The organism is Streptomyces sp. NPDC045778 (assembly GCF_056431945.1).
The window spans coordinates 230,687-288,357 of sequence record NZ_JBWKJZ010000006.1 but is presented as its reverse complement, the minus strand read 5'-3'; the positions used below and the strand labels follow the sequence as shown (position 1 = coordinate 288,357).

Annotated in this window: 45 protein-coding genes and 1 pseudogene (2 of these 46 running past the window's edge); 32 read left to right on the top strand and 14 right to left on the bottom strand. The window is 73.0% G+C overall.

Translation table 11 applies throughout. The features are described 5' to 3' along the window. Positions 1–3,150 carry the 5' portion of a HAMP domain-containing protein gene (locus tag AC07GB_RS10685; RefSeq protein ID WP_478843823.1) on the bottom strand. 1,077 nt of this gene lie to the left of the window's left edge, so the window shows 3,150 of its 4,227 coding nt (coding positions 1–3,150); its start codon is at positions 3,148–3,150; its stop codon lies beyond the left edge, outside the window. A gap of 923 nt (positions 3,151–4,073) precedes the next feature. Between AC07GB_RS10685 and AC07GB_RS10680 the strand changes: the two genes are divergently transcribed. Together AC07GB_RS10680 and hemW are read left to right on the top strand one after the other, a co-directional pair. Further along, on the top strand, positions 4,074–6,026 hold the full coding sequence (locus AC07GB_RS10680) for a SpoIIE family protein phosphatase (protein WP_478843690.1): 1,953 nt from the start codon (positions 4,074–4,076) through the stop codon (positions 6,024–6,026). A gap of 46 nt (positions 6,027–6,072) precedes the next feature. Then, positions 6,073–7,299 carry a radical SAM family heme chaperone HemW gene (gene hemW / locus AC07GB_RS10675; protein WP_478843688.1) on the top strand — a complete coding sequence of 409 codons (1,227 nt, stop codon included), beginning with the start codon at positions 6,073–6,075 and terminating at the stop codon, positions 7,297–7,299. 31 nt (positions 7,300–7,330) lie between these two features. On the opposite strand, the gene AC07GB_RS10670 is transcribed toward hemW, so the two are convergent. Then, complete coding sequence (locus AC07GB_RS10670) at positions 7,331–8,152, bottom strand: DUF3097 domain-containing protein (RefSeq protein ID WP_478843686.1); 822 nt, start codon at positions 8,150–8,152, stop codon at positions 7,331–7,333. A 56-nt stretch (positions 8,153–8,208) separates the two neighbouring features. Then, positions 8,209–8,964, bottom strand: coding sequence for an MBL fold metallo-hydrolase (locus AC07GB_RS10665; RefSeq protein WP_478843684.1), 756 nt, complete (start codon positions 8,962–8,964; stop codon positions 8,209–8,211). Positions 8,965–9,222: 258 nt separating this feature from the next. Here AC07GB_RS10665 and hrcA point away from each other — a divergent pair, with 258 nt between their 5' ends. The 19 genes from hrcA to AC07GB_RS10570 all read left to right on the top strand — a co-directional run bounded on the left by hrcA (position 9,223) and on the right by AC07GB_RS10570 (position 28,954). Further along, a complete protein-coding gene (gene hrcA / locus AC07GB_RS10660) occupies positions 9,223–10,239 on the top strand; it encodes a heat-inducible transcriptional repressor HrcA (RefSeq protein WP_478843682.1) in 1,017 nt (338 codons plus the stop codon). Continuing rightward, positions 10,240–11,376, top strand: coding sequence for a molecular chaperone DnaJ (gene dnaJ, locus AC07GB_RS10655; protein WP_478843680.1), 1,137 nt, complete (start codon positions 10,240–10,242; stop codon positions 11,374–11,376). Positions 11,377–11,514: 138 nt separating this feature from the next. Continuing rightward, complete coding sequence (locus AC07GB_RS10650; RefSeq protein ID WP_478843678.1) at positions 11,515–12,597, top strand: nitronate monooxygenase; 1,083 nt, start codon at positions 11,515–11,517, stop codon at positions 12,595–12,597. After that, positions 12,594–13,343, top strand: a complete 750-nt coding sequence (locus AC07GB_RS10645; protein ID WP_478843676.1) for a 16S rRNA (uracil(1498)-N(3))-methyltransferase — start codon at positions 12,594–12,596, stop codon at positions 13,341–13,343. The genes AC07GB_RS10650 and AC07GB_RS10645 overlap by 4 nt, the downstream gene beginning before the upstream one ends. 138 nt (positions 13,344–13,481) lie before the next feature. After that, positions 13,482–14,054: a hypothetical protein gene (locus AC07GB_RS10640; protein ID WP_478843674.1), complete on the top strand. Its 573-nt coding sequence runs from the start codon at positions 13,482–13,484 to the stop codon at positions 14,052–14,054. A 45-nt stretch (positions 14,055–14,099) separates the two neighbouring features. Continuing rightward, a complete protein-coding gene (locus AC07GB_RS10635; protein WP_478843672.1) occupies positions 14,100–17,324 on the top strand; it encodes a S41 family peptidase in 3,225 nt (1,074 codons plus the stop codon). A 102-nt stretch (positions 17,325–17,426) separates the two neighbouring features. Next, the gene (locus AC07GB_RS10630) at positions 17,427–17,780 is read left to right on the top strand and encodes a histidine triad nucleotide-binding protein (RefSeq protein ID WP_138959668.1); all 354 of its coding nucleotides are present in this window, start codon (positions 17,427–17,429) and stop codon (positions 17,778–17,780) included. A 6-nt stretch (positions 17,781–17,786) separates the two neighbouring features. Further along, positions 17,787–18,698 carry a ribonuclease Z gene (locus AC07GB_RS10625; protein ID WP_478843670.1) on the top strand — a complete coding sequence of 304 codons (912 nt, stop codon included), beginning with the start codon at positions 17,787–17,789 and terminating at the stop codon, positions 18,696–18,698. Positions 18,699–18,864: 166 nt separating this feature from the next. Next, positions 18,865–19,866, top strand: coding sequence for an adenosine deaminase (locus AC07GB_RS10620; protein WP_478843668.1), 1,002 nt, complete (start codon positions 18,865–18,867; stop codon positions 19,864–19,866). Between the two features lie 147 nt (positions 19,867–20,013). Next, positions 20,014–20,346 (top strand): hypothetical protein, encoded by a 333-nt coding sequence (locus AC07GB_RS10615; RefSeq protein ID WP_478843666.1) that lies wholly within the window; start codon positions 20,014–20,016, stop codon positions 20,344–20,346. Beyond that, complete coding sequence (locus AC07GB_RS10610; protein WP_478843664.1) at positions 20,346–21,680, top strand: hypothetical protein; 1,335 nt, start codon at positions 20,346–20,348, stop codon at positions 21,678–21,680. The genes AC07GB_RS10615 and AC07GB_RS10610 overlap by 1 nt, the downstream gene beginning before the upstream one ends. Further along, positions 21,680–22,369, top strand: coding sequence for a hypothetical protein (locus AC07GB_RS10605; RefSeq protein WP_478843662.1), 690 nt, complete (start codon positions 21,680–21,682; stop codon positions 22,367–22,369). Before AC07GB_RS10610 ends, AC07GB_RS10605 begins: the two co-directional genes overlap by 1 nt. 175 nt (positions 22,370–22,544) lie before the next feature. Continuing rightward, a complete protein-coding gene (locus AC07GB_RS10600) occupies positions 22,545–22,970 on the top strand; it encodes a hypothetical protein (RefSeq protein WP_478843660.1) in 426 nt (141 codons plus the stop codon). 86 nt (positions 22,971–23,056) lie between these two features. Then, positions 23,057–24,364, top strand: coding sequence for a glucarate dehydratase family protein (locus tag AC07GB_RS10595; protein WP_478843659.1), 1,308 nt, complete (start codon positions 23,057–23,059; stop codon positions 24,362–24,364). Between the two features lie 39 nt (positions 24,365–24,403). Continuing rightward, complete coding sequence (locus AC07GB_RS10590) at positions 24,404–25,579, top strand: carbohydrate kinase family protein (protein ID WP_478843657.1); 1,176 nt, start codon at positions 24,404–24,406, stop codon at positions 25,577–25,579. 135 nt (positions 25,580–25,714) lie between these two features. Next, complete coding sequence (locus AC07GB_RS10585) at positions 25,715–26,767, top strand: PhoH family protein (RefSeq protein ID WP_478843655.1); 1,053 nt, start codon at positions 25,715–25,717, stop codon at positions 26,765–26,767. A 13-nt stretch (positions 26,768–26,780) separates the two neighbouring features. After that, positions 26,781–27,284 carry an rRNA maturation RNase YbeY gene (ybeY, locus tag AC07GB_RS10580; protein ID WP_478843653.1) on the top strand — a complete coding sequence of 168 codons (504 nt, stop codon included), beginning with the start codon at positions 26,781–26,783 and terminating at the stop codon, positions 27,282–27,284. A 3-nt stretch (positions 27,285–27,287) separates the two neighbouring features. After that, positions 27,288–28,601: a hemolysin family protein gene (locus AC07GB_RS10575; protein WP_478843651.1), complete on the top strand. Its 1,314-nt coding sequence runs from the start codon at positions 27,288–27,290 to the stop codon at positions 28,599–28,601. Next, positions 28,598–28,954: an MmcQ/YjbR family DNA-binding protein gene (locus tag AC07GB_RS10570; RefSeq protein ID WP_478843649.1), complete on the top strand. Its 357-nt coding sequence runs from the start codon at positions 28,598–28,600 to the stop codon at positions 28,952–28,954. Before AC07GB_RS10575 ends, AC07GB_RS10570 begins: the two co-directional genes overlap by 4 nt. A gap of 47 nt (positions 28,955–29,001) precedes the next feature. Here the strand turns inward: AC07GB_RS10570 and AC07GB_RS10565 are convergent, their stop codons facing one another. Further along, entirely contained in the window at positions 29,002–30,420 is a 1,419-nt protein-coding gene (locus AC07GB_RS10565; RefSeq protein ID WP_478843647.1) for an MFS transporter, read from the bottom strand. Positions 30,421–30,592: 172 nt separating this feature from the next. On the opposite strand from AC07GB_RS10565, the gene AC07GB_RS10560 reads away from it, so the two are divergent. From AC07GB_RS10560 to era, 3 genes are all read left to right on the top strand, one after another. After that, positions 30,593–31,411, top strand: a complete 819-nt coding sequence (locus tag AC07GB_RS10560) for a helix-turn-helix transcriptional regulator (protein WP_478843821.1) — start codon at positions 30,593–30,595, stop codon at positions 31,409–31,411. A gap of 30 nt (positions 31,412–31,441) precedes the next feature. Next, on the top strand, positions 31,442–31,792 hold the full coding sequence (locus tag AC07GB_RS10555; protein ID WP_478843645.1) for a cytidine deaminase: 351 nt from the start codon (positions 31,442–31,444) through the stop codon (positions 31,790–31,792). 539 nt (positions 31,793–32,331) lie between these two features. Beyond that, positions 32,332–33,294, top strand: a complete 963-nt coding sequence (gene era / locus AC07GB_RS10550; protein WP_242717904.1) for a GTPase Era — start codon at positions 32,332–32,334, stop codon at positions 33,292–33,294. Between the two features lie 10 nt (positions 33,295–33,304). On the opposite strand, the gene AC07GB_RS10545 is transcribed toward era, so the two are convergent. The 3 genes from AC07GB_RS10545 to AC07GB_RS10535 form a co-directional block, all read right to left on the bottom strand. Continuing rightward, positions 33,305–34,681, bottom strand: a complete 1,377-nt coding sequence (locus tag AC07GB_RS10545) for a GH1 family beta-glucosidase (protein WP_478843644.1) — start codon at positions 34,679–34,681, stop codon at positions 33,305–33,307. 77 nt (positions 34,682–34,758) lie between these two features. Then, entirely contained in the window at positions 34,759–35,025 is a 267-nt protein-coding gene (locus AC07GB_RS10540) for a protealysin inhibitor emfourin (RefSeq protein WP_478843642.1), read from the bottom strand. Positions 35,026–35,096: 71 nt separating this feature from the next. Continuing rightward, entirely contained in the window at positions 35,097–36,182 is a 1,086-nt protein-coding gene (locus AC07GB_RS10535; RefSeq protein ID WP_478843640.1) for a M4 family metallopeptidase, read from the bottom strand. Positions 36,183–36,588: 406 nt separating this feature from the next. On the opposite strand from AC07GB_RS10535, the gene leuA reads away from it, so the two are divergent. The 5 genes from leuA (at position 36,589) to AC07GB_RS10510 (ending at position 43,607) form a co-directional block, all read left to right on the top strand. Continuing rightward, positions 36,589–38,310, top strand: a complete 1,722-nt coding sequence (gene leuA, locus AC07GB_RS10530) for a 2-isopropylmalate synthase (protein WP_478843638.1) — start codon at positions 36,589–36,591, stop codon at positions 38,308–38,310. Positions 38,311–38,615: 305 nt separating this feature from the next. Further along, positions 38,616–39,275, top strand: coding sequence for a TerB family tellurite resistance protein (locus AC07GB_RS10525; protein ID WP_478843819.1), 660 nt, complete (start codon positions 38,616–38,618; stop codon positions 39,273–39,275). 180 nt (positions 39,276–39,455) lie between these two features. Beyond that, positions 39,456–41,558, top strand: a complete 2,103-nt coding sequence (locus tag AC07GB_RS10520) for an MMPL family transporter (protein ID WP_478843636.1) — start codon at positions 39,456–39,458, stop codon at positions 41,556–41,558. Between the two features lie 115 nt (positions 41,559–41,673). After that, positions 41,674–42,930 carry a sensor histidine kinase gene (locus tag AC07GB_RS10515; RefSeq protein ID WP_478843634.1) on the top strand — a complete coding sequence of 419 codons (1,257 nt, stop codon included), beginning with the start codon at positions 41,674–41,676 and terminating at the stop codon, positions 42,928–42,930. Next, positions 42,924–43,607, top strand: coding sequence for a response regulator (locus AC07GB_RS10510; RefSeq protein WP_478843632.1), 684 nt, complete (start codon positions 42,924–42,926; stop codon positions 43,605–43,607). Before AC07GB_RS10515 ends, AC07GB_RS10510 begins: the two co-directional genes overlap by 7 nt. Positions 43,608–43,613: 6 nt before the next feature. On the opposite strand, the gene AC07GB_RS10505 is transcribed toward AC07GB_RS10510, so the two are convergent. The 5 genes from AC07GB_RS10505 to AC07GB_RS10485 all read right to left on the bottom strand — a co-directional run bounded on the left by AC07GB_RS10505 (position 43,614) and on the right by AC07GB_RS10485 (position 50,466). Continuing rightward, entirely contained in the window at positions 43,614–44,537 is a 924-nt protein-coding gene (locus tag AC07GB_RS10505) for a dihydrodipicolinate synthase family protein (RefSeq protein WP_478843630.1), read from the bottom strand. Then, a complete protein-coding gene (locus AC07GB_RS10500; protein ID WP_478843628.1) occupies positions 44,534–45,607 on the bottom strand; it encodes an oligopeptide/dipeptide ABC transporter ATP-binding protein in 1,074 nt (357 codons plus the stop codon). Before AC07GB_RS10500 ends, AC07GB_RS10505 begins: the two co-directional genes overlap by 4 nt. Further along, positions 45,594–47,681 (bottom strand): dipeptide/oligopeptide/nickel ABC transporter permease/ATP-binding protein, encoded by a 2,088-nt coding sequence (locus AC07GB_RS10495; RefSeq protein WP_478843626.1) that lies wholly within the window; start codon positions 47,679–47,681, stop codon positions 45,594–45,596. The genes AC07GB_RS10500 and AC07GB_RS10495 overlap by 14 nt, the downstream gene beginning before the upstream one ends. After that, positions 47,681–48,640, bottom strand: coding sequence for an ABC transporter permease (locus tag AC07GB_RS10490; protein ID WP_478843624.1), 960 nt, complete (start codon positions 48,638–48,640; stop codon positions 47,681–47,683). Before AC07GB_RS10490 ends, AC07GB_RS10495 begins: the two co-directional genes overlap by 1 nt. Before the next feature lie 200 nt (positions 48,641–48,840). Next, the gene (locus AC07GB_RS10485; RefSeq protein ID WP_478843622.1) at positions 48,841–50,466 is read right to left on the bottom strand and encodes an ABC transporter substrate-binding protein; all 1,626 of its coding nucleotides are present in this window, start codon (positions 50,464–50,466) and stop codon (positions 48,841–48,843) included. Between the two features lie 209 nt (positions 50,467–50,675). Here AC07GB_RS10485 and AC07GB_RS10480 point away from each other — a divergent pair. Further along, positions 50,676–50,906 (top strand): annotated as a pseudogene (locus tag AC07GB_RS10480) (beta-galactosidase); the annotation flags it as partial. A 45-nt stretch (positions 50,907–50,951) separates the two neighbouring features. Here the strand turns inward: AC07GB_RS10480 and AC07GB_RS10475 are convergent. Both AC07GB_RS10475 and AC07GB_RS10470 read right to left on the bottom strand, forming a co-directional pair. Continuing rightward, on the bottom strand, positions 50,952–51,815 hold the full coding sequence (locus tag AC07GB_RS10475) for an NmrA family NAD(P)-binding protein (RefSeq protein WP_478843620.1): 864 nt from the start codon (positions 51,813–51,815) through the stop codon (positions 50,952–50,954). Beyond that, the gene (locus AC07GB_RS10470) at positions 51,808–52,149 is read right to left on the bottom strand and encodes a nuclear transport factor 2 family protein (RefSeq protein ID WP_478843618.1); all 342 of its coding nucleotides are present in this window, start codon (positions 52,147–52,149) and stop codon (positions 51,808–51,810) included. The genes AC07GB_RS10475 and AC07GB_RS10470 overlap by 8 nt, the downstream gene beginning before the upstream one ends. Before the next feature lie 83 nt (positions 52,150–52,232). Between AC07GB_RS10470 and AC07GB_RS10465 the strand changes: the two genes are divergently transcribed. After that, entirely contained in the window at positions 52,233–52,844 is a 612-nt protein-coding gene (locus tag AC07GB_RS10465; protein WP_478843616.1) for a TetR/AcrR family transcriptional regulator, read from the top strand. Between the two features lie 535 nt (positions 52,845–53,379). Continuing rightward, positions 53,380–57,671: the 5' portion of an amino acid adenylation domain-containing protein gene (locus AC07GB_RS10460; RefSeq protein ID WP_478843614.1), read on the top strand. The gene runs 2,320 nt beyond the window's last position; 4,292 of the gene's 6,612 nt are visible here — the first part of the coding sequence; its start codon is at positions 53,380–53,382; the stop codon falls past the right edge of the window.

The following is a 57,671-nucleotide window of genomic DNA, read 5'->3' as shown; positions in this document are numbered from 1 at the left end:
GACCGCGTTCGACAGGAGGTTGCGCAGGATCTGCTGGAGGCGCTGCTCGTCGGAGAACATCTCGCGCGGCACGTCGTGGCCGACGGTCACGTCGAAGGCGAGGCCCCGGTCGAGCGTGAGCGGCCGGAACGTGGCGTGCACATAGTCCAGGACCTTGATCAGCGGCAGCTTCTTCGGGCGTACGTCCATGCGGCCCGCCTCGATCTTCGACAGGTCGAGGATGTCGTTGATCAGCTGGAGCAGGTCCGAGCCCGAGCGGTGGATGGTGGTGGCGAACTGCACCTCCTGGTCGGAGAGGTGGCCGTCGGGGTTGTCGGAGAGCAGCCGGGCGAGGATGAGCAGCGAGTTCAGCGGGGTGCGCAGCTCGTGCGACATGTTCGCGAGGAACTCCGACTTGTACTGCGAGGAGGTGGCGAGCAGCGCCGCCTTCTCCTCCAGCTCGGCGTTGGAGCGGCGCAGCTCCGCCTGCTGGCGCTGGAGTTCGTCCGAGCGCTCCTGGAGCTGGGTGGCGAGCCGCTGCGACTCGCTGAGCAGGGACTCCGTACGGGAGTTGGCGATGATCGTGTTGATGGCGACGCCGATGGTGTTCACGAACTGGTCGAAGAACGCCAGGTGGACGTCGGAGAAGCGGGAGAAGGTGGCCAGCTCGATCACGCCGAGCAGCTTGTCCTCGAAGAGGATCGGGATGATCACGACACTCGCGGGCGAGGCGTCACCGAGACCCGAATGGATCTTGATGTAGTCCGGCGGCACCTCGTCCAGGAGGATGCGCTTCTTCTCCAGGGCCGCCTGGCGCACCAGGCCGTGCGCGGGCATGCCGGTGGTGTCGACGAGGAAGCCCTGCTCCTCCGTGCCGGTGTCCTGGGCGGAGCCGTAGCCGGCGATGAAGGCGAGGCCCTTGGCGGGCGAGGTCTGGAGCGGGGCGGTGCCGTCGGCGTCGGGGTTGGCCAGGAAGAACGCGCCGTACTGGGCGTTCACCAGCGGGGTCAGCTCGCGCAGGATCAGGTCGGCGACCTCCATCAGGTCGCGGTGGCCCTGCATCAGGCCCGCGAGGCGGGCGAGGTTGGACTCCAGCCAGTCCTTGGCGCGGGTCGTCTCGCGCAGGTTGGACACCATCAGGTTGATGTTGTCCTTCAGCTCGGCGACCTCGCCCCGGGGCTCGACGGTGATGGAGCGGGACATGTCGCCCTGCGCCACGGCGGACGCGACCTCGGCGATGGCGCGGACCTGCGTGGTGAGGTTCAGCGCCAGCTCGTTCACGTTCGTGGTCAGGCGCTTCCAGGTGCCGTACACGCCCTCGACGCGGGCCTGGCCGCCGAGCTGGCCCTCGGAGCCGACCTCGCGGGCGACGCGTGTCACCTCCGACGAGAAGGACGACAAGGTGTCCACCATCGTGTTGATGGTGGTCTTCAGCTCCAGGATCTCGCCGCGCGCGTCCACGTCGATCTTCTTCGACAGGTCGCCCTGGGCGACGGCCGTCGCGACCTGGGCGATGTTGCGCACCTGGCCGGTCAGGTTGTCCGCCATGTAGTTGACGTTGTCGGTGAGGTCCTTCCAGACGCCCGAGACGCCGAGGACCTGGGCGCGGCCGCCGAGGCGGCCGTCGGTGCCGACCTCGCGGGCCACGCGGGTCACCTCGGCGGCGAAGGCGCGCAGCTGCTCCACCATCGTGTTGACGGTGTCCTTCAGCTCCAGGATCTCGCCGCGCGCCGTCACCGTGATCATCTTGGACAGGTCGCCGTTGGCGACGGCCGTGGTGACCTGGGCGATGTTGCGGACCTGCGAGGTGAGGTTGGACGCCATGAAGTTGACGTTGTCGGTCAGTTCCTCCCATACGCCGCTGACGCCGCGCACCTGCGCCTGACCGCCGAGGTTGCCCTCGGTGCCGACCTCGCGGGCCACGCGGGTGACCTCGTCGGCGAAGGCGGAGAGCTGGTCGACCATCGTGTTGATCGTCGACTTCAGCTCCAGGATCTCGCCCTTGGCCTCGACGGTGATCTTCTTCGACAGGTCGCCCTGGGCGACGGCGGTCGACACCAGGGCGATGTTGCGGACCTGCGAAGTGAGGTTGTCCGCCATGAAGTTGACGTTGTCGGTGAGGTCCTTCCAGACCCCGGACACGCCGCGTACGTGGGCGCGGCCGCCGAGGTTGCCCTCGGTGCCGACCTCGCGGGCGACGCGGGTGACCTCGTCGGCGAAGGCGGAGAGCTGGTCGACCATCGTGTTGACGGTGTCCTTCAGCTCCAGGATCTCGCCGCGCGCGTCCACGGTGATCTTCTGGCTCAGGTCGCCGTTGGCGACGGCGGTGGTGACCTGGGCGATGTTGCGGACCTGCGAGGTGAGGTTGGACGCCATGAAGTTGACGTTGTCGGTGAGGTCCTTCCACACCCCCGACACACCGCGCGCCTGGGCGCGGCCGCCGAGCCTGCCCTCGGTGCCGACCTCGCGGGCCACGCGCGTGACCTCGGCGGCGAACGCGGACAGCTGCTCGACCATGGTGTTCACGGTGAGCTTCAGTTCGAGGAGTTCACCGGTGGCCTCGACCGTGACGGTGCGGGTCAGGTCGCCCTGCGCCACCGCCGTGGTGACGAGGGCGATGTCGCGTACCTGCGCGGTCAGGCGCGAGGCCATCGTGTTCACGGCCTCCGTCACGTCACGCCAGCTGCCGGACAGGCCCCTGACCTTGGCGCGGCCGCCGAGCCTGCCTTCGGTGCCGACCTCCCGGGCGACGCGCGTGACTTCCCCCGTGAAGAGGGAGAGCTGATCGACCATCGTGTTGACGGCGCGTCCGAGCCGGCGCAGGTCGCCGCGCAGCTCGCGTGAGCCGTCGTGCAGGTCGACGCGCTGGGTGAGGTCGCCGCCCGCGACGGCGTTCAGGACCCGCGTCGCGTTCGTGGCGGGTGCGACCAGGGACTCCAGGAGGGAGTTCACCTCGATGATCCTCGTGGCCCAGCTGCCCTGGCCCGGGCTGGCCGTGAACCGCTCGTCGAGCCGTCCGTGGCGGACCATCTCCCTGCGCACGCGGATCAGCTCGCCGTCGAAGTGCGTGGAGCGGTCCACGAGTTCGTTGAAGACGGTGATCAGCTCGGCCGCCAGGCCCGAGCCGGCCAGCGGCGCCTTGGAGAAGTTCCCGTCGCGGGCGGCCCGCATGGCGGCGAGCAGCGCCCGCAGGCTGGCGGCGTCGGCCTCGGAGAGCCCGGCGGGCGCGGCGGCCGGGGCACCGGCGCCGGGCAGCGCCTCCACGGCCGGGGTCCCGGCGGGGGCGGGCAGCTTGGCGCGCGCGGTGGGGGAGCGGCGGGGGGCGGAGGCGGCCGAGACGGGGGCCGGGGCGGCACGGCGGGCGCGGGCGGTGCGCGCCGCCTTGCCGGGTTCCTCGCCCTCGGCGGCGGCGGCCGGTGGTGGTGCGGGCGGAGCCGACGGCGGCGTACTGGCCGCGGGGCGGGGCGGCGTTTGGCCGGGCGATGCCATGCGAGTGTCCGAGGGGTCCGAGGGGTCCGAGGGGGCCGAGGGGGCTGCGGTGGTTGAGGTGTGTGAGGGGTTCAGGGGGTCTGTGGCGTTTGAGAGCCCTGAGAGATCTGGGGGACCTGTGGGCCCCGAGACACCTGAGACACCTGAGGGCTCCGAGACACCTGAGGGCTCCGAGACACCTGAGACACCTGAGGGCTCCGAGAGCCCTGCGCGGCTCGAGGTCTCTGAGTCCCCTGCGTTCTCCGAGGCCCCCGCCCCCTGCACGGCACCCGCGGTGCTCCCCGTATCCGGAGCGACGCCGGTGACGGTGGTGGCGACGGCGGCGACGGTGGTGGCGGTGGTGGCGGCGGGCGGAAGCGGACCGGCCGCCTCCGCGGGGGCGGGGGCCGGGGCCGGGGCCGGAGACCGGGCGGATGTGGATATCGACATGTCTGCCGATGCCGGAATCTGACCGTGTCCCGGCGCGGGCGTAGCACTGTTCTCACTCATGATGGCCCACTTCGGTAACTCGGTGCTTATGGGCCCAGTCAGTCTGTCACTCTGTCCGTGTCGCCTGAGGCGTAACGTCCGAACTGCTCAGGAGCCGCACTGTGGGGGCCATTCCGATGCAACGGGAGACCGCTGTCCACGCCTCCGTCGAGCCCGCTTCACGCCCCGGGCCACCGACGGTGGTGCGCACGTCCCTGCCCGGGAACCCGCTCGCGCCCTCCGCCGCGCGCCGCTTCGTCCGCGCGGCCCTCGCCGACTGGGTGGACCTCGCCGTGCCCGCCGCGGCGCGGATCGGCGAGCGGCTCGCGGACGACGCGGTGCTCCTGGTCAGCGAGTTGGTGACGAACGCCGTGGTACACGCGGGCACGTCCGTCGAGGTGCTGTGCCGCCTGGACGAGGCGGTGCCGGGTGAAGGCCCCCTCACCGGCTTCGACGGGTTCGACGGCCTCGACGCCCTGGTCGTGGAGGTCTCCGACCACCACCCGGCGCGCGCCGTACGCAGCGAGCCGCGCACCCCGCAGCCCGGCACGCCCGAGTACGGCCGCGGCCTGCAACTCGTCGCCACCCTCGCCGAGTCCTGGGGCATCACCTACCGCTCGGGCACCAAGACGGTCTGGGCGCGGCTCCCCGTGGACAGCGAGCGGATCCCCACCGACCTCCCCGGCCTCTCCGGCCTCGACGCGTACGCCGACGAGACGGCGGTCCAGCGCGGGCTCCGCGCCGCCGAGATCCTCGCCCCCGCCCCCAAGCGCGCCACGCACGACACAGAGTGGATCAACAGGGGCGCGCTCACGTTCCTCGCCGAGGCGTCCGACATGCTCGCGGGGCAGTTCGACGAGAACCTGGTCGCGGCCCTCGCCGGGCAGCTCCTCGTGCCGCGGCTCGCGGACTGGTGCGCGGTGTGGCTCGACGACGAGGCCGACAGCGCCGGGCGCACCGCCGGTGCCCGCGCGCCCGGCACGCACCTCGCGCGCGTCTGGCACACCAGTGAACAGCGGATAGAGGAGCTGCGCCGCGTCCTGGAGAAGGAGCCACCGGTCCTCGCCGACACGGCGGGCCCCGGCGCGGTGCCGGTGTCCTGGCCCGGCGACGCCTTCGGCGGCGACTCCACCGGCGCCGCCGTCGCCTACCGCCTGGTGGCGGGCGGGCGCCTGCTGGGCGCCCTGGTCATCGGCCGGGCCGGACTGCCGCGCTTCCCCGACGAGGTCACCGGCCTCGTCGAGGACTTCAGCCGCCGCGTCGCCCTCGCCATCAGCGCCGCCCGCCGCTACCAGCGCCAGGCCACCATCAGCCAGGTCCTCCAGCGCGGCCTGCTGCCGAGCGCCGTCGCGGAGATCCCCGGCGTACAGAGCGGCGTCGTGTACGAGCCGCGCGAGAAGGGCGGTCCCGGCGGCGACTTCTACGACGTGTTCCCCGCAGGCCACGGCCGCTGGTGCTTCGCCCTCGGCGACGTCCAGGGCAAGGGCCCCGAGGCCGCCGTCGTCATCGGCCTCGCCCGCCCCTGGCTGCGGCTGCTCGCCCGCGAGGGCTACCAGGTCGCCGAGGTCCTCGACCGCCTGAACCAGCTCCTCCTCGACGACGCCACCGAGGCCGCCGACGCGGCCGCCGCCGTCATGGCCGTCGCGGGCGGCCAGGGCGTGCCGCCCGAGGGCGCCACCGCGCGCTTCCTGTCCCTCCTGTACGGCGAGCTGGTGCCGTACGAGGGCGGGGTGCGCTGCACCGTGGCGTGCGCCGGGCACCCGCTGCCGCTGCTCCTGGGCGCCGACGGCCAGGTGCGGCCCGCAGCCGGGCCGCAGATGCTCCTCGGGGTGGTCGACGACGAGACGTACACGAGCCGGACCTTCGACCTGCTCCCCGGTGACACGCTGCTGTGCGTCACGGACGGGGTCACCGAGCGCCGCGCCGGCGGGCGTCTCTTCGACGACGGCGACGGCCTCGCCAAGGCGCTCGCCGACTGCGCGGGGCTCGACGCGGGGCTCGTGGCGGAGCGGATCCGCCGCCTCGTGCACGAGTTCTCGACGCAGCCGCCGGACGACGACCTGGCCCTTCTGGTGCTTCAGGCCCGCTGATACGGGGGCGGAGGAGGGCGGGCGGGGCGGGCCCATAATGGGAGGTATGCCTTCCGCCCTGCCCGATGGAGAACCCGTGCCCCAGGACGGGTCGCTCCCCGCGTCCGCCTTGGGCGGTACGGCCCCACTCGGCTTCTATCTGCACGTCCCGTACTGCGCCACGCGCTGCGGCTACTGCGACTTCAACACCTACACCGCCCCCGAGCTGCGCGGCACCGGCGGCGTCCTCGCCTCCCGCGACAACTACGCCGAGACCCTCGTCGAAGAGGTCCGCCTGGCCCGCAAGGTCCTCGGCGACGACCCGCGCCCGGTCCGTACGGTCTTCGTCGGCGGCGGCACGCCCACGCTGCTCGCCGCCGGTGACCTGGTGCGGATGCTGAGCGCCGTCCGCGACGAGTTCGGCCTCGCCGACGACGCGGAGATCACCACGGAGGCGAACCCGGAGTCGGTCGACCCGGCGTATCTGAGCGCCCTGCGCGAGGGCGGCTTCAACCGCGTCTCCTTCGGCATGCAGAGCGCCCGGCAGCACGTCCTGAAGATCCTCGACCGCACGCACACCCCGGGGCGGCCCGAGGCCTGCGTCGCCGAGGCCCGCGCGGCGGGCTTCGACCACGTGAACCTCGACCTGATCTACGGCACCCCCGGCGAGAGCGACGACGACTGGCGGGCCTCCCTCGACGCCGCGATCGGCGCCGGGCCCGACCATGTGTCCGCGTACGCCCTGATCGTCGAGGAGGGCACGCAGCTCGCCCGCCGCATCCGGCGCGGCGAGGTCCCCATGACGGACGACGACGTGCACGCCGACCGCTACCTGATCGCCGATGAGGCACTGTCGGCCGCCGGATTCCAGTGGTACGAGGTGTCCAACTGGGCCACGTCGGACGCGGGCCGCTGTCTGCACAACGAGCTGTACTGGCGGGGTGCCGACTGGTGGGGCGCGGGACCCGGCGCGCACAGCCACGTCGGGGGCGTGCGCTGGTGGAACGTGAAGCACCCGGGCGCGTACGCCGCCGCCCTCGCCGAGGGGCGCTCGCCGGGGGCCGGCCGCGAGCTGCTGGCGGACGAGGACCGGCGGGTGGAGCGGATCCTCCTCGAACTGCGCCTGCGGGAAGGCTGCCCGCTGGACCTGCTGCGCACCGAAGGCCTCGCGGCCTCGCGGCGCGCCCTCGCGGACGGCCTGCTGGCGCCCGGGCCCTACGAGAAGGGGCGGGCCGTGCTCACCCTGCGGGGCCGCCTGCTGGCCGACGCGGTGGTGCGGGACCTGGTGGACTGAGGGCCTGGTGGCCCGAGGCCCGCGCCGGGGGCTACGGGACGGGGGCCGTCACGAAATCGATCAGTTCCTCCACGCGGCCCAGCAGCGCCGGCTCCAGATCCTTGTAGCTGCGTACCGAGCCCAGGATCCGCTGCCAGGCCGCCCCGGTGTTCTCCGGCCAGCCCAGGGCCCGGCACACCCCGGTCTTCCAGTCCTGGCCGCGCGGCACGCGGGGCCAGGACTCGATGCCCAGGGACGACGGCTTCACCGCCTCCCAGACGTCGATGTACGGGTGTCCGACCACCAGCGCGTGCGGGCTGGAGACCTCGGCCGCGATCCGGGACTCCTTCGAGCCGGGGACGAGGTGGTCCACGAGGACGCCGAGGCGCGCGTCGGGGCCGGGCGCGAACTCCGCGACGATCGCCGGGAGGTCGTCGATGCCCTCCAGGTACTCGACGACGACGCCCTCGATGCGCAGGTCGTCGCCCCACACCTTCTCGACAAGCTCCGCGTCGTGGCGCCCCTCCACATAGATGCGCCCGGCGCGCGCCACCCGCGCCCGCGCCCCGGGGACGGCGATCGATCCTGACGCGGTGCGCGCGGGCCGCGAAGCCGCCTGGGCCTTGGGGCGGACCAGCGTGACGACCTTGCCCTCCAGGAGGAAGCCGCGCGGTGCCATCGGGAACACCCGGTGCTTGCCGAAGCGGTCCTCCAGGGTCACCGTCGGGCCCTCGGCGGTCTTCTCGCAGCGGATCACCGCGCCGCAGAATCCGGTCCCGACCTCCTCCACCACCAGGTCGGCTTCGGCGGGGACCTCGGGGACGGGGGCCGACCTCTTCCACGGCGGGGTGAGGTCCGGGTGGTAGCTGCGCATTCGACAGACGTTATGGCATGGGGTGATGTCCCGTCACGGGGACGTGCCCGCGCCGCTCACCGCACCCCGAACCGGACCGCGAGGTCCTCCCGCTGCGCCCGTACGAACGCCGCGTCGACGACCGCCCCGTGCCCGGGCACGTAGCGGGCGTCCGCTCCGCCGAGGCCGAGCAGCCGGTCGAGCGCGGCGGGCCACCGGCCCGGGACCGCGTCGGCGCCCGCCTGGGGTTCGCCCGACTCCTCCACGAGGTCGCCGCAGAAGACCACATCGGGTTCGCCCGGGTCGTGGCCCGGCACCAGGACGGCCAGGTCGTGGCCGGTGTGGCCGGGGCCGACGTTCGCCAGGAGCACCTGGACGCCGCCCAGGTCGAGGGTGCGCTCCCCGGACACCAGGTGCCGCGGGAGCACCAGGAGGTCGGCGGCCTCGGCGGCGGCGCGCGCGTCCAGGCCGTGGGCGACGGCGTCCCCGCGCAGGCCCTCGCGGTCCCGGTCGAGCACGGCGTCGACGCCGACCGCGCCGAACACCTCGACCCCGGCGAAGGCCGCCGCGCCGAGCACGTGGTCGAAGTGCGGGTGGGTCAGCGCGAGATGGGTCACACGGCGGCCCCCGCCGAGCAGCCGCCGGGCCTCGGCGCGCAGGAGCGCGCCCTCCCGCAGGCTGGACCCGGCCTCGATCATCAGGGCGGCCTCGTCGCCGACGACCAGGCCGGCCGTGCAGTCCCACACGGGGAGCCGGCGCCGCCCCACCCGCGAGGTGAGCGGCTCCCAGCCCGCGCCCCGCCAGTCCGGGGCCGGTGTCGCGCTTACGTCCATACGGTGACGCTAACGCCATACGGTGACGCTAACGCCGCCGCCCGTCGCGGGCAGCGGACGGGTGGCCCGGCGTGCGGGCGCGACCGGGCCGGTGGCACGGGCCACACGTGGGCATGAGTAAAGGAGTCGGCCCTTGCCGGGGCTGTACCCGACGGCCGTACACTGACTCGATGAAGGTTGGCACTCGCGCGTGGTGAGTGCCAGGGTGGGGCCGCCGCGGGGGCTCAGGACGAGGGAAGAGAGCTGGAGGTGTGCGCGATGCTCAGTGAACGCAGGCTCGAGGTGCTCCGCGCCATCGTCCATGACTACGTAGGCACCCAGGAGCCCGTCGGCTCCAAGGCGCTCACCGAGCGTCACCACTTGGGGGTCTCTCCGGCCACGGTCCGTAACGACATGGCGGCGCTGGAGGAGGAAGGGTTCATCGCCCAGCCCCACACCAGCGCCGGGCGCATCCCCACCGACAAGGGCTACCGGCTGTTCGTGGACAAGCTGGCGGGCGTCAAGCCGCTCAGCTCCCCCGAGCGCCGCGCGATTCAGAACTTCCTGGACGGCGCCGTCGACCTGGACGACGTCGTGGGCCGTACGGTGCGGCTGCTCGCGCAGCTGACCCGGCAGGTCGCCGTGGTGCAGTACCCGTCCCTGACGCGGTCGACGGTGCGCCACGTGGAACTGCTCGCGCTCGCCCCGGCCCGGCTCATGCTCGTGCTGATCACGGACACGGGCCGGGTCGAGCAGCGTCTGATCGACTGCCCGGCGCCGTTCGGGGAAACGTCACTCGCGGACCTGCGGGCCCGGCTCAACAGCCGGGTCGCGGGCCGCAGGTTCACGGACGTGCCGCAGCTCGTCCAGGACCTGCCCGAGTCCTTCGACAAGGAGGACCAGGCCACGGTGGCGACGGTCCTGTCCACCCTCCTCGAAACCCTGGTCGAGGAGAACGAGGAGCGGATGATGATCGGCGGAACGGCCAATCTCACCCGCTTCGGACATGACTTCCCTCTCACGATCCGGCCGGTCCTCGAGGCCCTGGAGGAACAGGTCGTCCTCCTCAAGTTGCTTGGTGAGGCTACGGATTCGGGCATGACCGTGAAGATCGGTCATGAGAACGCCCACGAGGGACTCAGCTCCACGTCCGTGGTCTCCGTCGGCTACGGTTCGGGAGGCGAGGCAGTGGCCAAGCTAGGCGTGGTCGGACCGACCCGCATGGACTATCCGGGAACGATGGGAGCAGTACGCGCAGTGGCACGTTACGTCGGACAGATCCTGGCGGAGTCGTAAGTGGCCACGGACTACTACGCCGTACTCGGCGTGCGCCGCGACGCGTCCCAGGACGAGATCAAGAAGGCCTTCCGGCGGCTCGCGCGCGAGCTGCACCCGGACGTCAATCCCGATCCCAAGACGCAAGAGCGCTTCAAAGAGATCAACGCGGCCTACGAGGTCCTCTCGGACCCGCAGAAGAAGCAGGTCTACGACCTCGGTGGCGACCCGCTGTCCCAGTCGGGCGGCGCGGGCGCGGGCGGTTTCGGAGCCGGTGGCTTCGGCAACTTCTCGGACATCATGGACGCGTTCTTCGGTACGGCGTCGCAGCGCGGGCCGCGCTCGCGCACCCGCCGCGGCCAGGACGCCATGATCCGCCTCGAGATCGAGCTGGACGAGGCGGCCTTCGGCACGACGAAGGACATCCAGGTCGACACGGCCGTCGTCTGCACGACGTGCTCCGGCGAGGGTGCCGCGCCCGGCACCTCCGCGCAGACCTGTGACATGTGCCGCGGCCGCGGCGAGGTGTCCCAGGTCACGCGGTCCTTCCTCGGCCAGGTCATGACCTCGCGGCCCTGCCCCCAGTGCCAGGGCTTCGGCACCGTGGTGCCCACGCCGTGCCCCGAGTGCGCGGGCGACGGCCGGATCCGCTCGCGGCGCACCCTCACGGTGAAGATCCCCGCGGGTGTCGACAACGGCACGCGGATCCAGCTCGCGGGCGAGGGCGAGGTCGGCCCGGGCGGTGGCCCGGCCGGCGACCTCTACGTGGAGATCCACGAGCTGCCGCACGCCGTCTTCCAGCGGCGCGGCGACGATCTGCACTGCACCGTCACCATTCCGATGACGGCGGCCTCGCTCGGTACGAAGGTGCCGCTGGAGACGCTCGACGGCGTCGAGGAGGTCGACATCCGGCCCGGCACGCAGTCCGGGCAGTCGATCCCGCTGCACGGGCGCGGCGTCACGCATCTGCGGGGCGGCGGACGCGGTGACCTGATCGTGCACGTGGAGGTCCTCACGCCCACGAAGCTGGACGCCGAGCAGGAGCGGCTGCTGCGGGAGCTGGCGAAGCTGCGCGGCGAGGAGCGGCCCACGGGTCAGTTCCAGCCGGGGCAGCAGGGCCTGTTCTCCCGCCTGAAGGACGCGTTCAACGGGCGTTAGCGCTTGACGGGTGGGCCCGGCTTCCCGGTTGCTCGGCACCTGGGGGCCGTGCCCACCCGTCCCGCCCTGCGGGACGATTGCCCACGGTAGGAAGCACCCCGCACGAGGCGGCCCCGCCGGACGTGGCACGATGCGCGTATGGTCTCCCCTCTCCATGCTCTCTGTCGTCATCCGATCGTGCAGGCCCCGATGGCGGGCGGGGCCTCGACCCCGCAGCTCGCGGCGGCCGTGTCCGAGGCCGGGGGGCTCGGCTCGCTCGCGGCCGGGTACAAGACCGCCGACGGCATGTACCAGGAGATAAAGCAGGTCAGAGGCCTGACATCGCGCCCGTTCGGGGTGAACCTCTTCATGCCGCAGCCCGCCTGCGCGGACCCGGCGGCCGTCGAGGTGTACCGCAACCAGCTCGCCGGTGAGGCCACCTGGTACGAAACCGAACTGGGCGACACCGACGGCAAGCTCGACGACGGCTACGAGGCGAAGCTGGCGATCCTGCGCGACGACCCGGTGCCGCTGGTGTCGTTCACGTTCGGCTGTCCCTCCCGGGAGGACCTCCAGGCCCTCGCGCGGGTCGGCACGAAGACCGTCGTCACCGTGACCACGCCCGAGGAGGCCCTGGCCGCGCAGGCCGTGGGCGCCGACGCGGTGTGCGTCCAGGGCGTCGAGGCGGGCGGCCACCAGGGCACCCACCGCGACAACCCGGAGACGGACGGCGCGGGAATCGGCCTGCTGAGCCTCATCACGCAGGTCAGGGAGGCCGTACAGCTGCCCGTCATCGCCGCGGGCGGGCTGATGCGCGGCGCGCAGATCGCCGCGGTGCTCGCGGCGGGCGCCGACCTCGCGCAGCTCGGCACCGCGTTCCTCGTCACCCCGGAGTCCGGCGCGCAGCCGCTGCACAAGCAGGCCGTGACCGACTCGCGGTTCGTGCGGACCGAGCTGACCCGGGCGTTCTCGGGGCGCCCCGCGCGCGGCCTCGTCAACCGCTTCATGCGCGAGCACGGCCCGTACGCGCCCGCGGCCTACCCGCAGATCCACTACTTGACGGCGGACCTGCGCAAGGCCGCGGCCAGGACCGGCGACCCGCAGGCCATGGCCCTGTGGGCGGGCCAGGGCCACCGGCTCGCGAGGGAGCTGCCCGCGGGACAGCTCGTGGAGGTGCTCGTGGCCGAACTCGACGAGGCCAAGGCCGTGTTCGCCGGCCGTGGCGCGGACGGTGCGGCATGACCGCGCCGGTGTTCGTCGTCGACGACTTCGCGGGTGCCGCGCCCGGGAGCACGTACGTACTCGAAGGCCCCGAAGGGCGGCACGCGGTGTCCGTGAAGCGGCTGCGCGCCGGTGAGGAGGTGGTGCTCACCGACGGCGCCGGACGCTGGGCGCACGGGGCCGTCGCCGCCGCCGAGGGCAAGGACCGGCTCCTCGTCGCCCTCGACGACGACGGCGTACGGGAGGAGGACGCGGAGAGCCCCCGGATCACCGTCGTCCAGGCGCTGCCCAAGGGCGACCGGGGCGAACTCGCCGTGGAGACCATGACGGAGACCGGCGTGGACGCCGTCGTGCCCTGGGCCGCCGCCCGCTGCATCACGCAGTGGAAGGGCGAGCGCGGCCTGAAGGCGCTCGGCAAGTGGCGGGCGACGGCGCGCGAGGCGGGCAAGCAGTCCCGGCGGGTCCGCTTCCCCGAGGTCGCGGAACTCGCCACCACCAAGCAGGTCGCCCAGCTGCTCGCGGACGCCGACTTCGCGGGTGTCCTGCACGAGGAGGGCAGCGAGCCGCTCGCCACCGCCCCGCTCCCGGCGTCCGGCAGCGTGGTGCTCGTGGTCGGGCCCGAGGGCGGCGTGTCCCCGGAGGAACTCGCGGTGTTCGCAGGGGCGGGCGCCAAGCCGTACCGCCTGGGGCGCAGCGTCCTGCGTACGTCGACCGCGGGCACCGCGGCGACGGCGCTGCTCCTCGGCCGCACGGGCCGCTGGTCCTGACTGGACAGATGGCCGCAACCGGTCTACCGCCCGGGCCCTCGCGGTGGCACGCTGCCATGCATGGGGGCTGTGAGGCGAGTACCGCGACCTGGCCGACGCAGGTGGATCCCGGGCCCGGCGAGAGGGCGACGGGTCCTCGTGGCCCTCGCGGCCGCGGGGGCCACCGGAATCGGCCTGGCCGCCTGCGACCCCGTCGAGGGCGACTTGAGCACGTCCGCCATCGCGCTGACCACCGACAAGATGGGCACCGCCGAGCTGGAGCGCCAGCACCTGGACGTGGCCTGGTTCAACTGCACGGCCTCGTTCGTGAAGAAGGGCGACGCCGACGAGCGCACGGCCACCGACGAGCCGCGTGAGGCCGAGGTCGACTGCCAGGGCAAGTCCGAGGGCGACGACGGAGGGAAGGACATCACCCTCAAGGGCCGCGTCACCGACGTGCGCAACGGCAAGTGCGTCCGCGGGAACCTGACCGCCCGGGTCGAGGGCAAGGAGTGGTTCCGCGTCGACGTCCTCGGCAACTGCGAGGGCGGCAACGGAAACGACAACGGCGACAACGGCGACGACGGCGACAACGACAAGGGCGACAACGGCGGGGACCGCCACACCCCGCCCGTCAACCACGACCCCGACCCGGACGAGCCCGGGCCCACCGCCACGGTCACGGTGACCGAGCGGCCGGACCCCACCTGCGACTGCTATCCGGGCAAGTGATCCAAAACGGTGCCCCGCGTGCCGCCGCCTGCTTAGGCTGACGGTGTGACACAGCCTGCCTACCTCCGGTTTCCGCATCCGCACGGCGAGTTGACCGCCTTCACCGCCGAGGACGACGTATGGATCGCGCCCCTCGACGGCGGCCGCGCCTGGCGGGTCAGCGCCGACAACACGCCCGTCAGCCACCCGCGGATCTCCCCGGACGGCACCACCGTCGCGTGGACGTCGACGCGTGACGGGGGGCCCGAGGTGCACGTCGCGCCCGTCGACGGCGGCCCCTCCAAGCGCCTCACGTACTGGGGGAACACGAAGACGGCCGTACGCGGCTGGACACCCGACGGGCGGGTCCTCGTGGTCAGCGCGCACGGCCAGGCCTCCTTCCGCCGCACCTGGGCGCACGCCGTGCCGCTCGACGGCGGGCCCGCGGAGAGGCTGCCGTACGGACCCGTCGGTGACGCGGCGCACGGACCCGACGGCGAAGTCCTGCTCCTGTCCGCGCCGATGGGCCGCGAGGCCGCCTGGTGGAAGCGGTACCGGGGCGGCACGGCGGGCAAGCTGTGGATCCGCACGCGCCGGCCCGACGACGCCTCCGGCGCCGGCAGCGGCTTCGTACGCGTCCACGAGGACCTCGACGGCAACATCGAACACCCCCTGTGGGTGGGCGACCGCATCGCCTTCCTCTCCGACCACGAAGGCGTCGGCGCCCTCTACTCGTCCCTGCCCGACGGCACCGACCTGCGCCGCCACACCCCCGTCGACGGCGGTACGGGCTTCTACGCCCGGCACGCCGCCACCGACGGCACCCGCGTCGCCTACGCGAGCGCCGGTGAACTCTGGCTCCTTGACGACCTGTCGGACGCGGGGCCGCGCCGCCTGGACGTCCGGCTCGGCGGGCAGCGCGCCGACCTCCAGGCGCATCCGATCAGCGCGGCCCACTGGTTCGGGGCCGCCGCGCCCGACCACAGCGGGCGCGGCAGCGCCGTCTCGGTGCGCGGCGCCGTGCACTGGGTCACGCACCGCGAGGGCCCCGCCCGCGCGCTCGCCGCCGTGCCCGGCGTCCGGGCCCGCCTGCCGCGCACCTTCCGCGTGGACGGCGAGGAGCACGTGGTGTGGGTGACGGACGCGGAGGGCGACGACGCCCTGGAGTTCGCGCCCGCCACCGGCCTCGCCCCCGGCGCGACCCCGCGCCGCCTGGCCGCGGGGCAGCTCGGCCGCGTGCTCGCGCTCGCCGTGGCGCCCGACGGCAGCCGCGCCGCCGTCGCCGCGCACGACGGCCGGGTGCTGCTCGTGGAGCGCGAGAGCGGCGAGGTCCGCGAGGTCGACCGCGCCGAGCACGGCGAGGCCACCGGCCTTGTCTTCTCGCCCGACTGCGCCTGGCTCGCCTGGTCCCACCCCGGGCCGCGCCCGCTGCGCCAGCTCAAGCTCGCCAACACCGCGGACCTGTCGGTGGCCGAGGCCACCCAGCTGCGCTTCCGCGACTACAGCCCGGCGTTCACGGCCGACGGCAAGCACCTGGCGTTCCTGTCCGCGCGCTCCTTCGACCCGGTCTACGACGACCACGTCTTCGACCTCGCCTTCGTCGGCGGCTCCCGGCCGCACCTGCTCACCCTCGCGGCCACGACGCCCTCGCCGTTCGGGCCGCAGCGGCACGGCCGGGCCTTCGACTCCGCCGATGGCCCGCACGCCGAGACCCCCGACAGCGAGGGCTCGCCGGTGACCCGGATAGACCTCGAAGGGCTCGTCGACCGCGTCGTGCCCTTCCCCGTCGAGGCCGCCCGCTACAGCACGCTGCGCGCCGCCAAGGACGGCCTGCTGTGGCTGCGCCACCCGGTGCGCGGGGTGCTCGGCGCCTCCCGCGCCACCCCGTCCGACCCCGAGCCCTGCTCCGCCCTGGAGCGCTACGACTTCGCGCAGCGCCGCGTCGAGGAACTGGCGGGCGACGCCGACCACTTCGCCGTGACCGGCGACGGCAAGCGGATCCTGCTGTGGGCCGACAGCAAGCTGAAGCTGGTGCCGAGCGACCGCCGCGCCTCCGGCGACGAGGACAGCGACACCAACATCACCGTCGACCTCGGCCGGGTCCGCCAGGAGGTCGACCCGGCCGCCGAGTGGCGGCAGATGTACGCCGAGGCGGGCCGCCTCATGCGGGACAACTTCTGGCGGCCCGACATGGGCGGCGTCGACTGGGACGGCGTTCTGGAGCGCTACCGCCCCGTCCTGGACCGCGTCGCGACGCACGACGACCTCGTCGACCTGCTGTGGGAGGTCCAGGGCGAACTGGGCACCTCCCACGCCTACGTGGTGCCGCGCGGCGGCTACGGCAGCCGGCAGGGCCTCCTCGGCGCCGACCTCTCGCGCGGCACGGACGGCCTGTGGCGCGTCGACCGCGTCCTGCCGTCGGAGACCTCCGACCCGGCCGCCCTGTCCCCGCTCGCCGCGCCGGGCGTGGCCGTGCGCGCGGGCGACGCGATCCTCGCCGTCGGCGGGCGGCCCGTCGACCCCGTCACCGGGCCGGGCCCGCTGCTCGTCGGCACCGCGGGCAAGCCCGTCGAGCTGACCGTGTCCCCGGCCGGGGGCGGCGACCCGCGGCACGCCGTCGTGGTCCCCGTGGACGACGAGGAGCCGCTGCGCTACCACGCGTGGGTCGCCGACCGCCGGGCCTACGTCCACGAGCTTTCCGGCGGCCGCCTCGGCTACCTCCACGTCCCGGACATGCAGGCCCCCGGCTGGGCGCAGATCCACCGTGACCTGCGCGTCGAGGTGGCCCGCGAGGGCCTCGTCGTCGACGTCCGCGAGAACCGCGGCGGGCACACGTCGCAGCTCGTCGTGGAGAAGCTGGCCCGGCGCGTCGTCGGCTGGGACCTGCCGCGCGGCTCCGGGCCGCTCAGCTACCCCGGGGACGCCCCGCGCGGGCCCGTCGTCGCCGTGGCCAACGAATTCTCCGGCTCCGACGGGGACATCGTGAACGCCGCGATCAAGGCCCTCGGCATCGGCCCCGTCGTGGGCACGCGCACCTGGGGCGGCGTCGTCGGCATCGACAGCCGCTACCACCTCGTCGACGGCACGCTCGTCACCCAGCCCAAGTACGCCTTCTGGATGGAGGGCCACGGCTGGGGCGTGGAGAACTACGGCGTCGACCCCGACGTCGAGGTCGTGGTGACCCCCGACGACCACGCCGCGGGGCGCGACCCGCAGCTCGACGAGGCCGTCCGCATCGCCCTCGCCGCGCTCGCGGAGAACCCGGCCAGGACACCGCCGCCGCTGCCCTGACCGGCGCCGGGGCCCGCGCGCGGGCCGACCGGTCCCCGGCGGGCCCGTACACGCGGGCGGATAGCATGCCGACGTACGCAAACATGATCAGGAGGTTGGACCATGGCGGGCGAACCACAGGACGACTGTTTGTTCTGCAAGATCGTGGCGAAGGAGGTGCCCGCGACGGTCGTGCGCGAGACGGAGACCACCCTCGCCTTCCGCGACATCAACCCCCAGGCGCCGACGCACGTCCTGGTGATCCCTAAGGTGCACTACCCGGACGCCGCCTCGCTGGCCGCCGCCGAGCCGTCGGCCGCCGCGGACGTGCTGCGCGAGGCCGGTGAAGTCGCCGCGCAGGAGCAGGCGGACAGCTACCGCATCGTCTTCAACACCGGCGCGGGCGCCGGGCAGACCGTCTTCCACGCGCACGCCCACGTCCTGGGCGGCCGCGGCCTCCAGTGGCCCCCCGGATAGCACCTCGTGTCCGTACGTGAACTGGTGGTGCTCGGCACCGCGAGCCAGGTCCCGACCCGGCACCGCAACCACAACGGGTACGTCCTGCTGTGGGACGGCGAGGGCATCCTGTTCGACCCCGGCGAGGGCACGCAGCGGCAGCTGCTGCGTGCCTCCGTCGCCGCGCACGACCTCAACCGCATCTGCGTCACGCACTTCCACGGGGACCACTCCCTGGGCCTCGCGGGCGTCATCCAGCGCATCAACCTGGACCGCGTGCCGCACCCCGTCACCGCGCACTACCCGGCCTCGGGGGAGCACTTCTTCGAGCGCCTGCGGTACGCCACCGCCTACCGCGAGACGGTCCGCATCGCCCAGGAGCCCGTCGCCGCCGACGGGATCCTCGCCACCGCGCCGTCGTACCGCCTGGAGGCAGCGAAGCTCTCCCACCCCGTGGAGTCGTACGGCTACCGCGTCGTCGAGCCCGACGGGCGGCGCATGCTGCCCGGGCTCCTCGCCGAGCGCGGCGTCACAGGCCCCGACGTCGGCGTCCTCCAGCGCGAGGGCAGCCTGCGCGGGATCGACATCGACGAGGTGAGCGAGGTGCGGCGCGGGCAGCGGTTCGCCTTCGTGATGGACACCCGCCTGTGCGACGGCGTGCACGCGCTCGCCGAGGGCTGCGACATGCTCGTCATCGAGTCCACGTTCCTCGACGAGGATCATCAACTGGCCTCCGACCACGGTCACCTGACGGCGGGTCAGGCCGCCGGGGTGGCGCGGGACGCGGGCGTCAGGCACCTCGTCCTCACCCACTTCAGCCAGCGCTACCCGGACCCGTCCGCCTTCGAGCGGCAGGCGCGGGCCGCCGGCTTCGAGGGGGAGCTGACGGTGGCGCGGGACCTGATGCGGGTGCCGCTGCCGAAGCGGGGCGGTGCCTGACGCGGGTGCCGTCGCCTGAGCGCGGCGGGGCCTGACGCGGGTGCCGTCGCCTGAGCGCGGCGGGGCCTGACGCGAGTGCCGTCGCCTGAGCGCGGCGGGCCTGATGCGGTGCCGCCCCCCGAGCGCGGCCCCTGAACCACCAACCCACCGAGAGAAAAGCACCACCATGCCCCTGCCCAAGGCCGAACTCCACCTGCACATCGAAGGCACCCTGGAGCCCGAGCTGGCCTTCGCCCTGGCCGAGCGCAACGGCGTCACCCTGCCGTTCGCCGACACCGAGGCCCTCCGCCAGGCCTACCTCTTCGAGGACCTCCAGTCCTTCCTCGACCTCTACTACGGCCTCATGGCCGTACTGCGCACGGAGGCCGACTTCGAGGAACTCGCCGACGCCTACCTCGCCCGGGCCGCGGCCCAGGGCGTGCGCCACGCCGAGATCTTCTTCGACCCGCAGGCCCACACCGCGCGCGGCGTGGAGATCGGCACGGTCGTCGAGGGTCTGGGCCGCGCCCTCGACCGCAGCCGCGAGCGCCACGGCATCACCACCCGCCTCATCATGTGCTTCCTGCGCGACGAGTCCGCCGACTCGGCCATGGAGACCCTGGAGGCGGCCAAACCCCACCTCCACCGCATCACCGGGGTCGGCCTCGACTCGGCCGAGGTGGGCCACCCGCCGCGCAAATTCGCCGCCGTGTACGAGGCCGCTGCCGCGCTCGGCCTGCGCCGGGTCGCCCACGCGGGCGAGGAGGGCCCCGCCGCGTACGTGACCGAGGCCCTGGACGTCCTCGGCGTGGAGCGCATCGACCACGGCCTGCGCTGCGTGGAGGACCCGGACCTGGTGCGCCGCCTGGTCGAGGAGCGCGTCCCGCTGACCCTCTGCCCCCTCTCCAACGTCCGCCTGCGCGCCGTCGACGTCCTGGAGGACCACCCCCTGCCGAAGATGATGGCCGCGGGCCTGCTGTGCACGGTCAACTCCGACGACCCCGCGTACTTCGGCGGCTACGTCGACGACACCTTCCACGCGGTCCGCGAGGCCCTGGGCCTCGGTGACGAGCAGCTCCGCGAACTGGCCCGGAACTCCTTCGAGGCGGCGTTCCTCGACGGCTCCCCGGAGGAGGAGGCGCTGCGCGCGGCGTACTTGGCGGAGGTGGAGGCGTACCGGTTCGACTGAACCCGACGCGGCGGGCGACCACCGTCGACAACGCGCCACCCCACTCCTCACTGCTCGGCCAACTCGTCGCTCCTGCAACGCAATTGACCTCCCGCCCGGTACGCTGACTCATTCTTGTGACCGAGCGGGCTGGAGAGGGCGTCGGGCGTGGGCGAGTACACGAGGATCGACGATCTGAGTGTGATCCGTGAGATGGGCGTGGGCCTCGGCCGGATCAAGGACGCCTTCGACGGACTCGACAAGCTGAGGGGTCAGTACGAGGACGACTTCGGCGACAGCGGCCTCGCCGGTCAGTTCGGCGAGTTCGCGGGCAACTGGGAGAGCCACCGCGAGGAGCTGGCCGACGAGGTCGCACGGCTCGCCGCCATCGCCCGCGCCGCCGCGAAGACGTACGACGGCGTGGACGGGGAACTCGCCCGCGCGCTGCGCGAGTCCGCCCGGCGGGGCGGCGGCGGCCGGGGCAAGGGCGCGCGTTCCTGATGGGGGGCGCGCGGCCCCGGGACTGGCAGCCCCTCGCGGACAGTGACCCCGTCCCCGGCGACCCGGAGCGCCTCGAGGAACTCGGCCGCAAGCTCCGCCGCACGGCCGACGAGCTGGAACGGCAGGTCCGCCACCTCAAGGCGGCCGCCGACGTGACCTCCTGGGACAGCGACGCGGGTGCCGAGTTCCGCGGCAAGGCCAAGAAGTGCCGGGGCCGCCTGGAAGCGGCGCACCGGCGCTACCGTACGGCCGCCGACGCCATCGGCGACCGCATCGTCGACCACGGCACCGACTACGAGTCCAACGCCACCGCGCCCGCCGGTACGTACGTCACCGACCTCCACCGTGCCCAGCGGATCGCCGGCATCGCCCGGCGCGAGGCCCGGGACGCCGAGGAGCGGGGCAGTGCCGCGCGGCACGGGCTCGACGGCGAGGTGGGCGGGCGCCGCAAGGCTGAGCTGGAGAAGCAGGAGGAGGCGGCAGGGGACGCGCTGGCCGCGGCCCGCGCGAAGCTCCAGGAGGCGCGGCGGATCCGCGACGCCGCGGCGCGGCGGGCCCGCGAGGCCATCGAGGACGTCGTCTCCGGCGACTCCCTCAAGGACGGCTTCTGGGACCGCTTCGCCGACTTCGTGGAACGCGTCGCGGGCGTCACCGAACTCATCTCCAAATGGGCCGGCATCGCCGCCCTCATGGTCGGCTGGATCCCCGTCATAGGCCAGGGCCTGGCCGGCCTCCTCGGCGCGATCTCCATGACCGCCACCCTGCTCAACCTCGCCTGCACGGCCACACAGGTAGCCATGGGCGACGCGGAATGGACAGAACTGGCGTGGTCGGCGGCGGGGTTGCTGGCGATGGGGGCGGGCAAGGCGATGGCCAGGGTGGCTGGGCGGTATGTTTCGCGGACTTTGCATCGGATGCGATCGGCCAAGGGTGGCCGGCAGACGCGTACGCAGTCCAAGCGGAATCGGCAGAAGTTCAACCGTGACTCCGGCATGCCTTTGAGGCTGCAGAAAGGGGAGATCTCGGAGTCCCTCCGTGAGCCTGTTACTGAGATCTTCAAAGGCTCGACGTGGAAGGGGGGATTCCAGGGTGGCTACCGTCAGGCCTTGCGCGAGTTGAAGGACCGTGGCAACGGCAGTGTCCTGAAAGGCACCGCCAAGTCGGTCTCCTTGGCGGACGCCTCGGTTGCCTCCGACCTCAAGGAAATCAAGCACTTGAGCAAGAGCTTGGGCGGAAGCTACGCCGTGAATCAAGTCTCGCGTAACGCGACAACTCTTACTGTCGCCGGGAGCGGTGTCACCGCTGGCGGCCTGTTCATCGACGAGGTGCACTGATGGCGGAGCAGGAAACGACGGTCGGGTCCGACGCCGTGGTCGAGGACGACTACATCGTCGACTTCGACTTCGGTGGCGACTGGCTCGTATTGACGCTACGGGAGGGCACGAAGGAGGAGAGCGAGCGGATGGCAGCGGAGTGCGCAGCGCAGTTCAATCCGCTGCACCTCCGCGTGAGCGAGAGCGCGCTTCAGCGAGAGCTTGCACAAATGGCTCTGCGAGCCCATGAGGCTGGAGCTGTTCTCGTCGCGGTCGTCTGCTCGGAAGGCGGCACTGTGCTCGCAGACCTCGTACTCTTCGTCTACGGCGAGGACGACGTGCCGAGGCCATCCCCCCAGGAGTACCTGCCCAAGCTGCTGCGCTGGTCCTACGCCGAGGTGAAGGGCGAGGCGACCGTCGCCGAGGTGGAGTTGCCCGTCGGCCCTGCCACCCGGGTGCAGGCCGTGCTCGCGGAGAAGCGGCGCTTCGGCTGGGGCAGCAAACTCAGCGAGTCGGTCCGGTACGCGGTCTGGCCGAAGGGGGAGGAGGAGATCCTCCTCGTGGAGGCGAGCTGGCAGCACTTCGAGCGCGCCGGTGAGATGGCGGACCTCGTGGACCGGCTGGTGCCGACGATGCGACTCGTCCCCGTCCCCTCCGATTACGACGAACGCAACGCTGAGCGCGAGCGTGCCGGTGAGGGTGATGGGTGACATGGGGCTCCGCACGGAGTGGACCACGCCTCCCCGTGATTACACGATCCTCGTCCCGGAGGGATGGTTCCAGCTTCCGTTGGAGCCCCCGCGGGACCGCGACCGTGGGATTCTCGCGCTTGCCGAGCGGCAGTTCGCAGGGGTGGATCACGCGCCCTTGCTCAAGGAACGGCTCATGCGGGAGTTGCAGAAGCAGGCCAAGGCGGCGGGGCGGGTGGGTGGGGTGGAGCTGTATCTGTCGCTGCTGACGCTGGGCGGCGTGCCCCTGGCCTCCTCGCTGCTCATCAGCCTCGCCCCCGACGGCTGGCCCGGCTGCCGGACCGCGCACGACCTGGCCGACCGGCTCACGCGCACAGGGCGCCCCGCGGAGGTGACCCGGCTGGAGGGCGCGGGCGAGGCCGTGCGGGAGCGGCGTACCGAGGCGCCGGACCCGGAGCGGCAGATGGGCAACACCCTCGCCACCACCACCGTGGTCTACAACGTGCCGGTCCCCGCGAGCACCACCTGGCTGACCCTCACCTTCTCCACCCCCATGGAGGCCCTGGCACCGAAGATGGTCGAGCTGTTCGACACCGTGGCGGGCACCTTGCACTGGCAGTGAGGCCATCGACGGGCGTTGACGCGCCCGGACCGCCTCCCTAAGGTGCGTTCTCATACGTGGACGCTGTTCATCCCGCCGGAGGCGCCATGCTCACTGTCACCGACGTACGGCTCACCCCCGTACTCGTCGCCGACCCCCCGCTCCTGAACACCCAGGGCCTGCACCAGCCGTACACGCCGAGGCTGATCATCGAGGTGGAGACGGAGGACGGCACGGTCGGCGTGGGGGAGACGTACGGCGACGGCGTGTATCTGGAGCTGGCGGGGCCGCTGGCGGCGGGCCTGGTGGGGCGGGGGGTGGGGGACCTCAACGGGCTGTTCACACTCGCGGACGGCGTCGGCGTCGACGCGCGGAGTGTGGAGACCGCCGTCGACGTCGGAGGCCTGCGCGGCGCGCGGACGGCGGACAAGCTGCGCCTCTCCGTGGTGTCGGGGTTCGAGGTGGCGTGCCTGGACGCCCTCGGCAAGGCGCTCGGGCTCCCCGTGCACGCGCTGCTCGGCGGCAAGGTGCGGGACGCCGTGGAGTACAGCGCGTACTTGTTCTACAAGTACGCCGAGCATCCGCCGGGAGCCGCGGCGCGCGGGCGAGTGGCCGGCGAAGCCGACGACTGGGGGGCCGCGCTCGACCCGGAGGGGGTCGTCGCGCAGGCGCGGGTGTTCGCCGAGCGGTACGGCTTCCGGTCGTTCAAGCTCAAGGGCGGCGTGTTCCCGCCGCAGGAGGAGGTCGCCGCCATCAGGGCGCTCGCCGCGGCCTTCCCCGGCGCGCCCCTGCGGCTCGACCCCAACGGCGCCTGGTCGGTAGGGACTTCCCTCAAGGTCGCCGCCGATCTCGCGGACGTCCTCGAATACCTGGAGGACCCCGCGCTCGGCACCGCCGCCATGGCCGAGGTCGCCGCCCGGACCCCGGTGCCGCTCGCCACCAACATGTGCGTGACGGCCTTCGAGGAGATACCCGAGGCCTTCGCGCGGCAGGCCGTGCGCGTGGTGCTCTGCGACCACCACTACTGGGGCGGCCTCCGGCGGACGCGGGAACTGGCCGCCGTGTGCCGGACGTTCGGCGTGGACGTCTCCATGCACTCCAACACGCACCTGGGCATCAGCCTCGCCGCCATGACGCACGTCGCGGCCACCGTGCCGGGCCTGCGGTACGCGTGCGACTCGCACTACCCCTGGCAGACGGAGGACGTGCTCACCCAGCGCCTGCGGTTCGCGGGCGGGTGCGTCGCGGTGAGCGACGCCCCCGGGCTCGGCGTCGAACTCGACCGCGACCGGCTCGGCGTACTGCACCGACGGTGGCTGGACCAGGACTTCGCCGCGCTGCGCGAGCGGGACGACGCGGCGGCCATGCGGCGCGCCGAACCGGACTGGGTGACTCCGGCCGTGCCGCGCTGGTAGCGGACGCGGCCTGTCACAGGCTTCGGTTACGTTGCCTCCATGTCCGTACCACCCGCCGTACCACCCGCCGTACCACCCAAGACAGCAGCCGCGGCACCGGGACGCACGGGAGCCGGCCACGACAGCACCGTCGTGGATCCGCTCAAGTCGGCCCGGCGCGCGGGCGATCCGCCCTGCGACGTGTATCTGACCGGCACCGTGTTCCTGGACATCATCTTCACGGGCCTCGACTCCGCGCCCGTGCGCGGGACGGAGTCCTGGGCCCGCGGGATGGGGTCGAGCCCCGGCGGCGTCGCCAACATGGCGACCGCGCTCGCCCGGCTCGGCCTGCACACCTCGCTCGCCGCCGCCTTCGGCGACGACCACTACGGCGAGTACTGCTGGGACGCCCTGGAGCAGGGCGAGGGCATCGACCTGTCCTCCTCGCGGACCGTGCCCGGCTGGCACTCGCCGGTGACGGTCTCCATGGCGTACGAGGGCGAGCGGACCATGGTCAGCCACGGCCACGAGCCGCCGCCCGACGCCCACTCGCCGGACGGCGGCGCGCCCGCGTGCCCGCCCCGCGCGCGGGCCGCCGTGGCCTCCCTCACCCCCGGCACCCGCGCCCCCTGGATCGAGGCCGCCGCCCGCCGCGGGACGACGATCTTCGCCGACGTGGGCTGGGACGACACCGGCCGGTGGGACCTGGCAGACCTGCCCGACCTGCGGCATTGCGAGGCGTTCCTGCCGAACGCGGAGGAGGCGATGCGCTACACCCGCACCTCCTGCCCGCGCGCCGCGGCCCACGCCCTGACCGAGCACGTGCCGGTCGCCGTGGTCACTCTCGGCGCGGAAGGGGCGTATGCGGTGGACGGGCGCACCGGCGAGACCGCGTCCGTGCCCGCCATCGAGGTGGAGGCGCTCGACCCCACGGGCGCGGGTGACGTGTTCGTGGCGGGCTTCGTGACCGGCGCCCTCGCCCGCTGGCCGCTCGCCGACCGGCTCGCCTTCGCCGGTCTGACGGCCGCCCTGTCCGTGCAGGAGTTCGGCGGCTCCCTCTCGGCCCCCGGCTGGGAGGAGATCGGCGCCTGGTGGCGGCGCGTGCGGGAGCTGGACCGGCAGGACCCCGTGGCCCTGGAGCGCTACGGCTTCCTGGAGGCGCTGCTCCCGGACGCCGCGCGCCCCTGGCCGCTGCGGCGCGCCGTGCCCACCATCGGCTTCCGGCGCTCCGCCTGAGCCCCCCGGGGCCCACCCGGGGCGGAAAAGGCCTACGGGGTTGTCCGTGCCGAGTCGTACTCTTGGCAGTACGAAGGACGCCGAGCGGGCGAGCCCCCGCGACGAGGAGGACGTGCAGGCCTTAAGCGCCGGCCCATGACTCAGACACCGACAGCTCAGACCCCTGCGCAGGCGCAGGCGCGAGCGCACTTCACGGTCCCGGCCAAGCACCCCATGGTGACCGTCCTTGGCTCCGGAGACGCGCTGCTGCGCGTGATCGAGAAGGCCTTCCCGGCGGCCGACATCCATGTCCGGGGCAATGAGATCAGCGCTGTGGGAGACGCGCGGGAAGTCGCCCTCGTGCAGCGCCTGTTCGACGAGATGATGCTGGTGCTCCGCACCGGACAGCCGATGACGGAGGACGCAGTGGAACGCTCGATCGCCATGCTCAGAGCAGGCGAGACCGGCGAAGGACCGGACGAGACCCCGGCCGAGGTGCTCACCCAGAACATCCTCTCGTCGCGCGGCCGCACCATCCGCCCCAAGACGCTCAACCAGAAGCGGTACGTCGACGCGATCGACAAGCACACGATCGTCTTCGGCATCGGTCCCGCGGGCACCGGCAAGACCTATCTGGCCATGGCCAAGGCCGTCCAGGCCCTCCAGTCCAAGCAGGTCAACCGCATCATCCTGACCCGCCCCGCCGTCGAGGCCGGCGAGCGCCTCGGCTTCCTGCCCGGCACGCTGTACGAGAAGATCGACCCCTATCTCCGCCCGCTGTACGACGCGCTGCACGACATGCTGGACCCGGACTCGATCCCGCGCCTGATGGCGGCCGGGACCATCGAGGTCGCCCCGCTGGCGTACATGCGCGGCCGGACGCTGAACGACGCGTTCATCATCCTGGACGAGGCGCAGAACACGAGCCCCGAGCAGATGAAGATGTTCCTCACCCGGCTCGGCTTCGACTCGAAGATCGTGATCACGGGCGACGTCACCCAGGTCGACCTGCCGAACGGCACGAAGTCAGGACTGCGCCAGGTCCAGGACATCCTGGGCGGCGTCGACGACGTGCACTTCTCGCGGCTCACCTCGCACGATGTCGTCCGGCACAAGCTGGTCGGCCGTATCGTCGACGCGTACGAGAAGTACGACAGCGAGAACGGCACGGAGAACGGCTCCCACAAGGGCCGGTCCAGAGGAAAGTAGAAGACACAGCGCCATGTCGATCGACGTCAACAACGAATCCGGTACCGAGGTCGACGAGCAGGCGATCCTCGACATCGCCCGCTACGCGCTCGCGCGGATGCGGATCCACCCGCTCTCCGAACTCTCGGTGATCGTCGTGGACGCCGACGCCATGGAACAGCTGCACATCCAGTGGATGGACCTGCCAGGCCCCACGGACGTGATGTCCTTCCCGATGGACGAGCTGCGCCCGCCGAGCCGGGACGACGACGCCGCGGAGCCCCCGCAGGGGCTCCTCGGCGACATCGTGCTCTGCCCCGAGGTCGCCCTCAAGCAGGGCCAGGAGGCGCCCACGAACCACTCCATGGACGAGGAGCTACAGCTCCTGACCGTCCACGGCGTGCTGCACCTCCTCGGGTACGACCACGAGGAGCCCGACGAGAAGGCCGAGATGTTCGGCCTCCAGGCCGCCATCGTCGACGGCTGGCGGGCCGAGCGGGGCCTCACCGGCCCCTCTCCGGCACCGACCGTCTCGTAAGCCATGTCCATCCAGCTCATCGCGGGCGCCGTCGCCCTGGTCGTGGTGGCCTGGCTCGCCGCCTGCGCCGAGGCGGGCATCGCCCGCGTCTCCAGCTTCCGCGCCGAGGAGGCCGTGCGCTCCGGGCGGCGCGGCAGCGCGAAGCTCGCCCAGGTCGCCGCCGACCCGACCCGCTATCTGAACGTGGCACTGCTCGTCCGCGTCGCCTGCGAGATGGCGGCCGCGGCCCTGGTGACGTACGCCTGCCTGCGGGAGTTCGACGCGACCTGGGAGGCCCTCGCCGTCGCCATCGGCGTCATGGTCCTCGTGTCGTACGTGGCCGTGGGTGTCTCCCCGCGCACCATCGGCCGCCAGCACCCGCTGAACACGGCGACGGCCGCCGCGTACGTGCTCCTGCCCCTGGCCCGCGTCATGGGGCCCGTCCCGCCCCTGCTCATCCTCATCGGCAACGCGCTCACCCCGGGCAAGGGCTTCCGGCGCGGCCCGTTCGCCTCCGAGGCCGAGCTGCGGGCCATGGTCGACCTGGCCGAGAAGGAGTCCCTGATCGAGGACGAGGAGCGCCGCATGGTGCACTCCGTCTTCGAGCTGGGCGACACGCTGGTGCGCGAAGTGATGGTCCCGCGCACCGACTTGATCTCCATCGAGCGCTACAAGACCATCCGGCAGGCGCTGACGCTCGCCCTCCGCTCCGGCTTCTCGCGCATCCCGGTCACCGGCGAGAGCGAGGACGACGTGGTCGGCATCGTCTACCTCAAGGACCTGGCCCGCAAGACGCACATCAACCGCGACGCCGAGAACGACCTGGTGTCGACCGCCATGCGCCCCGCCACCTTCGTGCCCGACACGAAGAACGCGGGCGACCTGCTGCGCGAGATGCAGCAGGAGCGCAACCACGTCGCCGTCGTCATCGACGAGTACGGCGGCACCGCCGGGATCGTCACCATCGAGGACATCCTGGAGGAGATCGTCGGTGAGATCACCGACGAGTACGACCGGGAGCTGCCGCCCGTCGAGGACCTGGGCGACGGCACCTACCGCGTCACCGCCCGGCTCGACATCGGCGACCTCGGCGAGCTGTACGGCCTGGAGGCGTACGACGACGAGGACGTGGAGACGGTCGGCGGGCTGCTCGCCAAGCAGCTCGGCCGGGTGCCGATCGCCGGTGCCAAGGCCGTGGTGACGCTGCCGGACGAGCGGGAGCTGCGGCTGACCGCGGAGGCCGCGGCGGGCCGGCGCAACAAGATCGTGACCGTGCTTGTGGAGCCGGTCGCGCCCGGGGGCGCGGAGGCCGGTTCCGGGGAGGAGACCGGGCGATGACGCCGCAGGAGCTGAGGACGTTCTGCCTGGCGTTCGACGACGCGGTCGAGGACTTCCCCTTCGGCCCCGAGACGTCGGTGTTCAAGGTGGCGGGCAAGCTGTTCGCCCTGAGCGCCCTCGACCGGACACCGCTGACGGTCAATCTGAAGTGCGACCCCGAGATCGCCCCGCAACTGCGGGCCCAGTACCCGGACATCGTGCCCGGCTGGCACATGAACAAGCGCCACTGGAACACGGTGACGGCCGACGCCGGCCTGCCCGACCAATTGGTCCGCGAGCTGATCGAGGACTCGTACGACCTGGTGGTGGCGGGCCTGCCGCGCGCCGAGCGGCTGCGGCTCGACCGCCCCTGAGAAGACCGGGACGGCGCCCCGTGGAGGGGCGCCGTCCCGCGGCCGGCTCAGCGGCGCCGCAGCAGGGTCCTGGCCAGCAGGGCCGCCGTGGTGAGGACGATCGCGGCGTCGATGGCCAGCACCGTGCGCGTGCCCGCGAGGGTGTCGCCGCCCGTCGTCGCGAGGACGCCCAGGAGCGGGATGCCGATGGTGATGCCCACCTGCTGGGTGGAGGTGACCAGGCCGGTGGCCAGGCCCTGCTCCGCGTCGGGCACGCCCGATGTGACCGTGACGCCGTACGAGACGATCGCGCCGAGGTGGAACATGCTGGCCACCGCGACGGCCACGGTCGCGAGCCACACCGACCACGCGCCCTCGCCGATCGCCAGGAGCGCCGCCACGAACACGCCCTGGCCGAGCAGCGAGCCGACGAGCGTGCGGTGCGGCCCGAAGCGGCCGATGACCTTCGGCGCGCGCATGCCCGCGAAGACCGACACCACGCCCTGGACGCCGAAGACCAGGCCGGTCTCGAAGGCGGACAGGTCGAGGACGTCCTGGAAGTAGAGGGTCAGGACGAAGACGACCGTGGACATCATCGAGAAGGTGACGAGCCCGCCGAGGTTGCCCCACGCGACGGTACGGCGCTTCAGCATGGGCAGGGACACGAGCGGCGCGGTGGCGCGTGACTCCACGTAGCCGAAGAGCGCGAGCAGGACGACGCCCGCGACGAGGGTGACGAGCACGTCGGCGCCGCCGAAGCCGCGCTCGGCGGCCGTGGACAGGGCGTAGATCAGGGCGAGCAGGCCGCCGGTGACCGTGACCGCGCCGGGGAGGTCGAGGCGCGGGCGCTCCGGCGTACGGGACTCGGGCAGCAGGCCGGGCGCGAGCGGCAGCACGATCAGCGCGAAGACGGTAAGGAGCCCCATCGTGGAGCGCCAGCCCAGGGTGTCGGTGAGGACGCCGCCGAGGACCATGCCGACGGTGAAGCCGAGGGACAGGAGCGTGCCGGAGATGCCGAGCGCCCGGTCGCGCTGCGGGCCCTCGGGGAACGTCGTGGTGAGCAGCGACATGCCGGTCGGCACGATCGCGGCGGCGCCCACGCCCTGGAGCGCGCGCCCGGCGAGGAACGACGCCGGGTCCCAGGCGAAGGTGGCGAGCAGCGAGGCCGCGCCGAACAGCGCGAGCCCGCCGAGGAACAGCCTGCGCCGCCCGAACAGGTCACCGACGCGGCCGAAGAGCAGCAGGAAGCCGCCGGACGGCAGCGCGAAGGCGGTGACGGCCCACTGGAGCGCGGTGTGGCTCATGCCGAGGTCCGAGCCGAGCACGGGCAGCGCCACGTTCAGGACGGAGAAGTCCAGCGCGACCATGAACTGCGCGGCGCACAGCACGAACAGGATGAGCTTGTCGCGGCGGGAGAGCGTGGGGGGCGCCGTGTCCGCGACGGGCGCGGGCACGGTGGGGGAGGGAGCGGAGGTGTCTGTCGCCATGGTCACGAGCCTGGGGCGGCCGGAATAGCCGTGGGGAGCCGGAACTTATGCTGGTGGCACGACCACCAGGCAGATCGGCGGGCGGATGACGGGGGGACAGGTGGCCAGTCAGGCCGGGGAGCGGGCCGACGGGGCGAAGGCCCGTCGCCGAGTGGAGCTGCGCGACTTCCTGATGAGCCGGCGCGCCCGGGTGAGCCCGGCCGAGGCCGGGCTTCCGGAGGGCGGGCGGCGGCGCACGCCGGGGCTCAGGCGCGAGGAGGTCGCCGTGCTCGCGGGCGTGGGCGCGTCCTGGTACCAGTGGCTGGAGCAGGGCCGTGACATCTCCGTCTCGCCGCAGGTCCTGGACTCCGTGGCGCGCGTCCTGAAGCTGTCGGGGACCGAACGCCGCCACCTGTACGTGCTCGCGGGCCTCAACCCGCCCGTGCCGCAGGCCGAGCAGGGCGCCGAGCACATGAGCGAGGGCCTGCGGCGGCTCATCGACACCTGGATGCCGTACCCGGCGCACATCATGGACCGCTACTACAACTGCGTCGTCTACAACGACGCGGCCGCCATGGTCCTGAGCATGCGCCCCGAGACCACGCAGAACTGCATCCTCGACTTCTTCACGGACCCCATGTACCGCTCGCGCAGCGTCAGCTGGGCGGAGAACGCGGCGACGCTCGTCGCGCAGTTCCGCGCCGCCTGCTCCGAGCACCCGGGCGACGAGGGCTTCCAGGAGCTGCTCGACCGGCTGCACGCCACGGGCGGGGAGTTCACGGAGCTGTGGGAGCGGCAGGACATCCGGCCCGCCGGCCTGGTCCACAAGGAGATCGACCATCCGCTCGTCGGCATCCTGCACGTGGAGTCGACCGCTCTGAAGGTGCCCGCGCGGCCGGATCTGACCATCGTCATGCACACGCCGCTGCCGCTCGCGGACACGGCGGCGAAGCTGGAGTGGCTGGCCACGCCCCAGGCGCGGCGCGGGGCCATGTACCGGGTGGCCGGGTGAGCCGCGGTCCCGCCTCCTTATGCTCGTGCCATGACTGAGCGCACCGACCTCGGCCCCGAGGACCAGAAGATCGTCACCCTCGCGCGTTCGGCGCGGGCCCGCAACGGCGTGCCGGAGGGGGCCGCTGTGCGGGACGAGACCGGGCGTACGTACGTCGCCGGGACGGTCGGGCTCGCGTCCCTGGAGCTGTCCGCGCTGCGTACGGCTGTGGCGATGGCCGTGGCGTCCGGGGCGGAGTCTCTTGAGGCGGCGGCTGTCGTCTCCGGCGCGCAGTCCCTCCCGGACGCCGACCTGGCCGCCGTCCGCGACCTGGGCGGCCCCGGCACCCCGATCCACCTGGCGGGCCCGGACGGCGCACTCCGCCTGACCACGGAGGTCTGACCCTCCCGGGGCCCCTCCCCGAACCGGGCGCTGCCACCCCCGGGCCCCCCGCCTTATCGGCGCTCCGCACCTCGTCCTCAAACGCCGGACGGGCTGAATCTGCCCGGTGCGAGCCGGCTCCCGTCTGCGGCCCGCGAATGCGGCCTGCGGCCTGCGGCCTGCGAACTGCGTACCGCAGTCCCGGGCCACAGACCCCGGGCCCCAGACCCCGGGCCCCGGGCCCCAGACTGTGGACCTCAGGCCCCGGAACCTGGATCCCGGGATCCAGGCCTGCGGACCACGGAACCGCAGACCGCAGACTGCGGACCCCGGACCCCGGACCCCGGACCCCAGGCCCCAAACCGCCGACCGCGAACCGCCGACCGCCGACCACAGAACTCAGACCGCAGACCTCTGTCGAGCCGCGGATGAGGTCCGGTCCGCATGGGCACCATCCAGCCCGTCCGGCGTTTGAGGACGAGCGCGTCAGCGCGATGGGAGGGCGGGTGGGTGGGGGGAGCCCGCGCCCCAGGCGACCAGGGCGGAAAAGATCAGGGAGAATGGGCGGCATGAGCGTGCGAACCCAGACACCCCAGCCGACCCAGCGGAGCGACCACCGTGCGGGTTTCGCCTGCTTCGTCGGCCGCCCGAACGCGGGCAAGTCGACCCTGACGAACGCTCTGGTCGGCAAGAAGGTGGCCATCACCTCCAACCGGCCGCAGACCACCCGGCACACCGTGCGCGGCATCGTGCACCGCCCCGACGCGCAGCTGATCCTGGTCGACACCCCGGGCCTGCACAAGCCGCGCACGCTCCTCGGCGAGCGGCTCAACGACGTGGTCCGCACCACATGGGCCGAGGTCGACGTGATCGGCTTCTGCCTGCCCGCGGACCAGAAGATCGGCCCCGGCGACCGGTTCATCGCCAAGGAGCTGGCGGCGATCAAGAAGGCGCCGAAGGTCGCCATCGTCACCAAGACCGACCTGGTCGACAGCAAGGCGCTCGCCGAGCAGCTCATCGCGATCGACCAGCTCGCCAAGGAGCTGGGCTTCCAGTGGCAGGAGATCGTGCCGGTCTCCGCGGTCGGCGAGAAGCAGGTGGACCTGCTCGCCGACCTCCTGGTGCCGCTGCTGCCCGAGGGCCCCGCGCTCTACCCGGAGGGCGACCTCACGGACGAGCCCGAGCAGGTCATGGTGGCCGAGCTGATCCGCGAGGCGGCCCTCGAGGGCGTGCGGGACGAGCTGCCGCACTCCATCGCCGTGGTCGTCGAGGAGATGCTGCCCCGTGAGGGCCGCCCCGCCGACAAGCCCCTGCTCGACATCCACGCCAACGTTTACATCGAGCGCTCCAGCCAGAAGGGCATCATCATCGGCCCCCAGGGCAAGCGGCTCAAGGACGTGGGCATCAAGTCCCGCAAGCAGATCGAGGCGCTGCTCGGCACGCCCGTTTTCCTCGACCTGCACGTGAAGGTCGCCAAGGACTGGCAGCGCGACCCCAAGCAGCTCCGCCGCCTGGGCTTCTGAGGGGCCGCCCTCAGGGCGCGGCGGCCCCCGGCCCGGCCAGGGCCGCCGCGAGCCAGTGGTAGGACGCCTTCGGGGTGCGCTGCTGCGTGGCGTAGTCGACGTGGACCAGGCCGAACCGCTGGCGGTGGCCCTCCGCCCACTCGAAGTTGTCGAGCAGCGACCAGACGAAATAGCCGCGGACGTCGACCCCGGCCGTCATCGCCCGGTGCAGGGCCCGCAGATGGCCGTCCAGGTACGTGATGCGGTCCTGGTCGTCCAGGCCGTCGTAGGAGCAGCCGTTCTCCGTGATCATGAGGGGCGGGAGCCGGTCGCCGTACCGCTCGCGGAGGGTCAGGAGCAGCTCGGTGAGGGCTTCGGGGACCACCGGCCAGCCGAAGGCGGTCAGCGGACGGCCGGTGATCTCGCGGGGCGCGAAGGGCAGCTGCGGCGGCAGCGTCACGCCGGAGAACCGCGTGGCCTGCGCGGTGGGGGCGCCCACCTTCGTGGGCTGGTAGAAGTTCACGCCGTACCAGTCGAGCGGCTCGGCGATCACCTCCAGGTCCGCCGCGAGGTCCGGTACGCCGGCGGCGAGCAGCTCCGTGACGGCCTCGGGGTAGCGGCCGATGAGCAGCGGGTCGGCGAAGAGCCGGTTGAGCAGGACGTCGTAGAGGCCGGCGGCCTCGCGGTCCTCGGGGGCGTCGGACGCGGGCCAGGTCGGCCCGTGCGAGTTCGCGACGCCCACGTCCCGCGCGCCCGCCGCGCGCAGGGCCCGCACCGCGAGGCCATGGCCGAGGAGCTGGTGGTGGGCCGCGGGCAGGGCGTCGAAGAGCAGCCGCTTGCCGGGCGCGTGCTGGCCGAGGGCGTGGCCGAGCAGGGTGTGCTCGGCGGGTTCGTTCACGGTGATCCACGTGCGCACGCGGTCGCCGACGCGGGCCGCGACCACGGCCACGTACTCCGCGAAGCGCTCGGCGGTCGCGCGGCTGAGCCAGCCGCCTGCCTCCTCCACGGCCAGCGGCGTGTCCCAGTGGAAGAGCGTCGGCACGGGGCGTACGCCCGCCGCGCACAGCTCGTCGACGAGCCGGTCGTAGAAGTCCAGGCCCGGCCCGCTGACGGCGCCCGTCCCCTCGGGCAGCACGCGCGGCCAGGACACCGAGAAGCGGTACGCGCCCACGCCCAGGTCGCGTACGAGCGCCACGTCCTCGCGGTAGCGGCGCACGTGGTCGCAGGCCACGGCGGCCGTGGTGCCGTCCTTCACGTTCCCCGGCAGGGCCGTGAAGGCGTCCCAGACCGACGGGCCGCGCTCGTCGGCGGCGCCCTCGATCTGGTGGGCGGACGTGGCCACGCCCCACAGGAAGTCACGCGGGAACGAGGGCAGCGGGGCGCGGGGGCCCGGAGGGATGGTCGCCATGCGCGGGATCATCCGCACCGGCCGGAACGGAAGTCAACGCCCGTGCGCACAAAGGGCGTTGCGGCGGCCCCCGCCGCCTACGAGCCCTCCTTCAGGACCCGGGTGATGAGTTCTCGCTGGTCCTCGGTCAGGCGCGGGTCCGCGACGTACACGGTGCGCCCGTCGACGGTGATCTGGTAGCTGAAGCCGTCGGGCACGCCGATCGGCGGCTCACCCCGGCAGCCGGCCACGGCCCGCTCGGCCAGGGTGTGCCACTCCTGGGCGTCGGGGCGCGCGGTGGTGTCGACCTCCGCGTACCGCTCGATGCCCGCGAAACCTCCGGTGCGCTTCACCTGGATAAGCATGGGTCCTGTCTACTCCAGGCTCCGGCGCCCCGCCAGGCGGCCCCGGCGGGGCCCGACGGCTTCCGGCCGGATCAGGTCGCGGGGACCTTGACCTGCGCCCACGCGTCCAGGACGGCCTTCAGCTCCTCGCCGTCGCCGTACTTGGCGCGGGCCGCCGCGACGGTGAGCTTGGCGAAGTCCGTGAAGGACGCGTCCTGGGCCAGCTCGCCGCCGGTCAGGACGGCGTACCAGATCTGTCCCGCCCGCTCCCAGGCGTGACCGCCGAGGGCCTGGGCGAGCAGGTAGAAGGCGTGGTTCGGGATGCCGGAATTGATGTGTACACCGCCGTTGTCGCGGCCGGTGCGGACGTAGTCGTCCATGGTGGCGGGCTGCGGGTCCTTGCCGAGGACGTCGTCGTCGTACGCGGTGCCCGGGGCCTTCATGGAACGGAGGGCGGTGCCGGTGACGCGCTCGGCGAGCAGGCCGGCGCCGATCAGCCAGTCGGCGTCGGCGGCGGTCTGGCCGAGCGTGTACTGCTTGATCAGCGAGCCGAAGACGTCCGCCATGGACTCGTTGAGGGCGCCGGGCTGGCCGAAGTAGGTGAGGTTCGCGGTGTACTGGACCACGCCGTGGGTCAGCTCGTGGCCGATCACGTCCACGGGGATGGTGAAGTCGAGGAAGATCTCCCGGTCGCCGTCGCCGAACACCATCTGCTCGCCGTTCCAGAAGGCGTTCCCGTAGTCCTCGCCGTAGTGGACGGTGGCGTTCAGGGGCAGGCCCCCGCCGTCGATCGAGTCGCGCTCGAAGTGCTTGAAGAACACCTCGAAGGTCGCGCCCAGGCCGTCGTACGCGCGGTTGACGGTCGCGTCCTTGCCGGGCTTGTCGCCCTCGGCGCGCACCTTGCGGCCGGGCAGCTCCGTGCGGTGCTTGGCGTCGTGGATGGTGCGGTGCGCCCTGCCCGCCTCCGCGCCCTTGGGCGCGGCGACCGAGGGGGCGCCGATGACCGTGGTCAGGCGGCGCTGGGTGCGCTCGAAGGCGTCCCGCTGAAGGGTGCGGCGGGCCGGTCCTGCGAGGGCGGGGTCCTGGCTCTGGGCGAGCGTGTCCAGGACGAACGGAGGCACGATGGTGCAGAAGACGGGCTCGAACCTCTCCGGGTTCCCCGTTGGGTTGGCGGTCATGCGTGGCAATGTGGCACTGGGTCATGCCGCTGTCACTAGCCGCCACCATGATTGGTGAAATACCGGGATACGGGGCCCACCCCCGGCCGCCGGCTGCTACGGCCCGGCGCGCGCCCCCCGGGGCGCCCGACGCCGCGCACCCCCCTTTAACGCGCCGCACCCTCGCCCCCGGCCGCCGGACGGCTTTCAATGCCTGCGGAGCACCGATGCAGGTCCCGCATAGTGATACGGGACGCCGTATCGACGGGGCCTCGGTTAGGCTGCTGGACGTCATGCGTTACGGGCTGCTTCTCCTTAGCTGCCGCGGCGAGGGCCTGTAGTCGAGGCCGACCCCCTCCCCGCGGAGTTCGGTGCTGCGCAAGACCGTCGGCCGTCCAGAAGGACTCACCGAGGAGCCCGCACAACCATGCCGAACTTCCAACGTCCCTCCGCCCTGCCGATCCACAAGTACGGCCAGTACGAGCAGGTGGACCTGCCCGACCGCACCTGGCCCGACCAGCGCATCACCGTGGCGCCCCGCTGGCTCTCCACGGACCTGCGCGACGGCAACCAGGCGCTGATCGACCCGATGTCCCCGGCCCGCAAGCGGGCGATGTTCGACCTGCTGGTCAAGATGGGCTACAAGGAGATCGAGGTCGGCTTCCCCTCCTCCGGGCAGACCGACTTCGAGTTCGTACGGTCGATCATCGAGGACGAGGGCGCGATCCCCGACGACGTGACGATCTCGGTGCTCACGCAGGCCCGCGAGGAGCTGATCGAGCGCACCGTCGAGTCCCTGAAGGGCGCGCGGCGCGCCACCGTCCACCTGTACAACGCGACCGCGCCGGTGTGGCGCGACGTCGTCTTCCGCGGCTCGCGCGAGCAGGTCAAGCAGATCGCCGTCGACGGCACGCGCCTGGTCATGGAGTACGCCGAGAAGCTGCTGGGCCCCGAGACCGTCTTCGGGTACCAGTACAGCCCGGAGATCTTCACCGACACCGAGCTGGACTTCGCCCTGGAGGTCTGCGAGGGCGTCATGGACGTCTGGCAGCCCGACGCCGACCGCGAGATCATCCTGAACCTGCCCGCGACCGTGGAGCGCTCGACGCCCTCCACGCACGCCGACCGCTTCGAGTGGATGAGTCGCCATCTGTCCCGGCGACAGTACGTCTGCCTGTCCATCCACCCGCACAACGACCGCGGCACCGCCATCGCCGCCGCCGAGCTGGCCGTGATGGCGGGCGGCGACCGCGTCGAGGGCTGTCTGTTCGGCCAGGGCGAGCGCACCGGCAACGTGGACCTGGTCGCCCTGGGCATGAACCTGTTCAGCCAGGGCATCGACCCGCAGATCGACTTCTCGGACATCGACGAGATCCGCCGGGTGTACGAGTACTGCACGCAGATGGAGGTCCACCCCCGCCACCCGTACGCGGGCGACCTCGTCTACACCGCCTTCTCCGGCTCCCACCAGGACGCCATCAAGAAGGGCTTCGACGCGATGGAGGCCCGCGCGGCCGCCGCGGGCAAGACGGTCGACGACATCGAGTGGGCCGTGCCGTACCTGCCCATCGACCCCAAGGACGTCGGCCGCTCGTACGAGGCCGTGATCCGCGTCAACTCGCAGTCCGGCAAGGGCGGCATCGCGTACGTCCTGAAGAACGACCACAAGCTGGACCTGCCGCGCCGGATGCAGATCGAGTTCTCCAAGCTCATCCAGGCGAAGACCGACGCCGAGGGCGGCGAGGTCTCGCCCGACGCGATCTGGAGCGTCTTCCAGGACGAGTACCTGCCCAACCCGGACAACCCCTGGGGCCGCATCCAGCTGCGCGCCAGCCAGACCACCATGGGCGAGGACGGCGCCGACACGCTGACCGTCGGGGCGATCGTGGACGGCGACTCCACGGTCCTCACCGGCACCGGCAACGGCCCGATCTCCGCGTTCTTCGCGGCCCTCCAGGCCATCGGCATCGACGCCCGCCTGCTGGACTACCAGGAGCACACGATGAGCGCCGAGGCCTCCGCGCAGGCCGCCTCGTACATCGAGTGCGTCGTCGGCGACAAGGTGCTGTGGGGCGTGGGCATCGACGCGAATACGACACGTGCGTCGCTGAAGGCCGTCGTCTCGGCGGTCAACCGCGCGGCCCGCTGAGGCCGTTCGACCCCCTGTTCGACCGGTGCTTTCGTGGCCCCGTCCGCCCTTGTGGCGGGCGGGGCCACGGCGCGCCGGGCGGCCGTCCGCCGACCTGCTACCGGCCATCTCCCGTCCGGGGTACTGACGCGGCATCACCGATGTGGCTAACATCACGCCAACGCGGCAGGGCGGCCGCGGAGTCGTGGAGGTGCGTGGTGCTGCCAGACCGGGAACGAGACGGCCGGAAATCCCCCGACTCCCGCGCCCCGGGCACCCCGCCGGACCGCGGCAGGGACCACGGCCGGCTCGCGGGCCTGTCCCGGATGCGCCGCCTGATCGGCACCCGCACCGCCTGGACCACCGTGTGCGACGGCGAGTTCTTCTGCCCCGGCTGCGGCGGCGACCGCAACTACCAGCGGCGCAGCGGGCGCCGCCGGTTCGTCCTGCTCGGCGTGCCGCTGCTCTCCCGCGGCCGGACCGGGCCCGTCGTGGAGTGCGCCGCCTGCCAGGACCACTTCGGGCTCGACGCGCTCGACCACCCCACCACCGTCCGGCTCGCCGCCATGCTCCGCGAGGCCGTGCACACCGTCGTCATCGCCGTGCTCACCACCGGCGGCGCCGCCTCGCGCACCACGCTCGACGCGGCCGTCGCCACCCTGCGCGGCGCCGGGTTCGACGACTGCACCGAGGAACGCGTCGTCGCCCTCGTCAACGCGCTCGCCGCCGACACCGGCCGCCCCGGCGCCCCCGACTGCGCGCCCGGCCTCGCCATCGAACTCCACGAGGCGCTCGGCCCCCTCGCCCCGCACCTGGCCCCCGCGGGCCGCGAGGCGCTGCTGCTCAAGGGCGCCCGCATCGCCCTTGCCGACGGACCGTACACGCCCGCCGAGCGCGACGTGCTCGCCACGGCGGGCTGCGCGCTGACCATCGGCACGGACGACGTGGCCCGGCTGATGGCGGCCGCCCAGCGCACCCCGTCCTGAGCGCGCCCGCCGCCCGTGAGGGCGCTCCCGTACTCCCCGGCGCTACTCCCCGGGGAGTAGTCCCCGGCCCGTGCCACCCGCGGGCGTAACGCTCAACTCGCCCCCGCGTCCGACGTATCGGCCCTCCCGCGACGGAACTCTGGAAGCCGTCAGACACCGTCACGGGAGGGAGGCCCATCGATGAGGGCCGCGACAACCACCAAGCGCCGACGACCACGTGCCGTGCCCTGGGTGCTGCTCGGCATCTGGGTCGCCGTCATCGCGCTCGCGGGGCCGTTCGCAGGGAAGCTCGGCGACGTCCAGCACGACCGGGCCGTGGACTACCTGCCCGCGAGCGCCGACTCCACCCAGGTCGCGAAGATCCAGGAGCAACTCCCCGGCGGCGAGACCACCGAGCTGGTGCTCGTCTACCACCGTGACGGCGGCCTCGAGCCGGGCGACCGCGCGCTCGCGGACCGCCAGGTCAAGCAGATCGACCGGGAGCTGGACCTCGTCGCGACGCCCACGGGGGTGGCGTCGAAGGACGGGAAGACCCTGATGTACCCGGTCGCGAGCACCGGACCCGGCACGGACGAGGAGAAGCGGGACGCCTTCGTCAACGACGTACGGAACATCGTCAAGGTCAAGGGCGGGGGCGGCCTCACGGCCGACGTCGGCGGGCCCGGCGCGCTCGCCACCGACGCCAGTGAGGTCTACCAGTCCCTCGACGGGCCGCTGCTCTACACCACCGTCGCCGTCGTGGCGGTCCTGCTGATCCTCATCTACCGCAGCCCGTTCCTCTGGCTCGTGCCGCTCGTCGTCGCGGGCGTCGCCAACTTCCTCTCCATGGGCGTCTCCTACGGCCTCAACCAGGCCTTCGGCACCTCCGTCAGCGGCCAGAGCTCCGGCATCATGACGATCCTCGTCTTCGGCGCGGGCACCGACTACGCCCTGCTCATCGTCGCCCGCTACCGCGAGGAACTGCGCCGCACCGAGCGCCCGTACGACGCCATGGTCACCGCGCTCCGCGGCTGCGGGCCCGCCGTGCTCGCCTCCTCCGGCACCGTCGCCGCCGGCCTGTTCTGCCTGCTCGCCGCCGACCTCAACTCCAGCCGCGGCATGGGCCCGCTGGGCGCCGTCGGCGTGCTGTGCGCGCTCGTGGCCATGCTGACGCTGCTGCCCGCGCTGCTCGTGGTGCTCGGGCGGCGGGTGTTCTGGCCGATGGTGCCCGCGTTCGGCAGCGCGCCCAAGAAGCGCCGCTCCCTGTTCGCGTCCATGGGCTCCTCCGCGGGGCGCAGGCCGCTGGTCGTCCTCGCCTCCGGAGCCGTGCTGCTCGGCGCGCTCGCCCTCGGCGCGTTCAATCTGCCCGGCAACCTCAAGCAGGAGGACTCCTTCACCAGCACGCCCGACTCCATCGCCGCGATGGAGACCCTCGCCGCCGCCTATCCGGAACGCGGCACCCAGCCCATCAACGTCATCGTGCCGACCGCCGAGGCCGACGAACTCCTCGGCCGGGCCCGGTCCGTGGCCGGAGTCGACAGCGTCGAGCGCGGCCGCACCGCCGAGAAGTGGACGGAGCTGTCGGTGGTCGCCAAGGCCCCGCCGCAGTCGGCCGCGGAGACCGCGACCATCGAGGCCCTGCGCGACGCACTCGACCAGCGGGGGGCGTACGTCGGCGGACCGAGCGCCGAGCAGCTCGACCTCAAGGACACCAATGCCCGCGACCGCCTGGTCGTCGTGCCGATCGTCCTCGCCGCCGTGCTCCTCATCCTCGTCGTCCTGCTGCGCAGCCTCGTCGCGCCGCTGCTGCTGCTCCTCGCGGTCGTCGCGGTGTGGGGCGCGTCCCTCGGCATCGGCGGCCTCGTCTTCGAACCCCTCTTCGGCTTCGAGGGCACCGACCCGGGGCTCGGCCTCCTCTCCTTCGTCTTCCTCGTCGCCCTCGGCGTCGACTACGGCATCTTCCTCATGCACCGCATGCGCGAGGAGTGCCTGGAGGGGGCCGAGACCGGCGCCGCCGCGCTCACCGCGCTGCGCACCACGGGCGGCGTGATCGCCTCCGCGGGCCTGGTGCTCGCCGCGACCTTCGCGGTCCTGACCAACATGCCGATGGTGCAACTCGTCGAGCTGGGCTTCGTCATCGCCGTCGGCGTGCTCCTCGACACCTTCCTGGTCCGTACGTACCTGGTGACGTCCGCGAGCCTCGCGCTCGGCCGGAAGGTGTGGTGGCCCGGGCCCCTCTCGCGACGGCCCGGCACGCCCGCCCCGCCGGCCCGCGACGAGCCCGAACTGACCGCCGTCCGCTGACCCTTGCGCACACCGCGGCGCCCCTCCCTGCCGGAGGGGCGCCGCCTTCCTGGATGATGGGGGCCCACGCATGGACACACGCGACCGGTGTCCGCGGGAAGGGGGACCCGACGACGTGCCGTACCCGCAGCCCGCCACCCGCCCCTGGTGGCCGTTCTCCGGAGCGGCGCCGGGCTCGCCCCGCGCCCTGCGGGAGGACGCGCTGCTCGCGGTGGTCCTCGCCGCCTTCGCCGCGCTGCTCGCCGTCGTGCTCAGGGACGGCCGGGAGCCGGACGCGCTCGGCTGGGCGCTCCTGATGTGCGGCCACGTCCCGATCGTCTGGCGCCGCCGCGGGCCGATGACGGTCCTCCTGGCCACCATGGCCTTCGTCGGCCCGTACCACGCCCTCGACTACGACCACGCCGCCGCGACCCACGTGGGCATGGTCGCCCTCTACACCGTGGCCGTCTCCGGCCGCCCCCGCCGCACCCTCCTGACCGGCGTGCACATCGTCGCGATCATCCTCGTCGTCAACACGGGCGTCGGCGACGACCCGGTCACGGAGGTCGTGCGGATCACCGGCTGGATCGTCGCGGTCCTGGTCTTCGGTACGTACGTCCGCGTGCACCGGCAGTACTTCGCCTCCGTCGTCGAGCGCGCCGAGCGGGCCGAGCGCACCCGTGAGGAGGAGGCGCGGCGCCGCGTCGCCGAGGAGCGGCTGCGGGTGGCCCGCGATCTGCACGACCTGCTCGCGCACAGCATCACGCTCGTCGGCGTGCAGACGTCGGTGGCCGCGCACGTGCTCGCCGCCGACCCCGAGCGCCTGGACCGCGCGGCCATCGCGGGCGCGCTCGACGACATCGCCGACACCTGCCGCGCCGCGCGCGGTGAACTGCGCGCGACCCTCGAAGTGCTGCGCTCCGGGAGCGAGTCCGGCGACGGGGCCGACGAGAACCGCGGCCCGCTGCCCGGCATCGACGGCATCGGCGACCTGGCGGGCGCGGCCCGTACGGCGGGTGCCGAGGTCGAGCTTGCCATGGCGGAGGTGGCCGCCGTGCCGCCCGTCGTCGGGGCCGCCGCCTACCGCATCGTGCAGGAGGCCCTGACCAATGCCGTCCGGCACGGAGGGCCCGGCCTCGCGGTGCGCGTGGCGATAGGGGAGCGCGACGGCGCCCTCCGCGTGTCCGTGACCGACGACGGCGCGGGCCCCGCCGCACCCCCGGCCGCGGCGGCCGCGTCCGGGTTCGGCATCATCGGCATGCGGGAGCGGGCACGCAGCGTCGGCGGGACGCTGACGGCCGGGCCGCGGGACGGACGGGGGTTCGAAGTGGTGGCGGAACTGCCCTTTCAGACAAGGGGACTGGCGCACGCGGAGGAGCTGAGGGCGTGGTGACGCGGAAGATCCGCGTCCTCCTCGCCGACGACCAGGCCCTCGTGCGCGCCGCGTTCGCGATGCTCGTCGAGTCCGCGCCCGACATGGACGTCGTGGCCCAGGCGGGCACCGGCCGCGAGGCCGTCGAACTGGCCCGCGCCCGGCGCGCCGACCTCGTCGTCATGGACGTCCGCATGCCCGACCTCGACGGGATCGAGGCGACGCGCCTCATCGCTGCGGACGAGGACCTCGCCGGGGTGAAGGTCCTCATGCTCACCACGTACGACACCGACGAGCACGTGGTCGAGGCGCTGCGGGCCGGGGCGTCCGGCTTCCTGGTCAAGGACACGAAGCCGGCCGAACTCCTGGACGCGATCCGCACGGTGGCCGCGGGCGAGTCCCTGCTGTCCCCCGGCCCCACGGCCCGCCTCATCGCCCGCGTCCTGCGCCACCCGGAGACCCCCACTGCCACGGACGAGGCCCCCCGCTCCCTGGCCACCCTCTCCGACCGCGAACGCCAGGTCCTCACCCTGGTCGCCCGCGGCCTGAACAACACGGAGGTCGCCGAGACCCTCGGCCTCAGCCCCCTCACCGCCAAGACCCACGTCAGCCGCATCATGGGCAAACTCACGGCCCGCGACCGCGCCCAACTGGTCATCACGGCGTACGAGGCGGGGCTGGTCAGGCCGGGTGGGTGAGGGCGGCTACAACAACCCCGCCGTCGCCAGGTGTTTGGCCACGTGTTCCACGTCCTCCGGGGAGAGGGGGATCTGGGGGGCCGCCGTCGTGGGGTGGGTGATGATGCCGCGGAGGTGGAGTGCGGCCTTGAAGGCGCCGAGGCTGGAGGAGCTGCGGCCCATGCGGGCGGGGGAGCCGGTCTCGGTCATGCGGAACAGGGCGCAGAGGCGTTCCTGCTCGGCGCGGGCGCCGTCGACGTCGCCGGCGCGGGCCGCGCGGTAGAGGCGGACGTAGCCGTCGGGGTCGACGTTGCCGAGGCCGGGGACCACGCCGTGCGCGCCCATCGCGAGGGCGGAGTCGACCGTCAGCTCCGAGCCGGTGAGGACGCTGAAGCCGGGGGGTGCGCCGAGGAGCACGCGGCGCAGGCCGCCGTCGTCGCCGCTGGAGTCCTTGAGCCCGGCCAGGGTGCCCTCGGCCGCGAGGTCGAGGACGAGGTCGGCGTCGAGCTTGGTGTGCACCGAGACGGGCAGGTCGTACGCGAAGACGGGCAGGCCGCCGCGCTCGGCGACGAGCCGGTAGTGGCGGGCGATCTCGGCGGGGTGGGTGCGGGTGTAGAAGGGCGCGGTCACGACCACGCCGTCGGCCCCGGCGGCGGCAGCGGCCTTCACGTGGTCGAGGACGCGCAGGGTCGTCATGTCGATGGCCCCGGCGATGACGGGGAGCCGGCCGCCGACGTGGCGGACGACCGTGGACACGACGAGCTTGCGGTGGGCGTCCGGCAGGTACGCCGCCTCCGAGGAGGAGCCGAGGACGAACAGCGCGTCCACGCCCGCGCCGACCAGGTGGTCCACGAGGCGTTCGAGCGAGGCGACGTCCACCTCGTTGTCCGGCGTCAGGGGGGTGCAGACGGGCGGGACGACACCGGTCAACAGGGTGGGGAGTGCGGTCATGGAGCCTCCTTGGACGTGGCCGTGGCGGCGGCCGTCGCGGTGGACGCGGGCGGTGAGGCCTGCGCCGACTGGCTGACGAGGTCACGCGTGGTCTCGCCCGCCGGTACGGGGTGGTGGCACCGGAAGCGGTGCGCCGACCCCGTCTCCGTAGTCTCCGGCATGGCCGCCGCGCACGCGTCGTCCGCCTTCCAGCAGCGTGTCCGGAACGGGCACCCACTGGGCGGCCGGGTGGCCGAGGGGACGGGGCCGACGAGCGGGATGGGGTCGATGGGGTCCAGGAGGCCGGGCGTGGCGGAGAACAGGGCGCGCGTGTAGGGGTGCCGCGCCTGGTCGAGGATGTCGGCGGCGGGCGCCTCCTCGACGATCCGGCCCAGGTACATGGTGATCACCCGGTCGCTCATCCTGCGGACGGTCTGGATGTCGTGGGAGACGAACACCAGGGCGAGGCCGAGACGTTCCTTCAGGTCGAGGAGGAGGTTGAGGATCTGGGCGCGGACCGAGACGTCCAGGGCGCTGGTGGGTTCGTCGGCCACGACGAGTTCGGGTTCGAGGGCCAGCGCCCGCGCGATCGCGACGCGTTGCCGCTGGCCGCCCGACAGCTGGCCGGGCAGGCCGTCCGCGAGGGCCGTGGGAAGGCCCACCAGGCTCATCAACTCCCGTACGCGCTGCTCGCGTTGGGCCGGTTTGCCGCGCCGGTGGACGTCGAGCGGGTCGCGCAGGATCTGACGGACGGGCAGGCGCCGGTTCAGGGCCGTCGAGGGGTCCTGGAAGATCATGGCGGTGTCGCTGCCGATGGTGGTGCGCCGCTCCGGGGGCTTCATCCGCCACAGGTCGCGGCCGCGGTAGGCGACCGTGCCCGCCGTGGGGCGCTGGATGCCCACGAGCACCTTGGCCAGGGTCGACTTGCCGCAGCCCGACTCGCCTACGACGCCGACGGTTTCGCCGGGCGCGATGGTCAGGTCGGCGCCGGTGAGCGCGTACACCTTGTCGCGGGAGAAGACGCCTCCGGTGCGGGCCTTGTGCACGACGTGCGCGTCGCGCAGCACGATGAGGTCTTCAGCGGGCGTCATGTGCGATTCCCTCTCGTGTCTCGGGTGGCTGCGGGTCGTCTGTGGCTGGTCGCGCCCGCGCGGCGGAGCCGCTGTCGACGCCGTCCCGCGCCCCTTCGGGGCGCTCCCGTGCTGCGGGCTCGTGGGGGGCCAGGGCCGGGTGGTGGCAGGCTGTCCGGTGTGCGGGCTCGCCCAGGAGGTCCGGTGTCGTGGTGCGGCACAGCTCGTCGGCGAGCGGGCAGCGGTCGGCGAAGCGGCACCCGGCGGGGAAGTCGGCGGGCGAGGGGACGACGCCCTTGATCTGGGTGAGGCGCTCGGCGGCGGACTCCAGGGAGAGGACGGAGCCGAGCAGGCCGCGCGTGTAGTGGTGGGTGGGGTACTCCACAAGCTCGGCGGTGACCCCGGTCTCCACGATCTGGCCGCCGTACATCACCGCGACGCGGTCGGTCACGTCCGCGACGAGCGCCAGGTCGTGGGAGACCAGGATCAGTGCGAAGCCCAGCTCGGCACGGAGCCGCAGGAGCAGCTGGATGACCTGCGCCTGCACGGTGACGTCCAGGGCGGTGGTGGGCTCGTCCGCGACGATCAGCTTCGGCTCGCGGGACAGGGCCATCGCGATGAGCACGCGCTGGCGCTGGCCGCCGGACAGCTCGTGCGGGTAGCTGCGCAGCGTGCGGTCCGGGTCGAGGCCCACCAGGGAGAGCAGCTCGGCGGGGGAGCGGTGGCCGCCGCGCCTGACGACCTGCTTGAGCTGGGCGCGCACGGTCATCGCCGGGTTCAGGGACGACAGGGCGTCCTGGTAGACCATCGCCATGTCGTGGCCGAGCAGCCGGCGCCGGGCCCGCATGGGCAGGCCGATCAGCTCCCGGCCGTCGAAGGTGACGTGGCCGCGGACGCGGGCGCCCTTGGGCTGGAGCCCCATGACGGTCAGGGCGGTGAGGGACTTGCCGCAGCCGGACTCGCCGACGAGCCCGAGGACCTCGCCGGGCCGCACCTGGAAGCTGATGCCGTCCACGATGTCGACGCCGCCGTGCCGGGCGTCGAAGCCGATGGCCAGGTCCCGTACGTCCAGGACGGGCGCGCCCTCGGGCAGCGGCCGGGCGCGGGCGCGAAGGCGGGTGGCGGCGTCGGCGAGGCCCGGCAGTTCGAGGACCTCGCCGCTGCCGGGCTCGGGGGCCTCGACCTTGTCCTTGGCGCGGCCTTGATCGACCTCGCGGCCCGAGGGCGCGGCCCAGGCGTCGGAGACGCCTTCGGACAGGACGTTGAGGGACAGGACGGTCAGGAGCATCAGGAGGCCGGGGAAGACCGTCGCCCACCAGCCGCCGATGAGCACCATGTTCTTGCCGTCGGCGATGACGCTGCCCCAGGACGGGTCGGGGGGCCGCACGCCCGCGCCGATGAAGGACAGCGAGGCCTCGAAGACGATGGCCTCGGCGACCTGCACGGTGCAGAAGACCAGGACGGGCGCGGCGCAGTTGACGGCCACGTGCTTGATGAGGATGTGCGGGGTGCGGGCGCCGATGACGCGCTCGGCGGTGACGTAGTCCTCGCTGTACTGGTCGAGGACGTTGGCGCGGACGACACGGGCGATGGGCGGGGTGAAGAGGAACGCGATCGCGCAGATGAGGACGGTGATGCCGCCGCCGAAGACGGCGACGAGGACGGCGGCGAGCGCGATGCCGGGGAAGGCCATGACGACGTCGAGGACCCGCATGAGCGTCTCGTCCACGGCCTTGCGCGAGGTCGCCGCGACCGCGCCGATCAGGGCGCCGGCGGTGAGGGCGAGCAGGGTCGCGCCGAGCCCGATGGCGAGGGACCAGCGGGCGCCGTACATCAGCCGGCTGAGGATGTCCCGGCCGAGGCTGTCCTGGCCCATCCAGTGGTCGGCGGAGGGGGCCCCGGTGCCGCCCACGAGGGACTGCTGTGCGAGCGGGTCGTGCGGGGCGAGCAGCGGCGCGAACAGGGCGACGAGGACGACGACGGTGAGCACACCGAGCGCGATCCGTGACAGGACGGGCAGCTTGCGCAGCGACCTGAGGCGCAGGCCCGGCCGGGCGAGCCTGTCGGTCAGTGCCTTGCGCGAGGCGAACGGCATCAGGAGGTTCCCCTCAGGCGCGGGTTGACCAGGAGGTAGAGGATGTCGATGACGAGGTTCACCACGACGAAGCCGACGGCGGTGGTGATGACGACGCCCTGCACGACGGCGGGGTCGCCGTTCTTCACCGCGTCGATCATCAGCTTGCCCATGCCGGGCAGGGAGAAGATCGTCTCGATGACGACGGCGCCGCCGAGCAGATAGCCGACGCGCAGGCCGAGCACGGTGAGCGGGTTGATCAGGGCGTTGCGCAGGACGTTGCGGCCGACGACCACGACGGGCGGCAGGCCGCTGCCGACGGCGGTGCGGACGTAGTCCTTGTCCAGCTCCTCGACGACGGCGGTGCGGATGATCCGGGTCATCTGCGCGGCCACCGGCAGGGACAGGGCGAGCGCGGGCAGCGTCATCGTCTTGAGCCAGCCGGTGAAGGAGTCGTTGGGGTTGACGTAGCCGCCGGTCGGGAACCAGCCCAGGTCCACGGCCAGGTACTGGATCATCAGCAGGGCCAGCCAGAAGCCGGGCGCGGCGACGCCGGTCAGGGAGACGACGCGGACGATCTGGTCGGGCAGCCGGTCGCGGTAGATCGCGGCGGTCACGCCGAGCAGCAGCGAGACGACGACGGCGACGCCGAGGCCGAGGAAGGTGAGCTGCATCGTCAGCGGCAGTGCCGTGGTGACCTGGTCGACGACCTCGGAGCGGGTCAGGACGCTGATGCCCATGTCGCCGTGGAGCAGGTCCCCGACGAAGTCGACGTACCGCACGGGCAGCGGGTCGAGCAGGCCGTTCTCCTCGCGGAACTGGTGCAGTTGCTCCGGGGTCGGGTTGGCGCCCTGGAAGAACGCGGACGCCGGGTCGACGTCCGAGAACCGCATGACGAGGAACACGAACAGGACGATGCCGAGCAGCAGCGGGACGAGCAGGGCGATGCGGCGGAGCAGGATGCGCAGGATCGCGGTCACGTGGTACGGCTCCTCACTTGTACGTCGGGGAATGTGACACTCGCGGGGGTGGGTGTCACATCCGCGCGGGCTGATGCCATCCAGGTGGCGAATCAGCGCGGCCCGCTGCGTGAGATGTCACATCTGCCCGGGCTGATGCCCCCTCGCGGTGGCGGATGTGACACACAGGCGGCCATGTGTCACATTCGCGCGGGCAGGAGTCACACCCACTGGGCCTGGAGGACGTTGATGCCGGGGTAGGGCTGGGGCCTTATGCCGGCGAGCCGCTTGGGGTTCCAGGCCGTCATCAGCTCGTTGTGGACGACGGGGTAGAGCACCGCTTCCTCGGCGACGAGGTCGATGTAGTCCTGGACCATCGCCTTCTTGCGGGTGGCGTCGGACTCGCGCGTCGCCTTGTCCATGAGCCGGAACAGCTCCTTGGCGCGGGCGTTGTCCGCCCAGCGGGCGTAGCCCATCCAGATGTTTTCGGGGCCGTAGTTGTAGTGCATGATCAGGTCGGCCTCGATGCCGAACTGGTTGGGGTTCGAGGCCGCCGCGACGACCTGGTAGTCCTTCTTCTGGTCCAGCTTGGTGAAGACGGCCGTGGTCTCCTGCGGGTCGAGGGTGGTCCTGACGCCGATGGCGTCCCAGGAGGCCTTGATGGTGGGCAGGCAGTCGCTGATCCAGCTGACGTTGACGGCCATGAGGTTGATCCGCAGGCCCGAGACCCCGGCCTCCTTCAGGAGCGCCCTGGCTTTCTTCGGGTCGTACGCGTACACGGTCTTGGCCGGGCGGTAGCTGGGGTTGCCCTCGTTCAGGAAGGACGTGGCGGCCTTGCCGTGCCCCTTCAGGGCTACGTCGATCATCTTCGCGCGGTCGATGGCGTAGTGCAGCGCCTGGCGCACCCGCACGTCGTCGAAGGGCTTGTGGTCGGTGTTGAACATCAGGAAGAGGTTGTTCATCCCGGCGCCGCCCTCGACGGTCATGCCGCCGCTCTTGAGCTGCTCGATGTTGGCGTACGGGATGTTGTCGGCGATCTGCGCGTCCGCGCTGCCGCCCGAGATCTTGGCGACGCGCGGGGCGGCCTCCACGATCGTCAGCCAGTTCATCTTCTTGAAGGCGGCCCTGCGGGGTCCGTTGTAGTCGTCGTACGCCTCGAAGGTCGTGTTGGACTTCGGGTGGTGCGCGACCTGCCGGTAGGGGCCCGAGCCGATCGCCTTGCCCTTGGTGGCGTCGTCCCAGGCACCCGGCCGTGAGTACACGTGCTTCGGCATGATCTTGGCGAGGGTGAGCCGGGACGCGCCGTCGGGGAAGGGGAACTTGAGTACAAGCTCGACGTTGCGCGCGTCGACCTTGCGTACCTCCTTGAGCCAGCTCGCGAAGAAGCCCTTGACCAGGGTCTGCGTGTCCGGGTCCAGGATGCGGTCGAAGACGAACACCACGTCGTCGGCGGTGACGGGCTTCCCGTCGTGCCACGTGGCGCCGGCCCGCAGCTCGAACTTCCAGGTCGTGGCCTTCAGGTCGCTCGGCACGGCGGTGGCGAGCTGGGGGTACGGCTCGCGGCTGATCGGGTCGGTGCCGAGCAGCGCCTCGTAGATGTGTTCGTTACCCGCCATGGCGAACGCGGACGCCGTCTGCGTGGGGTCCCAACTGCCGTCGTTGCCGTATCCGATGACGGCGGTGAGGTTGCCGCCCCCGCCTCCGGTGTCGTTGGTGGACTCGGGTCCGCCGCACGCGATCAGGCCGCCGCCGAGGCCCGTGGCCGCGCCCAGGGCGCCGGTGTACCGGAGGAAGGACCGCCGACCGGGGCCCTCGCCGTCACGTGTCACGGGGATGGGGTCGCTCACGAGTGCCTCCCTGAAGGAGTGGGGAGAGAGGGCTCCCCACGTACCGGTGCGGATCGGGTCGGGGGACGAGGGGAGAGATGCGCGGTGCGGTCGCGGGCCCTGGCGGGCCCCGCGGGAGTTCGCTGCGGCGGAGAGGTCCGACGTCCTACGTCGTGCTGGCGCAGCGACCATAGGAGTGGGCCAGGGCCTGGTCAAGGTGTCGGGCGGGGGTGTTTCGCGACGTGAGCGAGGAGAGCGGGCGGCTCCGGGGGTGGCGCGGACGGCTGGGGTCCGTGGGCTTCGGCGGGGACTGGGACCCCGAGCGGTGGGGCCCGGACGCGCACGCCGAGGACGTCCGGCTGACGCGGGACGCGGGGGTCGGCCTCGTCACGCTGGGGATCTTCGCACGGGCGCGGACCGAACCCGCGCCAGGCGGCCACGGCTTCACCTGGCTGGACGACCACATGGGCCGCCGCGGACGCGCTCGCGTATCGCAGGTCTCTCTACTACGCGTCTGTAGCGTGCGACGCCGTGCAGTACGCCCGGTACATCCGCGCGAAGGTCCGGGGTGCCGTGCCCGTGACGCGCTCGACGGTGTCCGTGAGCCGGTCCTCCGCGCCCCGGCTCACCCTGTCGTCGAGCGCGGCGAGCAGTTCCGCGAAGGCGGCGGGCATGCCGAGCCCGGTCAGCCGTGCGGCGAGGGCGCCGGGCGACACGGCCCGGTGGCGCACGGGGCGCCCCGTGACGCGGGAGACGACCGCCGCCACCTCGGCGTACGTCAGCGCCTGCGGCCCCGTGAGGACAAGGTCGGCCTCCGGTGCGGCCGGGTCGGTGAGGGCGTGGGCGGCCACGGCGGCGATGTCGTCGGCGTCGACGAAGCCGACGCGTCCGGAGCCGGTCGCGGTGGTGAGCACGCCGTCGCCCCGGATGCTGTCGGCGTGCAGATGGTCCCCGGTGAAGTTCTGCATGAACCACGAGGGCCGGAGCACGGCCCACTCCTCGAACGGCCCCCCTTCGGCGAGGAGCCGGTGCACCTCGCCGACGCCGGGCCCGCCCGCCTCGATGGCCGACGAGCCGAGCAGCACCACGCGCGTGACGCCCGCTGCGCGGGCCCGCTCCAGGAAGGGCCCCATGACGGCGGCCGGTTCGGGCTCGGCGACGGGTGGCACCAGATAGGCGCGGTCGGCGCCGCGCAGGGCTTCGGCGTGCGTGTCCGGGTCGTACCAGTCGAACCTGACGGAACCCCGGCCCGCCCCGGCGCTACGGCTCGCGGCGCGCACGGTGTGGCCGAGGGCGGCGAGGCGGGCGGCGACGCGGCTGCCGGTGGTGCCGGTCGCGCCCGTGACCAGGACGGTCAGCGGCTCAGTCATGGACGGCCGCCGTCAGGGAGTCGGGGATGCCGAGGGGGTTCCAGTAGTCGCGGTAGCGGACGATCAGGCCGTCCTTGAAGGTGACGACGGCGACGTACGCCATCTCGAAGGGGTCGCCGGTGGTGACCACGCGGCCCTCGGCGCGCATCTCCGCGACGATCGTGCCCGGCTCGCCGGTCTCGTGGATCTCCACGTACGGGAACGCGTCGTACGCGATGTGGTCGCCGAGGCCGCGCAGATACGAGGTGAGGGCGGCGCGGCCGTCGAGCCGCCGGGGGGGGTCGCGCCGGAACAGCTCGGCGGGGCGAGCGCCGGAGGGTGGGGTGGTGGGCATGGGGAAGTACCGTCCCTTACGATTCGGACTGCTGGTCCGCTTTGAAGATACGGACTGGCGGTCCGCTTTGTAAAGGTGAGCTGATGCCCGAGAGTTCCCAGAGCCCCGAGGCCCCCGGGGCCCCCGCGCGCAAGGCGCGTGCCGACGCGGCCCGTAACCGTGAAGCCGTCCTCGCCGCCGCCGACGCGCTCTTCGCCCGGAGCGAGAGCCCGCGTGGCGTGTCCATGGACCAGGTCGCGGCGGCGGCCGGGGTCGGCAAGGGCACGCTGTTCCGGCGGTTCGGGGACCGGGACGGGCTGATCCGCGCGGTCTTCGACGCGCGCAGCGGGGCGCTGCGCGAAGCCGTGGAGTCGGGGCCCGCGCCGCTAGGCCCCGGCACCCCCGCGCGCGAGCGCGTCCCCGCGCTCCTGGACGCGCTCCTCGGCTTCAAGCTCGACAACCGCCCGCTCGCGCTCGCCCTTGAGGAGCCGGGCGGCGGCAGCCCCTACCGGTCCGAGCACTACGGCTGGTGGCACGCCGTCCTGCGGGACGCCCTCGCGGCGGCAGGGGGCGTGCCGGACCCGGGCTTCGCGGCGCACGCGCTGCTCGCGGCCGTGCGGGCGGACCTCGTGGAGCACCTGGCCGCGGTGGAGGGCGTGACGGCGCCGGAGCTGCGGGAGCGGCTCGCCGCGTACGTGGCGAGGGTTCTCGGCTGAGGGGCCGGGCCCCGGCGGGGGGCTCGCCGGGAAATCAATGGGGTGGCGTGTTTTCACCCCGGTTTCCCGCCCCTGTCTTGGCCCCGGTTTCCCGCCCCTGTCTTGTCGACCAGACAACTCGCCCCGCCCCGGAAGGGCTCAATCCCCTTCAGGTGAATGGGAGTTGTGGGGAGCGCGAGCAAAGGGAAGTGCCTTCGTCATGAACGCTCTTGCTCTTTTCCTCGCGTGAGAGGGCGAGTTAAGGTCCGGCAAAGGAACCGGGCGTGGCATGGGGATACCCCATTTCCCGCCCGGCCGTAGCGCCGCGCACGCGGTGCTCCTGCTTTCACCATCGATAACCGCTGTACACGGCTGCCGACGCGCCTTCCCCCGCCCGTGCCGGTCGCCGCCAGCGGCTGCTGACGCGTGTTCCCCCGCCCGCGTCCGCCGCCGCGCTCCTTGCGCGCACGGGAGCTTCGCGCCCCCGCGCACGCCCCGGTCTGGGTCCGGGTTGACCTCGCATTCGGCCTATTCCGGAATCAGCTAGGAGTTTCTTGTGACCCATCTTGAGGGGACGCTCGCCGGGGCCGCGCACGCCTCCGGCGCCACGATCGCCGCGGTCTTCGAGGCGCGGGCGGCCGCATCCCCGGACGCCGTCGCGGTGGCCGGCGCCGACGGCGCCTCGTTGACGTACGGGCGGCTCGACGAGCGGGCGGACCGCCTTGCGCGGCTGCTGCGGGCGCGGGGGGTGACCCAGGAGTCGGTGGTCGCGGTGGCGCTCGACCGCTCCGTGGAGTACGTCGTGACGGTCCTCGCGGTGCTCAAGGCGGGCGGCGCCTACCTGCCACTAGACCCCGGATACCCCGCGCAGCGGCTCGCGTTCATGCTGGCGGACGCCGCGCCCGCCGTCGTGGTGACCGACACGGCCACGGCCGCGAAGCTGCCGGAGCACGACCTTCCGTGCCTCCTCGTCGACGCCCCGGACACGGCCGCCGCGCTGGCGTCCGCCCCGGCCGGGCCCCCGCCGCGGGCCGGTGAAAGGCCGGGCCAGCTCGCCAACGTGATCTACACCTCCGGCTCCACCGGCACCCCCAAGGGCGTGGGCGTCACCCACCGGGGCGTCCTGAGCATGGTCGCCGACCCCCGGGTGGCGGGCGGCCCGCACACCACCACGCTTCAGCAGGCCCCGCTGGCCTTCGATGCCTCGACGTACGAGATCTGGATGCCCCTGCTGCACGGCGGCACCATCGCGGTGGCCCCGCCCGGCGTCCTGGACGGCGAGGGGATGGCCACGCTCGTCGAGCGGCACGGCGTCACCGGGACCTTCGTGTCCGCGGGCCTGTTCCGCGTGGTGGCCGACGAGCAGCCGGACGCCTTCGCCGGGCTCGACGAGGTGTGGACCGGGGGCGACGTCGTGCCGCCCGAGGCGGTGCGCCGGGTGCTGCGCGCCTGCCCCGGCCTGACGGTCCACCACGCCTACGGGCCCACCGAGTCCACCGTCTACGCCACCTGCCGCCCCGTCACCTCGGCGGACGCCGTGAGCGAGCCCGTGCCGATCGGCACGCCGCTGGAGGGGACGCGCGCATACGTCCTCGACGCCGGACTGCGGCCGGTGGCGCCGGGCGTCCCCGGCGAGCTGTACCTCGCGGGCGAGGGCCTGACCCGCGGCTATCTGGGCCGCGCGGGCCTGACCTCCGAGCGGTTCGTGGCCTGCCCCTTCGACGGGTCCGGCGAGCGCATGTACCGCACGGGCGACCTCGTGGCCTGGACGGACGAGGGTGAGCTGGAGTTCCGCGAGCGTGCCGACGCCCAGGTGAAGATCCGCGGCTTCCGCATCGAGCCGGGCGAGATCGAGGCCGCCCTGGAGACCCACCGGCAGGTGTCCCACGCGGTGGTCGTGCCGCGCGACCTGGCCGGCGGCCGGGGCCGGCAGCTGGTGGCGTACACCGTGCGCGCGGGTGACGAGACGTTCGAGGCAGGGCGTGGCGGCGGCACCGGGCACTTCTCCCTGGACTCCGGGGCCGGGCCCGGGGAGCTGCGGGCGCACCTCGCGCAGCGGCTGCCCGCGTACATGATCCCCGCGGCGTTCGTGGTCCTTGACGAGCTGCCGCTGACGGCCAGCGGCAAGGTGGACCGGGCGGCCCTGCCCGACCCCGAGTTCCACGGCGCCGACTACCGGGCCCCGCGCGACGCCCGCGAGGAGTGCATCGCCACGCTCTTCGCCGAGGTCCTCGGCGTGGAGCGGGTGGGCATCGACGACGACTTCTTCGCCGTCGGCGGCGACAGCATCCAGTCCATCCAGGTGGCCACGCGCGCCCGCGGCCAGGGCCTGGCCGTCAGCGCCCGTGACCTGTTCGAGTACCGGACCGTGGCGGCCCTCGCCGAGGCCGTGACCACGGCCGACACCGAGGCGCTCGTCCTCGGCGAGCTGGACGGCGGCGGCGTCGGCTTCCTGCCGCACCTGCCCGTCACCCGGTGGGTACGGGAGTGGGGTCCGGGCTTCGGCCGCTTCTGCCAGGCCATGGTCCTGGAGCTGCCCGACGGCATCGACCGCGCGGGTCTCGCGGCGACGCTCGGCGCGGTCGTCGACCACCACGACCTGCTGCGCGCCCGCATGGTCGAGGCGGGCGGCGCGGCGGGCGCCGAAGGACCCGGCCTGGTGGTCGCGCCCCCCGGCGCGGTGGACGTGGACGCCCTGATCCACCGGGTCCCCCACGACGGCCCCTGGGACGCCGTGCGGGAGGGCGGTCCCGCCGAGGCCTGGCGTGGTCTGCTCCTCGCCGAACTGGACGCCGCGGCCGGGCGGTTGGACCCGGACGGCGGCGTGATGGCCCAGTTCGTGTGGTTCGACGCGGGCGCGGGGCGCGCCGGGCGCCTGCTCGTCGTGCTGCACCACGTCGTCGTGGACGGCGTCTCGTGGCGGATCCTGATGCCGGACCTGGCCAGGGCCTGGCAGCGGATCAGCCGGGGCGAGGCCCCCGCGCTCGACCCGGTGGGCACCTCGGTGCGCCGCTGGGCCCACGCCCTGGTGGCGGAGGCGCACCGCCCGGAGCGGGCCGCCGAGGTCGACCTGTGGCGCTCCATCGTGACCGGCCCCGACCCCGACCTCGGCGCGCGGCGCCTCGACCCGGCGGTGGACACGGTCTCCACCCTGTCCAAGGTCCGCGTCCAGCTCCCGGCGCACGTCACCGAGACCCTCCTGACGACGCTGCCCGCCGCGTTCCGCGGCGGCGTCAACGACGGCCTCCTGACCGGCCTCGCGATGGCCGTGGCCCGGTGGCGGGCGGCGCGCGGCGTGGCCGAGCCGTCCTCGCTGATCCGGCTCGAAGGCCACGGCCGCGAGGAGGCGGCCGCGCCCGGCGCCGACCTGTCCCGGACCGTCGGCTGGTTCACCAGCTTCTTCCCCGTACGCCTCGACGTCTCGGGCGCCGACCTGGAGGAGGCCTTCGCGGGCGGCCCGGCCGCGGGCACCCTCGTCAAGGCGGTCAAGGAGCGGCTCCGCGCCCTGCCCGACAAGGGCATCGGCTACGGCCTGCTGCGTTACCTCAACCCCGAGACGGCCGCCGTCCTGGAGCCGCACCCGGTGGGGCAGATCGGCTTCAACTACCTGGGCCGGTTCTCCGCGGGCGCCGACATGCCCGCCGAGCTGCGCGGCCTCGGGTTCACCCAGGCGCCCGGCGTGGCCGAGCTGGCCGAGCTGGACGCCGGGCAGGACCCCGCGATGCGGGCCCCCGCCGAGCTGGACATCAACGCCCACGTGACCGACACGCCCGAAGGCCCGTGCCTCGGCGCCCTGTTCACCGCGCCGGAGGGCGTCCTGTCCGCCGACGCCGTGCGGGAACTCGCCGACCTGTGGTGCCAGGCCCTCGAAGGCCTGGCCCGGCACGCCGAGCGGCCCGGCGCGGGCGGCCCGACGCCCTCCGACATGCCCCTGGTCAAGGTCGGCCAGGCCGACATCGACGGCTGGCGGGAGCGCTACCCGGGCCTGGCCGACGTCTGGCCCCTCTCGTCCCTCCAGAAGGGCCTGCTGTTCCACTCGACGATGGCGCGCGAGTCGGGGGCCGACTTCGACGCCTATCTGTGCCAGTACACGCTGCACCTGTCGGGGCCGGTGGACGCCGAGCGCCTGCGCGTGGCGGGGCAGGCCCTCATGGACCGCCACCCCGCCCTGCACACCGCGTTCGTGCCCGGGCCCAGTGGCGAACTCGTGCAGCTCCTGGTGGACGGCGTCGCCCTGCCCTGGACGCGCCGGGACCTGAGCGCGCTCGACGAGGCGGCGCAGCGGGACGTCCTGGAGGAGTTCCTGGCGCACGACCTCACCGTGCTGTTCGACCCGGCCGCCCCGCCCATGATGCGCCTGGCCCTGCTCACGCTGGCCCCCGACCGGCACGAGCTGGTCCTGTCGGCGCATCACGTGCTGCTCGACGGCTGGTCGCTGCCGCTGCTCACCCAGGACCTGTTGCGCCTGTACGCCGCTGACGGGGACGGGTCGGCGCTGCCCCGGGCGCGCGGCTACCGCGACTACCTGGCGTGGCTGGCCCGGCAGGACCCGGCGGACTCGGCCCGGGCGTGGCAGGAGGAGCTGGCCGGTGTCGAGGAGCCCACGCTGCTGTTCCCCGAGGCCGAGTCCGACGCCGACAGCACCGGCATCGGCCTGTCCGACGTGCCCCTCCCGGCCGTGCGGGCACGGGAGCTGGCCCGGCGCGCCACGGAGCTGGGCATCACCCTCAACACGCTGGTGCAGGGCGCCTGGGGCGTCCTCGTCGGCTGCCTGACGGGCCGCCAGGACGTGGTGTTCGCGGCGCCCTCATCGGGGCGCCCGCCCGCCCTCGCGGGGGTGGAGTCGAT

What these genes read in the sequence shown, in the direction of transcription:
- AC07GB_RS10600 (WP_478843660.1), top strand. Translation starts at nt 22,545, where the DNA reads ATGCGGGAGTTGCAGAAGCAGGCCAAGGCGGCGGGGCGGGTGGGTGGG.
- AC07GB_RS10670 (WP_478843686.1), bottom strand. Translation starts at nt 8,152, where the DNA reads ATGCGCAGCTACCACCCGGACCTCACCCCGCCGTGGAAGAGGTCGGCC.
- AC07GB_RS10545 (WP_478843644.1), bottom strand. Translation starts at nt 34,681, where the DNA reads ATGGCGACCATCCCTCCGGGCCCCCGCGCCCCGCTGCCCTCGTTCCCG.
- ybeY (WP_478843653.1), top strand. Translation starts at nt 26,781, where the DNA reads ATGTCGATCGACGTCAACAACGAATCCGGTACCGAGGTCGACGAGCAG.
- AC07GB_RS10500 (WP_478843628.1), bottom strand. Translation starts at nt 45,607, where the DNA reads ATGACGCCCGCTGAAGACCTCATCGTGCTGCGCGACGCGCACGTCGTG.
- AC07GB_RS10465 (WP_478843616.1), top strand. Translation starts at nt 52,233, where the DNA reads ATGCCCGAGAGTTCCCAGAGCCCCGAGGCCCCCGGGGCCCCCGCGCGC.
- AC07GB_RS10570 (WP_478843649.1), top strand. Translation starts at nt 28,598, where the DNA reads ATGACGCCGCAGGAGCTGAGGACGTTCTGCCTGGCGTTCGACGACGCG.
- AC07GB_RS10645 (WP_478843676.1), top strand. Translation starts at nt 12,594, where the DNA reads ATGACCGCGCCGGTGTTCGTCGTCGACGACTTCGCGGGTGCCGCGCCC.
- AC07GB_RS10475 (WP_478843620.1), bottom strand. Translation starts at nt 51,815, where the DNA reads ATGACTGAGCCGCTGACCGTCCTGGTCACGGGCGCGACCGGCACCACC.
- AC07GB_RS10560 (WP_478843821.1), top strand. Translation starts at nt 30,593, where the DNA reads ATGAGCCGGCGCGCCCGGGTGAGCCCGGCCGAGGCCGGGCTTCCGGAG.
- AC07GB_RS10505 (WP_478843630.1), bottom strand. Translation starts at nt 44,537, where the DNA reads ATGACCGCACTCCCCACCCTGTTGACCGGTGTCGTCCCGCCCGTCTGC.
- AC07GB_RS10520 (WP_478843636.1), top strand. Translation starts at nt 39,456, where the DNA reads ATGAGGGCCGCGACAACCACCAAGCGCCGACGACCACGTGCCGTGCCC.
- AC07GB_RS10525 (WP_478843819.1), top strand. Translation starts at nt 38,616, where the DNA reads ATGCGCCGCCTGATCGGCACCCGCACCGCCTGGACCACCGTGTGCGAC.
- AC07GB_RS10575 (WP_478843651.1), top strand. Translation starts at nt 27,288, where the DNA reads ATGTCCATCCAGCTCATCGCGGGCGCCGTCGCCCTGGTCGTGGTGGCC.
- hrcA (WP_478843682.1), top strand. Translation starts at nt 9,223, where the DNA reads ATGCTCAGTGAACGCAGGCTCGAGGTGCTCCGCGCCATCGTCCATGAC.
- AC07GB_RS10620 (WP_478843668.1), top strand. Translation starts at nt 18,865, where the DNA reads ATGCCCCTGCCCAAGGCCGAACTCCACCTGCACATCGAAGGCACCCTG.
- hemW (WP_478843688.1), top strand. Translation starts at nt 6,073, where the DNA reads ATGCCTTCCGCCCTGCCCGATGGAGAACCCGTGCCCCAGGACGGGTCG.
- AC07GB_RS10495 (WP_478843626.1), bottom strand. Translation starts at nt 47,681, where the DNA reads ATGCCGTTCGCCTCGCGCAAGGCACTGACCGACAGGCTCGCCCGGCCG.
- AC07GB_RS10565 (WP_478843647.1), bottom strand. Translation starts at nt 30,420, where the DNA reads ATGGCGACAGACACCTCCGCTCCCTCCCCCACCGTGCCCGCGCCCGTC.
- era (WP_242717904.1), top strand. Translation starts at nt 32,332, where the DNA reads ATGGGCGGCATGAGCGTGCGAACCCAGACACCCCAGCCGACCCAGCGG.
- AC07GB_RS10650 (WP_478843678.1), top strand. Translation starts at nt 11,515, where the DNA reads ATGGTCTCCCCTCTCCATGCTCTCTGTCGTCATCCGATCGTGCAGGCC.
- AC07GB_RS10595 (WP_478843659.1), top strand. Translation starts at nt 23,057, where the DNA reads ATGCTCACTGTCACCGACGTACGGCTCACCCCCGTACTCGTCGCCGAC.
- AC07GB_RS10535 (WP_478843640.1), bottom strand. Translation starts at nt 36,182, where the DNA reads ATGACCGCCAACCCAACGGGGAACCCGGAGAGGTTCGAGCCCGTCTTC.
- AC07GB_RS10585 (WP_478843655.1), top strand. Translation starts at nt 25,715, where the DNA reads ATGACTCAGACACCGACAGCTCAGACCCCTGCGCAGGCGCAGGCGCGA.
- AC07GB_RS10540 (WP_478843642.1), bottom strand. Translation starts at nt 35,025, where the DNA reads ATGCTTATCCAGGTGAAGCGCACCGGAGGTTTCGCGGGCATCGAGCGG.
- AC07GB_RS10605 (WP_478843662.1), top strand. Translation starts at nt 21,680, where the DNA reads ATGGCGGAGCAGGAAACGACGGTCGGGTCCGACGCCGTGGTCGAGGAC.
- AC07GB_RS10665 (WP_478843684.1), bottom strand. Translation starts at nt 8,964, where the DNA reads ATGGACGTAAGCGCGACACCGGCCCCGGACTGGCGGGGCGCGGGCTGG.
- AC07GB_RS10555 (WP_478843645.1), top strand. Translation starts at nt 31,442, where the DNA reads ATGACTGAGCGCACCGACCTCGGCCCCGAGGACCAGAAGATCGTCACC.
- AC07GB_RS10470 (WP_478843618.1), bottom strand. Translation starts at nt 52,149, where the DNA reads ATGCCCACCACCCCACCCTCCGGCGCTCGCCCCGCCGAGCTGTTCCGG.
- AC07GB_RS10610 (WP_478843664.1), top strand. Translation starts at nt 20,346, where the DNA reads ATGGGGGGCGCGCGGCCCCGGGACTGGCAGCCCCTCGCGGACAGTGAC.
- AC07GB_RS10630 (WP_138959668.1), top strand. Translation starts at nt 17,427, where the DNA reads ATGGCGGGCGAACCACAGGACGACTGTTTGTTCTGCAAGATCGTGGCG.
- AC07GB_RS10590 (WP_478843657.1), top strand. Translation starts at nt 24,404, where the DNA reads ATGTCCGTACCACCCGCCGTACCACCCGCCGTACCACCCAAGACAGCA.
- leuA (WP_478843638.1), top strand. Translation starts at nt 36,589, where the DNA reads ATGCCGAACTTCCAACGTCCCTCCGCCCTGCCGATCCACAAGTACGGC.
- AC07GB_RS10680 (WP_478843690.1), top strand. Translation starts at nt 4,074, where the DNA reads ATGCAACGGGAGACCGCTGTCCACGCCTCCGTCGAGCCCGCTTCACGC.